This is a genomic window from Streptomyces sp. NPDC054849, assembly GCF_053610945.1.
This window is the reverse complement of the sequence record NZ_JBSGZI010000040.1, coordinates 1-56,394: the sequence shown is the minus strand read 5'-3', so window position 1 is coordinate 56,394 and position 56,394 is coordinate 1. Positions and strand designations below refer to the sequence as shown.

The window sequence follows — 56,394 nt, the reverse complement described above, 5'->3', positions numbered from 1 at the left end:
GAAAGGCGGTCCAGGGCCTGGTGGATCCGGTCCGAGCCGCCCGGCTCGGGGGCCGCGGTGGCCCGCCGGTACGCCTCCACCGCCACCCGCTCGTGCACGTCGGCCAGCAGCCGGGACACCGGGACGGGTCGCTCCCGCCACGGCGAGGGGTGCTGCCACTGACCGTCCAGCGCGTACAGGTCGGCCACCTCGGTCAAGGCCCGCAGCCGGGTCCGCCGCCGCCCGGTCAGCAGCGCGAGAGCGGTCTCCCGTACCCCGGCCGCGTACGGCACCCCGAGCGCCCCCGGCCCGTGCCGGCCCGCCTCGCCCCAGTCGCCGGACCGCGGGCCGCCCGCGAGCGGGGTCAGCGTGGTCAGCCCGACGGCCGCCGCCCGGGCGAACTCGGGCACCGCCCGGTGCAGCAGCGCCCACGCCCGGTTCAGCCTGCCCCGCCACTCCTCGGCCTCGCCGGCGCCGAGGCGGAGCCTGGGCGGGCGCGCGAAGCAGTTGCGGAACGGGTCGAGGTCCTCCAGCGCCACCGGGGCCGTGTCCGGCCCGGGCGACCAGGTGCGTACGGGCTGCCAGCGGGCGTCACCCGCCGCCGGTCCGAAGCGGTGCTCGGCGCGGCCGTCCCGTACGGCGTACCCCTCGTCCGTGACGTGCAGCGCGGCCCTGCCCTCCGTGCCGGGCTCCCCGAGCCGCAGCAGGCCCAGCGTCGGCAGGTACACCTCGCCGTCCCGGTAGACCACCTCGGCCGGCAGGTCCAGCCCGCCGCGCAGGACCGCCGCGACGGCCAGCGCGGTCAGCCTGCGCGCCGCCTCCGCGGCGTCCTGCGTGCCCTCGCGGGCTGCGTCCAGGGACGCCAGCACCCAGGTCCGCGTGAAGGGGTGGTCCAGTACGGCGTCCAGCGCGTCCGCGCCCGCCTCCCCGGCCTGCTCCACGGCGGCCAGCAGCTCCCAGGCGCGCGCCCAGCCGGGCTCGGCGGCGAGGTCCGCGTGCAGCCGGGCCAGCAGGATCCGGGTCAGCTCCTCCTGCGAACGGGCCAGTTCGGCCGGGTCGGACAGCTGCGGGGCGGTCTCCCGCAGCGCCGTGCGGCCCTCGACGCCGTCCACGAGCTCGCGCAGGTCGGTGCAGTACACGGAGGGGTTGTCGAAGCCGTTGCGGTCGCGGTAGCGGTGGGTGTAGAGCCCGCCTCCGCACGAACGTACGACGGGGCACCGGCGGCACGAGGCGCTGACACCCGCGAGGCCCAGCTGCCGGGCCCGGACCCCGGGATGGGCCGCCACCTGGTCAAACGCATGGTCGAAGACGTTGTAACCGGTGGCCGCGGCCCCCTCGAAGGCGCTCTTGAGCGAGTCCACCTGCTCCAGGGTCCCGTCGGTCTCGACGACGACGAGGTCCGTGGGCGCGAGCCCGAGGGACTCGGTGAGGCTGGGCCCGCCGCGCAGGGTGGAGAGCAGGGACTCGAAGAGCCGTACGGGCACCGGGCGCCCCAGCCGCTCCCAGTGGTCGAAGATCCGCAGCAGCCAGCGCGCGTACGCGTCGGGGGCGCCGTCGGGGCGGGCCGGGGGCGTCTCCCAGGTGGCGTGCGGGAGGAGGAAGTCGATGCGCGGGGGCTCCAGTTCGACGAGCGCGTCCAGCACGGCGACGGGATCGTTGGCCACGTCCACGGTACAGAGCAGGCCCTGGTACAGGTGGCGGTAGGGCGCCGAGCGGAGCCGGGCGACGGCGGCCAGGACCAGCGGGTGGCTCGTACGGCCGTCCGCGAAGCGGCGGTGGCGGTCGTTCGCGGCGCGGTCCCCGTCGAGGGAGACGCCGACCCGGACGCCGAACTCGTCGAAGAGGTCGAGGTAACGGGTGGTGAGCTGGAGCCCGTTGGTGTGGATCCGCAGATCGAGGGCGGCGATCCCGGTGAGCGCCCGGCTGAACTCCTCGCACACGAGGCGGAGCCGGGCGGTGCCCGCCAACAAGGGTTCCCCTCCGTGAAGAATCACCGTGACGGAGGGGAGTGCATGGTCACGGGCATGTTCGGCGAGCCGCGACGCGGTCTGCGAAATAGCCTCGGGGGAGATCACTTTCGGCCGGGCTCGCCAGCTCTGATCTGCGTGTTCGTAGACATAGCAATGATCACAAGCAAGATCGCATCTGCTGTGAACTTTCAGGACGATCTCGCGAAATGCGATCAGGCCGGTCATTCCACCAGTCTAGAGCGCTTACTTCGGTGTCAGAGCGCGGAGTTGAAGATCGGAGTCTGAACCGGGCGACCGGATTCGGCCGGGAGCACGCGACCGAGCGTCGTGGCCGCGGACGCGGTGTGGACGTCGATCTTGGCGAGCGGGACCCGGCGGGCCTTGACCGTGCTGGTCGCGGGGGTTGCGGAAGTGTTCACGACACCGTCCTTGGGGAAGCCATGTGGAATGGGCATGTGAATGACAACAGCGACGCGCTGCCGTCAAGCGTGGACTTTACTCGGCCACACCCCATTGGCAACCGAGACATGACGCCTGGTCAACCGTTCTATGGCAAGCACGGCGTATTTCCCGGCGTGGCTTATTCGGCCGTTCGCCGGACGGCAAGATCCATTTCTCCCGGCGCCGGACCCGGCCCGGCGCCCCCGGGCGGGACGTCCGGTGGCACCGGGATCTGCGACAGGCCCGTGGCCTGGGCGAACGCGGCCCGCCCGGCGGTCTGCCCGGTGATCCGCCCGGCGGTCCGCCGGACGAGGCCTGCCCGGCGGTCCGGTCGCGGCTCGGCGAAGTGCTCGCCGTACCGGCCGGGGCGGCCGCCCACCCCTTGGCCGACCGGGACGTGATGTCCGGTCAAACTTACATGCAGGCGGGGGAGTCAGGCCGTGTCCGTCAGGCGGGCTGCTGCTCGCTGAGGTCGGGCGCGGGCAGGTCGCGCAGCAGCCAGTTCAGTACGTCGGGCAGTGCGCGCAGGGCCGCGAAGTGCGCGGCGGCCGGCTCGATGGTGGTGGTGGCGCCCGGGATGCGGCGGGCCAGCCAGCGGGAGTGGCCCACGGGGGAGAACACGTCCAGTTCCCCGTGCCAGATCAGCACCGGGCAGCGGATGTCGGCCGGGTCGAAGCCCCAGGGGCGGCTGAAGGCCAGGACGTCGTCGATCCAGCCGTACGCCGAATGGCGCAGCCCCTCGCGGTAGTTCCGCAGCAGCATCGACCGCAGGCCGGCGTCCGAAACGATCATGCGGTCGTTGGCGGTCAGCTCCCGGCGCAGCTCGTCCAGCAGTCGGCCGGGGTCCTTGCGGATGCCGTCGGCGCGGGGGATCAGCCGGGCCGCCAGCTCCTCGGGATCGGCGGAGGCGGTGGTGTACTCCCTCACGTTCGACGCGGCCATCCCGGCGAACCAGTCCAGGTCCTCCGCGTCCCGGGGGGCCAGGCCGACCATCGCCGCGGTCCGGGTGACCCGGTCCGGGAGCAGGGCGGCGCAGGCCAGTGCTCCGGCGGCGCCGCCGGAGCGGCCGGCCACCGCGAAGGTGTCCAGGCCGAGGGCGTCGGCGACGGCGGCCACGTCCTGGGCCACGTCGGCGACGGTGCGGCCCGGATGGCGGTCGGAGCCGCCGTAGCCGGGTCTGTCGTAGGCGATGAGCTGCATCCGGCGCTGGTAGAGGACCATGCCCCGGGGGGCCGGGCCGAGGCGGCTGCCCGGCATGCCGTGGAGCAGGAAGACGGGCTTGCCGTCCGGATCGCCCCTGCGCTCCACGGTCAGAGCGCGGCCGTCCGCTGTGCGCACCTGATTGCGCACGCGCTCCCTCCCTCACGATCGGTGTGAGTCGTCACGGCGATTGTGCTCGCTGGGGGAGGAGCGCGGTAGGGCGCACTCTGGGCGAAATTCTTGTGAAAGTTTTCTCGAGTGGGAAGAGGCTTTTCCGGCGCCCGCATATGCCCAGGTCAAGGAGCTGTCCTAGGGGGCGTGAACGGGCGTGAACCAGGCGTGAATGGTCGTGAACAGCCTTCGCTCTCCCCGAATGGACTTTTTCGGCACCGCGGCTTCCGCTTTTTGCGTGGAATTGCGGGAACCGGGCAGGATCGTGGGAAATGCGGATCGCCGGTCCTCCGGAGGTCAGGCGCGGGGCACCAGTGCGGCCGCCGCCGAACGGGCCCGCTCCAGGGCCCCGGCGCGGTCCGCTCCGCGCCGGCCCAGCACCACCCGGGTGCTCAGTCCGTCCAGAAGGGCGAGCAGCTCCGAGGCCCGGGCGGGCACGTCGAAGGCGGCGAAGCGGCCCTGGCCCACACCCTTGGCCAATAGCGCCTCCAGGTCGCGCTGCCAGCCGTCGTCGATCTCCTCCTGCGCGGCCTTGAGCGGCTCGTTGGAGGCGGTGCGGGCCCACAGTTCGATCCACAGGGTCCAGCGCGGGTCGCGCGGCCCCAGCGGGAGGTAGAGCTCCAGGAACAGGTCGAGCTTGCGCGGGGCGGCGACCCGCCGGCGGCCCAGCGGCGCGCGGCGTTCTCCGGCGGATATGGACCCGATGGTCGGCATCTACACGGCGGTGACCCGCCGCCCGCTGTCCGGCGGAGGACCGGCCTGGCAGCCGGCCGAGACGGTGGACGTGGAGACGGCGGTGCACGGCTACACGATGGGCTCGGCCCGCGCCAACTTCCTGGAGCAGGAGCGCGGTTCGCTGACGGTGGGCAAGGCGGCGGACTTCGTGGTCCTGTCCCGGGACATCCTCGCCGTCCCGGTGGACGAGAACCCGGCACGGTCGCCGAAACGGCGGTGGTGGCGGGCGAGGTGGTCCACCGCGTCCAGCGCCCGGCCGTCGGCGTGTGGCCCCGTCGCCTCAGGGTTAGCCTGGACAGGGGCAATGCGTCGGCGGGGCGCGCCGTCACCACCGAACGGCGGGGGCGTCCCGGTTCGGCAGGGAGGTCCCGTGGCCGCCAGACTGCGCATGACGACGGTGGACGCCGGACCCTTCACCATGCCGAAGAGCGGCCTCCAGTACGGGGCCAGCGGCACGGTCACCGTGCCCTCGACGGTGGCCGTCATCGAGCACGCCGCCCACGGACTGATCCTCTTCGACACAGGCGTCAACCACCGCGTGGCGGACCCCGAGGCAGCCGAGGCCCACTGGGGTCCGGGCCTGCGGGCGGCGTACGGCGCCGAGGCGTTCACCCGGGCCCACGCCGTCGACGCGCAGCTGGAGCGCCTCGGCTACCGGCTCGCCGACGTCAGGTACGTCGTCTACTCCCACCTGCACCTCGACCACGCCGGAGGGATGACCTACTTCCCGCACGCCGTGCACGTGGCCCAGCACGAGGAACTGCGCCACGCCTGGTGGCCGGACCGGTGGACCGCCCGGGGCTACGCGTTCAACGACTACGCGGGCGGCCGCGGCTACGACTTCCTCGAACTCCGCGGTGACCTGGACCTGTTCCAGGACGGCACGCTCACCATCGTGCGCACCATCGGCCACACGCCCGGCCACCAGGGCGTCATCCTGGACCTCGGCCACCACGGACGGATCGGCCTCATGGGGGACGCCGCGCACCTTCAGGAGGGACTGGACCGGAACGTGCCCATGCCCAGCGACTGGAACATCGAGGAGAAACTGCTCACCCACGGGCGACTGCGCGCGCTGTCCCGGGCCGGCATCCCGGTGTTCCTGTCCCACGACCCGGGCCACTTCGCCGACCTGCCGCACGACGGCGACTTCTGGGACTAGGCCGTCTCTTCCGGGAGCCCACTGCCCACGGCGGCGCCCGGACGGCCCCTGCGGAACACCGCGCAGGCCACGGTGACCACCGAGCCGGCAACCGCCCAGGCGGCCAGCACCAGCATCGGCCCGCCCGCGCCGTTGCCGCTGAAATACGAGAGGGAGCGCGCGGCGTACGTACCGGCGCCCGGCGGCAGAGCCGGCCCGATGGTGCTCCAGAACGGCGGCAGCAGGGGGTACGGGTACGCGCCGCCGGCGCTCGGATTGCCGAGCACCACGACCAGCAGGATCGCGAGGCCGATGCCGATCACGCCCGCCAGCCCCTGGAGGGCGAGGGTGATCGCGCCGACCGCGAAGACCACCAGGGTGCCCAGCCCCCACAGGCCCGTGATGCTGCCGGGCAGCGCGTCCAGGACGGGGCCCGCGATGACCGCGCCGAGCAGCCCGGCGGCGAGCGCGTACACGAGCAGCGCGCCGAGCCGGATGACGGCGCGGTGTGCGTTGGCGGGCCGCGCGCCGGCGCTGATCGCGAGGATCGCGGCGCACAGGTAGCCGCCCACGCACCAGCCGATGACCAGGTAGAAGGCGCTCAGGCCGCGGCTGTCGCCCTGGGCGGCCGGAGCCACGTCGGTGACCTGCACGGTCCGCCCCTGGGCCCGCTCGGCGCGGCCCACGACCTCTTCCAGCGCCTGAGACAGCGAGGCTCCGGTGCCGGAGGCGACCAGCAGCCGGTCGGTCCGGCCGGCCGGGTCGATGATCAGCGCGCCGTCGACGTCCCGGTTCCTGACCTGGGCGAGCGCCGCGGCCCCGTCCTCGACCACCCGGGGGTCGAGCGGTTTGCCGGGCAGGGCGCCGAGCTGCCGCGCGGCCTGCTCGGCCGCCGGCGCGCGGGGGGCGGCCACGGCGATCGGGATCTCGCTGGGCTTCGGATGGTGGAAGGCCCCGATGTACGAGGTGATGAAGGCGAGCTGGAGGACCAGCACCCCCAGGACCAGCAGGGCTGCCCGGGTGGTCACGGCGTCCCTGATCTCGGCGAGGAAACCTTGGGGCGGGCCTGCGCCGGGGCTCTCGGTGGGCTGGGTCATGTTCCACACGCTCGGCGTACCGGCGGCGGGACGCAGCAGGGACGGGCCGAATGGATGACCTCCGGGAGTGCGGGGAGGAGTGTGCAGCGGGGTCCGCGGGAGGCACGCCGGAGTGATCTCAGGTGATCGAACAAGTGTTTCGCACGGATATTCGAATTGCTCTATGGTGGAGAGCGGGGGAGGTGTTCACACGAGTCGAAGCAGGAGGCCGCGGGTGCCTGGTTTTACGCATCTGCACACCGTTTCGGGGTTCTCCATGCGGTACGGAGGCTCGCACCCCGAACGGCTGGCGGAGCGTGCCGCCGATCGAGACATGGACGCCCTCGCCCTGACCGACCGCGACACCCTTGCGGGCGCGGTGCGGTTCGCGAAGGCGTGCGCGAAGGCGGGCATCCGGCCGCTGTTCGGCGTGGATCTGGCGGTCGCGGCCGCCGGGTCGCCCACGGCGGGCTCGGCCGGGTCGGGGGGCCCGGCCGGGCCCGCCGCGGGCGGTGTGCGTACGGGGGACCGTACGGGCGTGCGGGCGGGGAGCCCCGCGCACGCCCCGGGCGGCGGCGGATCCGGCGAGGCCTCCTACCGGCGGCGCACCCCGGTCAAGGGTGGGGCCTTCGTGGACGAGTCCGCCCCCCGGGCCGTCTTCCTGGCCCGGGACGGGGCCGCCGGCTGGGCCGAGCTGTGCCGGATGGTCACCGCCGCCCACGCGGGCGCCCCCGAGGTCCCGCTGGTGCCCTGGGACGCCCTGCGCGGGGAGGGCGTCTTCGCCCTGCTCGGGCCGGGCTCCGAGGTGGGGCGGGCGCTCGCCGCGGGCCGCCCCGACCGGGCCGCCCGGCTGCTCGCGCCCTGGCGGGAGGTCTACGGCGACTCCCTGCGCCTGGAGGCCGTCCACCACGGCCGCACCGGCACCGGGCCGGGCTCGCTCCGGCTGGCCGCCCGTACCGTCGGCTTCGCCGCCGAACAGGGCGTCCCGGCCGTGCTCACGAACGCCGTCCGCTACGCCGACCCCGGCCAGGGCCCGGTCGCCGACGTCCTCGACGCGGCCCGCCGCCTGGTCCCCGTCGACCCCCGAGGGCCCCTCGACACCGGCGAGCGCTGGCTCAAGGGACCCGCCGCCATGGCCGATGCCGCCGACCGGATCGCCCGGGCGGCCGGCCTGCGCCCCGCCGACGCCAGGCGTCTGCTCGCGGAGACCCGGCGTACCGCCGAGGCCTGCGCCGTGGATCCCGAGGACGACCTCGGCATCGGCTCCGTGCACTTCCCCGAAGCCCGGCTCGTCGGCGCCGCCCGCCGCAGCGCCCAGCGGGTCCTCGCCTCCCGCGCCTCGGCGGGCATGGTGCTGCGCGGCTACGCGGGCGACCGCGCGTACTGGGAGCGGATGCACCAGGAACTCGACATCATCGCCTACCACGGCTTCGCCTCGTACTTCCTGACGGTCGCCCAAGTCGTGGACGACGTACGGGAGATGGGCATCCGGGTGGCCGCCCGCGGCTCCGGCGCCGGCTCCCTCGTCAACCACCTGCTCGGCATCGCGCACGCCGACCCCCTCGCGCACGGCCTGCTGATGGAGCGCTTCCTGTCCAAGCGCCGGCGCGTCCTGCCCGACATCGACATCGACGTGGAGTCCGCCCGCCGGCTGGAGGTCTACCGGCGGATCATCGACCGGTTCGGTGCCGAACGCGTCGCCACCGTCTCCATGCCCGAGACCTACCGGGTCCGCCACGCCATCCGCGACGTCGGCGCCGCCCTGTCCATGGACCCGGCCGTCACCGACCGGCTCGCCAAGGCCTTCCCGCACATCCGGGCCCGCGACGCCCGCGCCGCACTGGAGGAACTGCCAGAACTGCGCGGCGTACGGGAGGAGGTGCGCGGGGAGGCGTACGGGCGGATGTGGGAGCTCGTCGAATCACTGGACGCGCTGCCGCGCGGGATCGCCATGCACCCGTGCGGGGTGCTGCTCTCCGACGACTCCCTGCTGGCCCGTACCCCGGTGGTGCCCACCAGTGGCGAGGGCTTCCCCATGTCCCAGTTCGACAAGGACGACGTGGAGGAGCTCGGGCTGCTCAAGCTGGACGTGCTGGGCGTACGGATGCAGTCCGCGATGGCGCACGCGGTCGCGGAGATCCGGCGCGGCACGGGGGAGGAGCTCGACCTGGACGACCCGGCGCAGGTGCCGCCGGGCGACCGGGCCACGTACGAGCTGATCCGTTCGGCCGAGACGCTGGGCTGCTTCCAGATCGAATCGCCGGGCCAGCGGGATCTGGTGGGACGGCTGCAGCCGTCGACCTTCCACGACCTGGTCGTCGACATCTCCCTCTTCCGGCCGGGGCCGGTGGCCGCCGACATGGTGCGGCCCTTCATCGAGGCCCGGCACGGGCGGGCGCCGGTCCGCTTCCCGCACCCGGACCTGGCCGCCGCGCTGCGCGAGACCTACGGGGTGGTGGTCTTCCACGAGCAGATCATCGAGATCGTGCACGTCATGACCGGCTGCGGGCGGGACGAGGCGGACCGGGTGCGGCGCGGGCTGTCCGACCCGCAGTCGCAGGCGCGCATCAAGGTCTGGTTCGCGGCGAAGGCGGCCGAGCGCGGCTATCCGGTGGAGGTGATCGGCCGGACCTGGGAGATCGTCGAGGCCTTCGGCTCGTACGGCTTCTGCAAGGCGCACGCGGTGGCCTTCGCGGTGCCCACGTACCAGTCGGCGTGGCTGAAGGCGCACCACCCGGCGGCCTTCTACGCCGGGCTGCTGACCCACGATCCGGGGATGTACCCGAAGCGGCTGCTGCTGGCGGACGCGCGGCGGCGGGGTGTGCCGGTGCTGCCGCTGGACGTGAACCGGTCGGCGGCCGCCCATCGTATCGAACTGGTGTCCGATGCCTCTGACGCCTCCGGCGCCCACGGTGGCTCCGCCGCCTCCGGTGCCTCCCTGACGGTGTGGGGCCTGCGCCTCGGCCTGTCCGACGTCCACGGCATCAGCGCGGCCGAGGCGGCCCGGATCGAGGCCGGACAGCCGTACGCCTCCCTGCGCGACTTCTGGGACCGGGCGCACCCGGGGCGCCCGGTCGCCGAACGGCTGGCGCAGGTCGGGGCGTTGGACTCCTTCGGCGCCAACCGGCGCGATCTCCTGCTGCACTTGACCGAGCTGCACGGCGCCCAGCGGGCGGCGGGCGTACGGGGCGGCGCCCAACTCCCCCTGGAGGGCGGCCGGTCCACGGCCTCCATCGGGCTGCCCGACCTCACCGAAGCGGAGCGGCTCAGCGCCGAGCTGGGCGTCCTCGGCATGGACGCCTCGCGGCACCTGATGGGGGACCACCACGCCTTCCTGACCGAGCTGGGAGTGATCCCGGCACGCCGGCTGCGGGACACCGAACACGGGCAGACCGTACTGGTCGCGGGGGCCAAGGCGGCCACCCAGACCCCGCCGATCCGGTCCGGGAAGCGGGTCATCTTCACCACCCTGGACGACGGGACGGGCCTGGTCGACCTGGCCTTCTTCGACGACAGCCATGAGCGGTGCGCGCACACCGTCTTCCACTCCTTCCTGCTGCTGGTACGCGGTGTCGTGCAGCGACGGGGCCCGCAGAGCCTGAGCGTGGTCGGGGCGGCGGCGTGGAACCTGGCGGAGCTGGTGGAACTGCGGGCGGCGGGCGGCCTGGACGCGGTCGCGGCCCGCCTGGCCGACTCCGGCGGTGGTGCAGGTGGTGCAGGTGGTGCTGGTGATGGCGGTGACGGTGGCGGCGGTGCAGGCGCGGCCGACGGCGACGGCGACGGCACGGCGGGCGAACGAAGGGCAAGCCGCAGGATCCACTTCTCCACGGGATACGAGATGAACCCCTGGGCCGACCTCCAGCCCCCCGGCACCGGCCCCGCGACCGGCCGCAAGCTGTGGCACTCCAGCCCCGGGAGCGCGGGATGACCTCCGGCCGGCTCACGGATGCGGGGGCGGGGGCCCGCACGGCCGCGGTGACCGCCGGCCCGGGCACCTCGCCAAAATCCCCGCCGGCGGCGGCGGGCCGGGCCGTGATGTGCCTGCGGCTGCACCCCGCGGACGGAGGGCCGCTCGGCGCGCGGGAGTACGCCGGGGTGCTCGCGCTGCTCGGCGGGATCACCCCGGCCGTGCAGGCCCTGCCGCCCGACGCCGCCCTCGCCGACGTCCGGGGCGCGCTGCGGTACTTCGGCTGCGACGCCGGCCGGCTGGCCGCCGTGATCCGGGTCCGGGCCCTCGCCCTGTACGGCGTGGACGCCGCCGTCGGCGTGGCCGGCAACCCCATGCTGGCGCGGGCGGCGGCCCGCGAGGCCAGGCCCGGGGCGACCCTGGTGATCCCCGAGGAGCCCGCCGCCGTACGGGACTTCCTGGCGGGCAAGCCCGTCACCGCCCTCGACGGGGTCGGCCCCAAGGCCGCCCGCACCCTGTGCTCCTACGGCCTCGACTCCGTCGGCCGGGTCGCCGCGGCCCCGCCCGCCGCCCTGCGGCGGATCCTCGGCGCCCGGCTCGGCCGCGAGGTGCACGAGCGTGCCCTCGGGATCGACCGGACCCCCGTCCGGCCGGGCGCCGCCGCCCGCACCATCGCCGCCGAGCGGCTCTTCGACCGGGACGAGCTGGATCCCGTACGGCACCGGCGGGCCCTGCTCTCGCTGACGGAGGAGCTCGGCGCGCGGCTTCGTACACAAGGGCAGGACCGGGGACAGGGGCAGGTCTGCCGGGCCCTGTCGCTCACCGTCCGCTGCGCCGACCGCACCACCCTCACCCGGACGCGCACCCTGGCCGAACCCACCGCCCACTCGGCCGCCCTGACCGCCACGGCCTACGCCCTGTACGAGGGCCTCGGTCTGCAGCGGGCCCGGGTCCGCGCGCTGTCCCTGCGCGCCGAGGACCTGACTGCGGCCGAACAGGCCGCACGGCAGCTCAGTTTCGACCCCGAGGACGAGAAGGCCCGCCGCCTGGAGGCGGTCACCGACCGGGTTCGCGCGCGCTTCGGTCCGCAGGCCATCGCCCGCGGCACGCTTGCCGCCTGACGGACCGTCGGGCACCACACGCGACACGCGAGTTTTTACCGACGCGTAACTTCCCTGTGTTGCTACTCACACGTAATTTGGCGACAGCAGCGCCCCTTTGTGATCCGGATCACGGGACGAACCCCCACCGCCCCATCCCCTTGAGTCGATCCGCAAGGAGATCACACGATGCTGCCCTGGAGACGCCTGCTCCGCCCGCTGGCCGTCCTCGCCCTCACCGCCGCCGCGCTTGTCGCCCCCACCGGCACCGCGCAGGCCGCATCCGCACCCAGCAGCGGCTGGAACAACTGGTCCTGCAAGCCGTCCGCCGCGCATCCGCGCCCCGTCGTCCTCGTGCACGGCACCTTCGGCAACTCCGTCGACAACTGGCTCGGCCTCGCGCCGTACCTCGTGCACCGCGGGTACTGCGTCTACTCGCTCGACTACGGGCAACTGCCCGGCGTGCCCTTCTTCCACGGGCTCGGCCCCATCGACAAGTCCGCCGAACAGCTCGACGTCTTCGTCGACAAGGTGCTCGCCGCCACCGGCTCCGCCAAGACCGACATCATCGGGCACTCGCAGGGCGGCATGATGCCCCGCTACTACCTGAAGTTCCTCGGCGGCGCCGAGAAGGTCAACGCACTGGTCGGCCTCGCCCCCGACAATCACGGCACCACCCTGCTCGGATTCACCAAGCTCCTCCCGTACTTCCCCGGGGCCGAGGACCTGATCAGCACGGCGACCCCCGGCCTCGCCGACCAGATCGCCGGATCCGCCTTCCTGCAGAAGCTGAACGCGGGCGGGGACACCGTGCCCGGGGTGAAGTACACGGTGATCGCCACCAAGTACGACGAGGTGGTGACGCCGTACCGGAGCGGCTTCCTGGACGGTGCGAACGTACGCAACGTCGTCCTCCAGGACCTGTGCCTCCTGGACATCTCGGAGCACGTCACCATCGGGCTCACCGACCGGATCGCCTGGCACGAGGCGCTCAACGCCCTCGACCCGGCCCACGCCGAACGGACCACCTGCGCCTCCGTCTTCGAGTGACGGGACGCAGATGGTCCGGCAGTTCAAGCGTCTGAGCCGTCTGAACGGTCCGGACTAGCGGCCGTGGCGGCCCGCCGTCGCACGGCGGCGGGCCAGGCCGAACAGCACGGCCGCGCCGACGGCCAGGGCGCCGGCCCCGGCGATCGCGATCGACGGGGTCGCGCTGCTCCCGCCTGTCTGCGCGAGGCTGTCGTTCGCCGACGACGGAGAGGGGACGGGCACGGCGGCGTCGGTCGCGCCGTTCGTCTTCGGGTCGTTGTCGCCGTGGCCGTTGTGCTCCACCGTGGACTTGTCCGCGCCGGCGGCGATCTGCTGGTCCGTCGGGGCCGAGGGCTTCTCGGACGGCTTGGAATCCGTTCCGGTGCCGGGCTTGGTGGCCGGCTCCGTGCCGGGCGCGGCGGTCGGTGTCGCACCGCTTCCTCCGGTACCGCTTCCTCCCGTGCCGCTTCCTCCGGTACCGGTGCCTCCGGTACCGGTGCCTCCCGTACCGCCCCCGTTGTCCTTGCCGAAGACCACGTCCGAGCAGGTGTAGAAGGCCTCCGGGCTGTCGGAGCGCTGCCAGATGCTGTAGATCAGGTGGCGGCCGGACTTGTTCGGAACCGTCCCGGAGAAGACGTAGTCACCGTTCTGCATGCCGGGGTCGGTGGCCTTCGCGAACGGCGCCGGCTCCAGGTCGGACCACTTGAGCGGCTTCGTCGGGTCGTAACCGTCCTTCGTCACGTACAACTCGAAGGAACCCTTGTGCGGTGCCGTGCCCTTGTAGCGGAAGGTGTGCGCGCCGGCGGACATCGGGCCGGCCGGCCAGTCGGCGCGGGCCAGGTCCAGGCCCTGGTACTTGTCGTTGCCCGCGGAGCAGAGCTGGCCGTTCGGGATCAAAGCCCGGTGGTTCCCGGCCGCGTTGGCGATGTTCACCGCGTTCCAGTCGTAGAACGCCTGCGTTCCGCTCGCTGCGACGGCCGCCCTGCACGCCGCCGACTTCGGCGCTTCCGGGCCCTCCGCGTAACACGCCGCCACCCGGCTGACGGGGTCCGTCATCGAGCCGTGCGCGGCCGCGGGAACGACGGCATATGAGGCCAGCGCGAGCGGGGCGATACCGGCGGCGGCGATACGGGTCAGCGTCACGGTGCGGCGGCGTGCGGGCATGGGTGGATCTCCTTCGGGCACAAGGCAGGGGAGCGCCGGCGGAATCGGAATCGGCCCCGTGGCGCCGCCCCCCGGCGGCGCCACATCCGGCCCTTCCTGTCCTGGCTCAGCCAAGCTAGCCGCCCGGACCATGGGTTTTGCCGCCTCCGGGCCCCCGGAGCGGATCCTTAGGGTCCTCTTAAGGTCGAGGTAAGAGGGCGCTCAGGAACCCGGATCGCGGAGCCCTTCCGCCCGAGGACCGCGGCTTCCCGCCGGCCGTTCCGGGGGGCGGCCACCGGCGCAGGCCGGGTAGGTCCGCATGGAGCAGCGCAGTCAGCCAATCGGTTGATCTGCCTGGCGGGTCGCGGGTCCGCCCGCCGGGCCGGCTGGGACGATCCCGCGCATGGCACCGAGGACAAGCACGGCCGAGAGTTCGGCAAAAGCACGGGTGGTCCTGCTGACGCTCTCGGCCGGCCAGTTCCTGATGGCGCTCGACAGCTCGGTCATGAACGTCTCGATCGCGACAGTGGCCGAGGATGTGGGCACGACCGTATCGGGCATCCAAGGCGCGATCACCGCCTACACCCTCGTGATGGCGATGTTCATGATCCCCGGTGGCAAGGTCGGGGCGCTGATCGGCCGCAAACGCGCGTTCCTGATCGGCTGCTGCATCTACGGGGCCGGCTCCCTCACCACGGCGCTCGCACCGAATCTGCCGGTACTTCTGCTCGGCTGGGCGCTCCTCGAAGGCATCGGGGCGGCGCTCATCCTGCCCGCGATCGTGGCCCTGGTGGCCGGGAACTTCGTCGCCGAACGCCGTCCCGCCGCCTATGGACTCGTCGCGGCGGCAGGTGCCGTGGCGATCGCGGTCGGGCCGCTCATCGGAGGTGTCGCGACGACGTACTTCTCCTGGCGGTGGGTGTTCGCCGGGGAGGTGCTGGTGGTGCTTGGCATCCTGGTGCTGGCCCGCCGTATCGCCGACGCCCCGACCGGCGAACGCCGGCGCATCGATCTCTTCGGCGTCGTGCTGTCCGCGCTCGGCCTCGGGCTCTTCGTCTACGGAGTGCTCCGCTCGGACGAATGGGGCTGGTTCCAGCCGAAGCCCGACGCGCCGTCGTGGCTCGGGATCTCGCTGGTCGTCTGGCTGATGCTGGCGGGTCTGCTGCTGATCTGGCTCTTCCTCCGCTGGGAGGCCCGCCTCGGGGAACAGCGCAGGGAGCCGCTCCTCGACCCGGTCATGCTGCAGAACAGACAGCTCACCGGCGGACTGACCATGTTCTTCTTCCAGTACCTCGTGCAGATGGGCGTGTTCTTCGTCGTACCGCTCTACCTGTCGGTCGCCCTCGGCCTGTCCGCACTGCAGACCGGTGCCCGTCTCCTGCCGCTGTCCGTGACCCTGCTGGCGGCCGCGGTCCTGATCCCCCGCTTCCTCCCGGCCGTCTCGCCGCGGCGGGTGGTACGACTCGGGGTCCTCGCCCTGCTCGCGGGCGCGGTGGTCCTGATGGCCGCGCTCGACGCGGACGCCGGTGCTGAAGTCGTCACCGTCCCCCTGCTGCTGATCGGCCTCGGCATGGGCGCGCTGGCGTCCCAGCTCGGGGCGGTCACCGTGTCCGCGGTACCGGAAGAACAAAGTGCAGAGGTCGGGGGCGTACAGAACGCCGTCACCAACCTCGGCGCCTCGATCGGTACGGCACTGGCCGGGTCGATCATGATCGCCGCGCTCGCCACGTCCTTCCTGACCAGCGTCGAGCAGAATCCGGCGATCCCGGACAGCGTCAAGAGCCAGGCGACCGTCAAGATCCAGAGCGGCGCACCCTTCCTCTCGGACGCGCAGCTCAAGACGGCCCTCGACGAAGCCGGCACCAGCAGCGAGGTGACCCAGGGCGCCCTGGACGCGAACGCCGCGGCACGACTCGACGGCCTCCAGGCCGCGCTCGCCATCCTCGCCCTCGCCGCCCTCCTCGCGATGTTCTTCACCCATCGCATCCCCACGACCCAGCCGCGCTCGCCAGAGCCTTAGGGCGTGTCCTCCGGATCTTGCCGGGCCGGCGCTGCCCCGCCGAGGCCGGGCGAGGCCGTCAACGCGGGCAGCACGGGGATCACCCGGGCGAGCCACCCCGTCGGCCCGGTCGTGAAATGCGGCGCGGCGGAAACCTCCCACCAGGAGCGGACGGCCGCCGTCCGCACGGTCTCGCCGGTGCGCTTGTCGGCGTACTCGACCTCCCGCTCACCGGTCAGCCGTGCGGCGACCTGGCCCCTCTTGCAGGCCGCCGGGTAGTCGTTCCAGTTCACACCCGCCTCCGACCACAGCATTTCCTGCACGGCCCCGCTGGACACCCGCTGCAGCCTTTTGTGGGAGAAGTGCGCCTGAGCGGCCATGGAGATGCTGTTGCGGACGGCGTCGCGCTGCCTCCACACGAAGTAGTTGGCGACCTCGACCGGGTCCGACATCGTGAAGACGCGGGCGTCGAAGAGCGCCCGCCGGCCCGGCCGGCGCTCATTGAGCACAGCCGTGGCCAAGGACGCGGAGACGGACAGCTGCTTGGCCGTGACGCCGCCGAACCAGGGTTCGGTCCCGGCCGAGGCGAAGTCGGTGAGGAGGAGACTGATCTCGTCGGACTGCGTGTACGCGAGTGCCGTTCCCGCCGCTTCGGCGCAGAGCGCCTCGGTGACCGCGGCCATGTCGGCGACGAAGCCCATGTCGAAGGGCTTGTCGGCGTCGGCCAGGTAGGTGCGGAAGGCGCGGCCGTCGAGGCGCAGGATCGTGTAGGTGCGGCGGGGCAGCACCGTTCGGTGTGCGGCCTCGTACCGCTTCATCCGGTCGCCGAGTGCCGTGGTGCCGCGCATGGTGCCCCCCAGGTGTGATGACCGGCCTCAGGCTATCGGCGGGTGCCCGGGCGACGGGCCGCGCACGGGGCGGGCGTGCGGAGAGCCGGAATCTCCTCTGTCATATGCCTACCCGCCCGCCGGGGCCCGTGCATAGGGTGTGGCTCCGGACCATCCCGGGCCCGGCGCCCTCCCGGCTCCCCACGGGAGGGTCGCCGCGCGTGCCGCCCCAGCAACCCCCTCGTCCCTGCCACCCGGCTGCCCCAGCCACCCCGGGCTGACCCCGCCTGCCCCGTCTAACCCCGCCTTCCCCCGCCGCCTCCGCTATGCGAGGAGCGCCGCCAGGCCCGCCGGTGTCCGGGCCTGGTCGTCCAGTGCGTCGAGGGCCCGTACCGCCTGGGCGGCCGCCTCCGGGTCGCTCGCGGCGAGCCCGCTCCCGGCGAACTCGTCCTCGTCCAGTCGCAGGACGGAGGACCCGTCCGCCGAGACCCACAGGTCGAGGTCCAGGTCCTCGACGAGGATCTCCCCGCTCTGCACCAAGGCCGGGCGCGTGACGTCGCAGTACCAGCCCTTCAGAACGCCGTCGCCGGTCCACACCTCCTTGACCGCGTACCAGCGCGTCCGCCAGAAGTGCTCGACGAACACGTCACCCGGCTCGAAGCGGACGAAGCCGAAGTCCCGTACGCCCTCGGCCGCCCAGGGGGCGCGCACGGAAATCCGGTCGCCGTCGTCCGCGACCTGCGCCGCCGGATAACGGATCTTGGTCCGTCCGGCCTTGGTCAGGACGATGGTCAGCTGCTCGGTCACACGGTCTCCAGTCTCTTCGTGTAGCGCGTCTCGGTCGCGCAGATCTCGTATCCGAACCACTCGTTGATGGCGAGCATCGGGCCGTTGGCCGCATCGTTGCCGGTGAAGGCCTCGGTGTACCCGGCCGCGCGGGCGCGGTGCAGCGACGCCGTCTTGGCGAGTTTGGCCAGGCCCCGGCCGCGGAAGGCGCGCAGGGTGCCGGTCATCGCCGAGGAGTAGCGGCCGGCGCCGTCGGTCTCGGTGGCGCAGAAGGCGGCCACCACCCCGTCGACCAGGACGACGGTGGTCAGCTCCTTGTCGAGAGACGGGTTGCTCCAGGTGTGCGCGAGCCAGTCCGCGTAGTCGTCGAAAACGGCCGCCACGTCGCCTGGTTCGTCCGCGGTCGCCTCGGCGTCGGCCTCGAAGAGCGGACGCGGATCGGCGGCGAAGGCGGAGGCCGGAAGCAGTCCGACCCCGGCCGGGAGGACCGGCGGCAGCGCGGGCAGCGCGGCCGCCGTCAGGTCCAGGCGCAGGAAGTGTGCGGAGCGGCTGGGCCGGTAGCCGCGCCGCTCGGCGAAGGCGCGATGGGCGGGCGCGTCGAGTACCCAGGTGTACGCGTCCACCGCCCCCTGCGCGGCGAGGTGCTCCTCGGCGGCCCGGAGCAGGAGACGGCCGGCGCCGAGACCGCGGCGGGCGGGGTCGACGTACGCGTTGACGAACGACTGACCGGGCTCCGGACTGTCGTAGGCGATGCCGGCCTGGGCGGTGCCGACCACCTCGCCCCCGGCGGTCTCGGCGACGAGGATGCGGTAGTGCTTCGCGGGAGGGGCGCAGGACAGCTCGAAGGCCACGCCCGCGGCGGTGGCGATCATGAAGGGCAGGGCTGCGCGCCGTACCCGCACGACGGACTCCGCGTCCGAGGGGTCACCCGGGCGGAGGTCGCGGATCGATACGGTCATGCGGCAGACGCTACGGGCGCTCTCCCGCCGGGCGCCTCCCAATTAACCGGCGATGGGGGACAATCACCCGCGTGACCTCGACAAACCTGAAGATCACCATCGACGGCTCGGCCGGGTCGGCCGCCCCGTACGAACAGCTGCGCGCGCAGATCGCCGACCGGGCCCGGTCGGGGAAGCTGCCGGCGGGTTTCAAACTGCCGACGGTTCGCGGACTGGCGGAGGAGCTGGGACTGGCCGCCAACACCGTCGCGAAGGCGTACCGGGCGCTGGAGGCGGACGGGGTGATCGAGACGCGGGGCCGCAACGGGACGTTCGTCGCGGCGGCGGAGGGCGCGTCCCGCGAGGCCGCGGCTGCCGCGCAGGCGTACGCCGAGCGGGCTCACCGGCTGGGCCTGACGCAGGCCGAGGCGGTCGCGGCCGCCACCGAAGCCCTCCGGGCGCGGTACGCCGCCCGCTAGGGCGGGTCTTTCGGATCTTGCCGGGCCCGCGTTGTCCGGTGCCGCACCTCGCGGCGTTGTCGGGGCTCCCCAGTACTTCCAGTACGAGGGGAGCTCCTCCGCCTTGCGATGCACGGCACCGGACGACGCGGGCTCGGCCGACAAGATCCGAAAGAGCCGCTCTAGGTCCCGGCTGCGCCCGTACGTCTGTCGGCCGACACCCGTACGCCCGACGGCCCGCGTGCCCGGCCGCCCGGCCGCCCGTGCGGTCTGCCCGGTGCGAACTGCGTCCCGAACCACCTGCGGCGCGACGCGCCCGCGCCTCGAAGCCACCGGGGCCGAACGATCCAGCCCCGCGCTTGAGGCACGGGCTTCGGGGCCGAGCCCCGGTCTGCGCGCCGCGCCCGCGATCGAGGCACGGGCCCCGCCGCCGTGTCCCGCCCGCCGCCGGAGGCTAGAGGTAGAGGCCCGCCTCGGAGCTGTGCGGCTGTGGCGGGAGGATCGCCGCCGGCCCCGTCCCGCGCCGCAGGGCGAACAGCTCCGCCAGGCTGGCGCCATCGCGGGAGACCCCCTCGTCGGTGCCCAGCCAGTCCACCGCCTCCCCGTGGGTCAGCCGGCCGACCTCGATGCGGGCCAGGCAGCGCCCCGGCCGGACCACCGCCGGGTGGAGGCGTTCCAGGTCCTCGTTGGTCGTCACGCCGACCAGGACGTTGCGGCCCTGCCCCAGCAGTCCGTCCGTCAGGTTCAGCAGTCGCGACAGCGCCTGCCCGGCGGTGTGGCGTGCCTCGCCGCGGATCAGCTCGTCGCAGTCCTCCAGCAGCAGCAGCCGCCAGCGGCCCTTCGCCGTGCCCTCGTCCTCGCCGATCGCGATGTCCATCAGGTAGCCCACGTCGTTGAACAGCCGCTCCGGGTCCAGGACGCAGTCCACCTGGCACCAGTCCCGCCAAGACCGGGCCAGCGTGCGAAGGGCGGAGGTCTTGCCCGTGCCGGGCGGGCCGTGCAGCAGGAGCAGCCGCCCCGCGATGTCGTCCGGGGTCAGCTTCATCAGCCGGTCCATCGCCCCGGCCACCGGCGCGGTGTAGTTGGGCCGCACCTCGGCCCAGGTCCCGGCCGCGATCTGGCGGGTCGTCCGGTACGGGCCGCGGCGCGGGGAGACGTACCAGAAGCCCATCGTGACGTTCTCCGGCTGCGGTTCCGGTTCGTCCTGCACCCCCTCCGTGGCCGTGCCGAGCACGCTGGCGGCGAGTTCGTCGCTGACCGCCGTCACGGTGACGTCCGCGCCCCGGCTCCAGCGCGAGACGAGCACGGTCCAGCCCTCGCCCTCGGCGAGGGTGGCGCTCCGGTCGCTGTCGCGCGCCGAGCGCAGCACGGTGGCCTCCGGCGGCAGCAACGTCGCCTCCGCCTTGACCCGCTCGATCGACACGCTGTGCGAGTACGGCTGCTCGCCGGATGCGAACCGGCCGAGAAACAGCGCGTCGACGACATCCGACGGGGAATCGCTGTCGTCGACGTTGAGCCGGATCGGCAGCGCGTCATGCGGGTTGGCTGGCATGGCGCCCATGATCCGGCACACGGTGCCCTCGTGCACCCGTGTTTCGCCGGATCGGGTGCCCAAGTTCCCTCTTCAAACGCATTCGGAGTGAAGATTCGGGCCGCAACTCTGCCCTGAACATTCTTGGCATGAACACTTCCAGTGAGCCTCGGCTGCTTGTACCACGGACTCAGGAGTAACCCCCACAAGGAGCCGCACACATGAGCTGGAAACCGTCGCGCTTCGCCGCCCTGACCTCCTCCCTGTTACTCGCCGCGGGCGCAGCCCTGTTCGGCGCGGGCCAGGCGGCCGCCGCCGCCCGGGCCGACTTCGGCTACGTCGCCCTCGGCGACTCGTACTCCTCCGGCCTCGGCGCCGGCAACTACGACTCCGCAAGCGGCAACTGCAAGCGCACCACCCGCGCCTATCCGGCCCTGTGGGCCGCCGCCCATTCCCCCCAGACCTTCTCCTTCACCGCCTGCTCGGGTGCTCGTACGAACGATGTCCTCGCCAACCAGCTCGCCCCGCTCAACTCCGGCACCGACCTGGTCAGCATCACCATCGGCGGCAACGACGCCGGGTTCTCCGACGTCATGACGACCTGTGTGCTCCAGTCGGAATCCACCTGCATCAGCCGCGTGAACCAGGCCAAGATCTACGTGGACTCCACCCTCCCCGGCCGCCTCGACCAGGTCTACGACGCCATCGACAGCCGGTCGCCCGGCGCGCAGGTCGTCGTCATCGGCTATCCCCGCTTCTACAAGCTGAACGGCACCTGCACCACCGGCCTGACCGAGGGGGAACGCGCCGCCATCAACGGCGCCGCCGACCACCTCAACGCCGCCATCGCCAAACGCGCCGCCGACCACGGCTTCAGCTTCGCCTCGGTCGCCGGCTCCTTCACGGGCCACGAGATCTGCTCCGGCAGTGCGTGGCTGCACAGCGTCAACTGGCTGAACATCGCCGAGTCGTACCACCCGACGGCCGCCGGGCAGTCCAGCGGCTACCTGCCGGTCTTCACCAACGCGGCCTGATCCACCTGATCCACCTGATCCACCTGACCCACCTGATCCGCCTGATCCACCTGATCCGCCTCCGCAGGGGTCGCCGGAACACTCGCCGTAGGCGTGGCCGGTGACGGACTCGGTCCAGGGGAGGAGGCCCCGCCCGTCGGGGTCTCCTTCCTGCACGTCACAGAGGTGTCCACCCACTGAGTGGCCACCTCGGCCGGCCCCCGGACCTCCAGGCGGACCGCGTCGTCGAAGGTTCCTTCCGGGACGTGGGTGAGCTCGGTGTGCTCCAGCCGCCGGCTCTTCGGCCCGGCCGCCTCGTAGGTGACCGGCTGCCAGCCCGCGCCCGAGGTCCGTCCGCTCCGTGTGGCCCAGCGGTACTCCAGCACGACCGGAGTGCGCTCCACCTCGACCGTGGCCGCGAAGGCGGGCGCGTGCCCTGCGGGAGGCGGGCAGCTGCCCGTGTACGCGGAGCGCACGGTGTCGACGTACACGGACACGTGCTGCGCCGCACCGGCCGACGCCGAGGCCGAGGCCGGAGCCGAGGCGGACGGAGCCGCCGAGGGAGGCGTGGTGGCGGGCTGGGCGCTGCCGGCCGTGCCGGTCGGAGCGCCGCCGTTCCCGCCGCCGCCGGCCGGCCGGCGATCCTTCAGCAACAGCCATCCCAGTACGGCCAGGGCCAGCAGCAGCACCCCGATCCCGACGGTCAGCACCAGCCCGGCGCGGCTCTCGCGCGCCGCCGGGTGGGGCGGGGGCGCGGGCAGTGGCGGCGTGGGCTGCCCGTACGGCGACCCCCGCATCCCCCGCACCCCCGGCGTCTCCTGAGCCCCCGGCACCCCCGGCACCCCCGGCACCCCTTGTACTCCACCGCCCCGCGGCTCCTGCCGGTGGCGGGTGGTGGCCGTCGGCGTGTCCGGCCCCGACACCGGCCCGCCCAACGCCCGTACGGCCCCGCCCGCGCCCACCACCCGCAGCATCCGGGCCGCCTCCGCCGCGGGCAGCCGCTCGGCCGGGTCCTTCCGCAGCAGCCCCTCCAGTACGGGCTCCAGCGGACCGGCCCGGCGCGGCCGCGGCACCTCCTCGTCCACCACGGCCCGCAAGGTGTCCAGCGGGGTGGCCTGCCGGAACGGCGAGACGCCCTCGACGGCGGCGTAGAGCATGACCCCGAGCGACCACAGGTCCGACTCGGATCCGGGTTCGCGCCCCAACGCCCTTTCGGGGGCCAGGAATTCGGGCGAGCCGACGACCTCGCCCGGCATGGTGATGGCGGAGGAGCCCTCCAGGCTCGCGATCCCGAAGTCGCCGAGCACCACCCGGCCGTCGTTGGCGATCAGCACGTTGGCCGGCTTCACGTCCCGGTGCAGTACACCCGAGTCGTGCGCGGACCGCAGCGCGGCCAGTACCTGTTCCCCGATGTGCGCGGCGCGCTGCGGGGTCATCGGCCCCTCGGCCTCCAGCACGTCGGCCAGCGAGAGCCCGCGGATCAGCTCCATCACGATCCAGGGGCGCCCGTCCTCGGACGCCACGTCGTAGACGGTGACGACCCCGCGGTGCGACACCCTGGCGGCGGCCCAGGCCTCCCGCTCCAGCCGCCGGTACATGCGCTGCAGTTCGGTGGCCTCCAGCCCGGCCGGCGCCCGGACCTCCTTGACGGCCACGTCGCGGGCCAGGACCTCGTCGCGGGCCCGCCACACGATGCCCATCCCTCCGCGGCCGATCGGTTCCAGCAGGCGGTACCGGCCGGAGATGACACGATCGGAGTTCGATTCCTCACTCACGCGGGCCCCCCGGTGTGTTCCTGTGCGCCCATGGGTCATCAGGTGATCACTCCAAGTTAGCGCAGTGTGGGCCAAGTGGCCCCTGTCGTGACGCGACTCGGGCAGGGGCCCTGCGCAGCGTGACGTCTGTGCGGAGAGTGACGGTCGACTCCGCTGAGTAATCGTCAACTCCCCGTCCCCATAGGGGTAATTCACACCACCGGGATACCCGAGCGCGACGCGAGGGCGTTAGGGTTAACCTGCCCGGGCCGGGTGCCCTCGTACGGGTGGGGAGAGATCATGGAACAAATAGCAATGCGCAGCAGGCCGCCTCGCGTGCCTGCCATCACCTGCGGCAGCGGTGCGACCAGTTCGCGCCTCGACCGCCACCTCGCCGTGCTGGGCGGTCCTGCCGTCCCGCACCGGGAGACCGCCGAGGCGACGCTGCTGATGCGCGAGCTCACCTCCCGCGACCACACGCACCGCCTGCGGAGCAGGAGCGCGCGCGTCTCGCTCTTCGCGCCGCTGCGCCGCCTGCGTCGCACGCTCTTCGGCAGCCGCCGCTCGTAACCGTCCCCGCAGCACGGCCGTTCGCCCCTTAGGCGTCCGGCTTCCCGGCCTTACGCGATCACACCGTCCCGGCGCAGTTCCGAGATCTGCGCGCCCGCCATCCCCAGGGCGCGCAGCAGGGCCTCGGTGTGTTCGCCCAGCGCGGGCACCGCACCCATGTGCGGTGCCGCGCCGTCCGGCAGCCCGATCGGCGGCAGCAGGGCCCGCAGCGGACCGGCCGGTGATCCCACCTCCCGCCAGCGGTCCCGGGCCGCCAGTTGGGGATGTCCGGCCAGTTGCGCCACCGAGTTCAGCCGTGCGCAGGCGATGCCCGCCGCCTCGAGCCGCGTGATCGCCTCGTCCGCGCCCAGCCGGCCCAACGCCTGCGCCACCACGGCGTCGGTCTTCTCCCGGTTCCCGGTGCGGGCCGTGTTCGTCGCGTACGCCGGATCGTCGGCCAACTCGGGCCGCTCCAGCACCCGCTCCACCAGCCGCCGCCACTCGCGGTCGTTCTGCACCGACAGCAGCACCCGGTCCCCGTCGGCCGTCGGATAGGCGTCGTAGGGCGCGATCACCGCGTGCGCGAGGCCGGTGCGCACGGGCTGCTCCCCGCCGTGCATCGTGTGGTGCAGTGGATGCCCCATCCATTCGGCGAGCGCGTCCAGCATGGACACCTCCACCCTGCCCCCGCGCCCGGTGACCCCGCGGCGCAGCAGCGCGGCCAGCACCCCCGAGAAGGCGTACATGGCCGCCGCGATGTCCGCCGCCGGGATGCCCGCCTTGACGGGCTGCTCCGGGGTGCCGGTCACCGACACCAGCCCCGCCTCGCACTGCACGAGCATGTCGTAGGCGCGCTTGTGGGCGTACGGGCCCTCGGCGCCGTAGCCGGAGACGTCCACGGCGACCAGCCGCGGGTAACGCGCGCACAACGCGGCCGAGTCCAGGCCGAGCCGGGCCGCGGCTCCCTGCGCGAGGTTCTGCACGAAGACGTCGGCTCCGGCCAGCAGTCCGTGCAGGACCTCCCGGCCGCGCGGGTCCTTCAGGTCGAGGGCGATCGACTCCTTGCCCCGGTTGGCCCAGACGAAGTGGGAGGCGAGGCCGTGCGCGGCGGTGTCGTAGGAGCGCGCGAAGTCGCCGCCGTCGGGACGCTCGACCTTGATCACCCTGGCGCCGAGGTCGGCGAGCTGGCGGGTGGCGAAGGGGGCCGAGACGGCCTGTTCGACGGCGACGACGGTGATGCCGTCCAGGGGGAGCGGTTCGGTAGCCATGGGCCCTGCCTACCGGGTCGGACCGGGAACTGTCACCTGGCGGAGTGGTGACATGCGTCATCCGCACGCCGACCGCGTCCGGCTCGGGCGTTCGGTGTCGGCGTCCGCCGTCGGACGTCCGGCCGCACCCCGCTGCCGCACCCCGATCCCGCACCCTGGGCCCCGCGCCCCCGTTCAGGTGCGGTCAGCCCGGGCCCTGATCCGGCGTCAGCCCTGCCCGCGTGCGAACCTGCGCGTGGCCAGCGGTACGAACACCGCCAAGAGCAGCCCCGACCACAGCAGCGCCCCGGCCACGGGATGCGCTGCGGGCCAGGCCGCGCCCGCCCCTGCCTCGGCCCCCGCGTTCCCGCACAGCTCGCGCACCGCGGTGGCGACGGCGCTGATCGGGTTCCACTCGGCGACCGTGCGCAGCCACCCGGGCAGTCCGGCGGTCGGCAGGTACGCGCTGGACAGCAGCGGCAGGACGAAGGTCGCGCTGCCCAGCTGGCCCGCCGCCTCCTCGCTCCTGCTCACCAGGCCGAGATAGGTGCCCGCCCACGCGGTGGCGAAGCGGAACAGCAGCAGCACGCCCAGGGCCCCCAGCGCGCCGGGCAGGCCGTTCTCGATGCGCCAGCCCATCGCCAGCCCCACCAGCATCAACGGCACCATCGACAGGCCCGTGGTGAGCAGGTCGGCCGCCGTCTGCCCGAGCGGCACGGCGGTGCGGCTCATCGGCAGGGTCCGGAAGCGGTCCATCACCCCGCGGTGGGCGTCCTGCGCCGCCGTGAACATGCCGGTCATCAGGCCGTTCGCGGCGGTGGCGGCCAGCAGCCCGGGAACCAGGAACTCCCGGTACTCCGCGCCCGGCATGGCGAGGGCGCTGCCGAAGACGTAGCCGAAGAAGAGCAGCATCGTGATCGGCATGGTCTGGGTGAGGATCAGGAGCGCCGGGGCGTGCCGGGCCTTCTGGAGCTGGCGGGTGAGGACGGCTCCGCCGTCGGACAGCAGGGTGCTCATGCGGCGTACTCCTCGGCGGTGGGGCGGGCCTGGGTGAGGCGCAGGAAGACCTCGTCGAGGGTGGGCGGGCGCAGGCTCGCGTCCGTGACCGGCACCCCGGCGGTGTCGAGTTCGCGGATGATCCGGGGCAGGGTGAGCCCGGAGTCGAGGACGGTGACGCCGACGGTCAGCCGCTCCTCGTCGAGCACGGGCCGGCCGCCGGTGAGCTGGTCGAGGACGACGGCGGCCCCCGCGAGCGCCTCGCGCGCGGTGACGGTCACCTCGGCGCGGGCGCCGATCCGGGCCTTGAGCCGGGACGGGGTGCCGGTGGCGACGGCCCGGCCGTGGTCGACGACCACGATCTCGTCGGCGAGCCGGTCGGCCTCCTCCAGGTACTGGGTGGTGAGCAGTACGGAGGTGCCCTCGGCGCCCTTGTCGACGAGTTCCCGTACGGCCGTCCAGATCTGCTCGCGGGCCGCCGGGTCCAGGCCGGTGGTGGGCTCGTCGAGGAACAGCACGCGGGGGCGGGTGATCAGGCCGGCGGCCAGGTCCAGGCGCCGCCTCATGCCGCCGGACCAGGTGGAGGTCACCCGGTCGGCGGCCTCGCCGAGCCCGAAGCGCTCCAGCAGCTCGTCGGCCCGGGCGCGGCTCGCGGAGCCGCGCAGTCCGGCGAGCCGGGCGAAGAGCCGGAGGTTCTCGCGGCCGGTCAGGTCGCCGTCGACGGAGGCGTACTGGCCGGTGACGCCGATCGCGCGGCGGACGGCGGCGGGATCCCGGGTGACGTCGTGGCCGGCGACGAGGGCGCGGCCGCCGGTGGGCGTGGTGAGGGTGGCGAGGATCCGGACGGCGGTGGTCTTGCCCGCCCCGTTGGGGCCGAGGAGACCGCAGACCGTGCCCTCGGGGACGGCGAGGTCGAGGCCGCGCAGGGCGTGGACCTCTCCGTAGTTCTTCTCCAGACCTTCACTAAGTACAGCGTACGTAGTCGTCATGTGGCACACCGTACCGCACTACGTACGGCGTACGTAACTAAGATGGTGGCGAGACGACGAGGTGATCTGAGCGATGACTGCCGGCGGGCGACCCGCTGAACCCGAAGTGATCTGGTCCCGCCCACCGCGGACCGGCCGGGGCCCCAGGCCCGCGCACAGCCGCGAGTCGATCGCGTCCGAGGCGGTGCGGATCGCCGACGCGGAGGGGATCGAAGCCGTGTCCATGCGGCGTGTGGCGGCCGGGATCGGTGCGGGGACGATGTCCCTCTACAACTACGTGCCGCGCAAGGAGGACTTGTACGAGCTGATGGTCGACGCGGTCAGCGCGGAGTACGAGTTCACCGCGCCCACCGGCGACTGGCGGGCCGACCTGCTGGCGCTGGCCCGCCAGACGCGGGCGCTGATGCACCGCCACCCGTGGCTGCCGCGCTTGCTGACCCCCGTTTACGGCTTCAGTCCCCACGCCCTGCGCTATCTGGAGCACAGCCTGGACTGCCTGGCGCCGCTGGACGTGCCGGACGGCGAGAAGCTGGAGCTCGTCGCCGCGGTCAACGGCACCGTCGCGACGTACGTGGCGGGCGAACTGGCGCTGGCCGAGCGGTCCAGGTCGCTGCCCTGGGGAGAGGCGGAGGAGCAGCGCGTACGGACGGCCTGGCTCGGCTCCTGCCTGGCCACCGGGCAGTACCCGCGACTGGCGGCGGCCCTCACGGGCGGCGGGCCGGTCCCCGGCGCGGGGCTGGACATGGCCGCTGTCTTCGACCGCTCGGTGTCACGGCTGCTGGGGGCCTGGGGCGCGTAGGGCCGCTCAAAGCCCTGTGGCAAGCCGGGAGCCGGAGAGCGGGAAGCCCTGAGCAGGGAGCGGGGCCCGCAATCGGGGCCGCAGTCGGAGTCGGGAGCCCGGAGCCGGAGCTGTGAGTCGGGAGCTGTGAGGGCGGGAGCCAGCGGCCCGCAAGCCCGCAAGCCCGCAAGCCGGCAAGCCCGCAAGCCCGCAAGCCCGGAGCCCGCATGCCCGCAGCCCGCTCAGAGAAGCACGAACTGTCCGCCCGGGCCCTCCTCGTGGTGGTCCAGCACCGAGGCCGGGCGCCGGGCCCAGGCCGGGGCGGGCAGTACCCCGGCCGCGCGCAGCGCCTCGGCCGGAAGACCCGGCCCGGGCTCGAACGCGGCCCGCTCCGGGGCCAGGTCGGCCAGCAGCGCCAGCGTGGTCACCAGGGCGAGCAGCTCCGAGGTCCAGCTCTGCGGCCACTGGGCGGGACCCAGCGCCTCCAGCCCGTCGGCGTCCGGGCCGCGGTGCGCGGTGCGCGCGGCGAACCAGGCCTCCAGTACCCGCGTGCCCCGCGCCTCGTACTCCCAGGCCCCGGCGGGCACGGGGGAGACGGTCCCGCTGCCGACGCTCAGCGTCTCGGTCTCGGGGTCGTACCCGAGCGCGTGCGGCCAGGAGCCGACCGCCGAGCGGACGTACGGGCGGCGCCCGCCGGGCAGCCGGGGCGGTTCGCCCCCGCGGCCCCCGCGCAGCTGGACGGTGAGCAGGCGGTGCCCCAGCTCCAGACCGGCCCGCCAGCGCGCGGGGTCGGCGGCGAGCGGGACCTCGTACCCCCGCGGACCCGGGCGGCCCGCCGCGAGGATCCAGCACAGGACGTCCTCGGGGGTGACCCAGCCGCCGTGCCGCTCGCTCAGCAGCGGCAGCAGGCCGGGGGCGAGATTCGGCTCGGCGCCGCCGGGGCGCCGGTGCAGGGGGCGGATCCGCCCGAGCCGGCCGGCCGGGAGGTGCGCCGTGACCAGCGGCTCCGGGGTTTCGACGAGGAACAGTTGGTGCTCGTCCCGGACCCGCCAGAGCTCCGGGCGGGCCGTGTCGATGAGCCGCTGGTCGGGCAGGAGCCACTGCTCGTCGAAGGGCTCGCGCAGTACCCGTACCGGGTCGGGGCAGGGGCCGGGAGCGTCGGCGAACCGCGCCGTGGCCGCCGAGCGCCGGCCGGGCAGCGCGGCCGCCCCGGCGGTCGGCGTGCGGCGGCGGCTCGGGCGGAACAGCCGCTCCCGCTCGGCCCCTTCGGAGCCGGTCAGGGCGGCCCAGCGGGCGCGCAGGGCCGCCGGATCGGGTGCGGCCACCCAGTCACGGCCCAGTCGCAGGCCGCCCACGGCCCAGGGCATCAGGTCGTCCAGCAGCGGTACGTCTTCGCTCACGCCGCCGATGGTAGCGACGGGATCCGATGGCCGGGCTGCGTCCAGGCCGAAGAGCTACGCTCCTTATGTACGCATACGTACGGTATCGACCGAGGAGACGGTCATGAGCCAGTACGACGAATACTCCACCCCGTCGCAGGCCGAGGGCGAGCGCCTCGACGAGGACATGGACGAGAAGCAGCGCAAGGAGCGGCACCCCCAGACGATGCGGACCACGCCCTCCCAGGCCGAGGGCGAGCGCACCGCGGAGAACGACGAGAAGAAGTGACGCCGCCGGTCAGTGCGCGTCGACGGTCACCGTGAAGGAGAACCGGTCGCCGCGGTAGCGGATCCGCGCCACGTCCACCACCCGGCCGTCCTCGTCGTACGTGACGCCCGTGTAGTGCAGGATCGGGCTGAGTAGCGGGACCTGGAGCAGCTCGGCCGTCTCGGGGTCGGCGAGCCGGGCCTCGACCGTGTCCGTGATCCGGCTGATGCGCACGCCCACGACGTCCCGCAGCACCTTCGTCATCGGCCAGCGTTCGAGATCGGCGAGGTCCACCGCCCCGGCGAACTCGGGGAGGACGGCGTTCTCCACCCAGTTGGTCGGCTCGCCGCTCTCGCGGTCGTGGCGCAGGCGGCGGTACGTGACCACCTCCGCCGTGCCCGGAAAGTGCTCCAGCAGCTCCCCGGACACGGCGGTCCGTCCGTGGCCCAGGATCGTCGTGCGGTCGCCCGACTGCTGGGCCACGATCGCGTCGACCGAGCCCAGCAGCCGGACCGGGGCGCTGCGCAGCGCGCCCGGCTCGATGAACGTGCCGCGCCGCCGGTGCCTGCTGATCAGGCCCTCGCCCTCCAGCTCCTTGAGCGCCTGCCGCATGGTCAGCACGCTCACCCCGTAGTGCTCGGCGAGCTGCTCCTCGGTGGGCAGGCGCAGCGAGGCGTCCGGGGTGCGCCCCAGTATCGAGGCGCGCAGGGACTGCGACACCTGATACCAGAGCGGCAGCTTCCGGTTCAGGACCAGCGAGTCGGGGGCGAAGGCGGTCACGGGTGGATCTCCGAATGGCTGGACAGAGGTGACGTGCGGCGCATGAAGGGTATGCAGTGCAGGTCAGGCACGGAAGTGGCGCTGCAGACCCTGCCATACGTCGTCGTAGCCGCGCTGGAGGTGATCCGCGCCGGCCGCCTGGGCGGTGGCGGTGATCGGCCAGCGGGTCTCGAACATGAAGGCCAGGCCGTCGTCGATCTTCTGCGGCTTCAGCTCGGCGGCGCTCGCCCGGTCGAAGGTCTCGTGGTCGGGGCCGTGTGCGGACATCATGTTGTGGAGCGAGCCGCCACCGGGGACGAAGCCCTCGGCCTTGGCGTCGTAGGCGCCCTCGATCAGGCCCATGTACTCGCTCATCACGTTGCGGTGGAAGTACGGCGGGCGGAAGGTGTCCTCGCCGACCAGCCAGCGCGGGGCGAAGACCACGAAGTCCACGCCCGCCAGCCCCGGGGTGTCGGAGGGCGAGGTCAGGACCGTGAAGATCGACGGGTCGGGGTGGTCGTAGCTGATCGTGCCCAGGACGTTGAAGCGGCGCAGGTCGTAGACGTACGGAACGTGGGTGCCGTGCCAGGCCACCACGTCGAGCGGGGAGTGGTCGTAGGTGGCCGACCAGAGGTTGCCGCAGAATTTGTTGACCACCTCCGTCGGGCGCTCGCTGTCCTCGTACGCGGCCACCGGGGCCTGGAAGTCCCGTGCGGCGGCGAGTCCGTTGGCGCCGATCGGGCCCAGATCCGGCAGCTCGAAGGGCAGGCCGTAGTTCTCGCAGACGTAACCGCGGGCGTCGGCGTCCAGCAGCTCCACGCGGAAGCGGACGCCGCGCGGGATCAGGGCCACGTCACCCGGGCGGGCGGCGAGCAGGCCCAGCTCGGTGCGCAGGAGCAGTCCGCCGCGCTCGGGGACGATCAGCAGCTCGCCGTCGGAGTCGCTGAACACCCGGTCCGTCATGGACGCGTTGGCGGCGTAGAGGTGGACCGCCATGCCGGCGCGCTGGGTGGCGTCGCCGTTGCCGCCGAGGGTCCACAGGCCGGACAGGAAGTCGGTGCCGGGGGCCGGGTCGGGCAGCGGGTTCCAGCGGAGCCGGTTCGGGTCCGCCGGGGCCTCGGTGAAGGGCGCGGTGCGCAGGGCGCCGTTGTCGATGCGGGTGAAGGGCGGGTGCGCGGCCGAGGGGCGGATCCGGTAGAGCCAGGAGCGGCGGTTTCCGCTGCGGGGCTCGGTGAAGGCGCTGCCGCTGAGCTGCTCGGCGTAGAGGCCGAGGGGAGCGCGCTGGGGCGAGTTCCGGCCGATCGGCAGCGCGCCGGGGACGGCCTCCGAGCTGTGCTCGTTGCCGAAGCCGGTGAGGTACTCCAGAGCCTCCGCCGTCTTCCTGGCCTGCTCGGGGCCGACCTGCTCGCTCATGTGCTGCTCCCGCTCCGTCGAAGGAATCCTATGGCTGACAGTAGGATTCCGCGGCCCGCACGTCAACGGCGACCCGGTCCGGCCTTCCGATCCGCCGTGCATCCCGGGCGGGAGACGGATTCCTCCCAGGGGGATCCCAAAAGATGAACAATGCTCTACTCTCACGCGCATGTCGTGGACCCGCAGGTTCCCTGCCGTGCCGGCGGCGCTCCTCGCCGCCCTCATCGCCCTCCTGTCCCTCTTCGCCGCCGCGCCCGCCGCCCGCGCGCACGAGGAGCGCCCGGTCACCTTCCCGGACGGTTCCGGATCCGTACCCGAGTACCGCAGGGGGGAGCCGGACCTGATCGTCTGCAAGACCGACCGGCCCGCCTTCGAACGCCGGATAGCCGGCTTCCCGGAGGAGCTCAGACAACGCAACCTCGCCCTCTACGCACGGTGCGAGCAGAGCGGCTACCGGCATCTGCAGGAGGCCGTCGACGCCGTCGACCGGCCCGGGATGAACATCGCGCTCCTCCCCGGCCTGTACGAGGAGGAGCCCTCGCTCCCGAAGCCGACGGGGGAGTGCGCCGCGCTGAAGGCCCCCCAGTCCTCGCTCGGCTATCAGATCCTCTCCTACGAGCAGCAGGTGCAGTGCCGGCACAACCAGAACCTCGTCGCGATCCTCGGCAAGACGAACCTGCAGATCGAGGGCACGGGCGCGTCACGGCTCGACGTGGTCGTCGACGCCAAGTACCAGAAGCTGAACGCCCTGCGCGCCGACCGGTCCAACGGCATCTACTTCCGCAACTTCACCGCCCAGCGCACCACCTTCAACTCGCTGTACGTGCTGGCGGGCGACGGCTTCGTCATCGACGACGTGCTGACCCGCTGGAACGACGAGTACGGCTTCCTGACCTTCGCCAGCGACCACGGGCTCTACAAGAACTGCGAGTCGTACGGGAACGGCGACTCGGGCATCTACCCCGGCAGCGCCTCCGACATCAACGACGGCCGCGGCTACGAGGTCCCCCGCTACTCCATCGAGATCACCGGCTGCCGCAGCCACCACAACATGGTCGGGTACTCCGGCACCGCGGGCGACTCGGTCTGGGTGCACGACAACGAGTTCGACCAGAACATGGGCGGCGCCTCGATGGACAGCGCCTTCCCCGGCCACCCCGGACTCCCGCAGAACCACGCCCGTTTCGAGCGGAACCTGATCCACGACAACAACCAGGACTACTACCGCCACGTCGCCGACGGCACCTGCGCCAAACCGCCGATCGAGCGCGGCTACGAACGCGGCGTCGTCTGCCCGCAGATCTCCATGCCGCCGGGCACCGGCATCATCACCGCCGGAGGCAACTGGAACCTCTACGAGGGCAACTGGGTGTACGGGCACCAGCGCGCGGGCTTCTTCCTCAGCGCGGTCCCCGCCTTCATCCGCGGCGAGGAGAAGTGGTCGAAGCAGACGGACACCTCCCACCACAACCGGTACGCCGGAAACGTCATGGGCAAGGACAAGTCCGGCGCCGCCCGCCCCAACGGCATGGACGTGTGGTGGGACGGCCAGGGCAGGGGCAACTGCTGGCAGGACGGCCCCGACGGCTCCACCCCCGGCACGGTCCCGCAGTGCGGTGAGCGGCGGGGCGCCGTCTCGGGGGCCTCGGCCCGGCTCGTCGGCGAACCGGTCAAGCTGGTCCAACTCCTCGTCTGCGCGGACTACAACGTCCAGGCGCGCAAACTCCCGGCCGGCTGCGACTGGTACGGCGCACGCGGCCTGCAGCGGGTGGAGACCCAGCTCGCCCTGGCCGTGGCGGCCGTCCAGCTCCTGGTCGGCGGGGTCCTTTGGTGGCGCCGCCTGCGCGGCTCCCGCCTGGGCACGGCCGCCTCGCTTCTGGGCCTCGCGGGCCTGGTCCTGGACGTGGCCGGCTCCACCACGGGACTGACCGCCACCTTCGTCCCGGCCCTCGCCCTCCTCCTGCTCGGGCTGTGGTGGACGGGCGTCGGCCTGGCGCTACGCCCGGCCCGCCCCTGGCTGGCCCGCCTGAGCCTGCTGCTGGCCGGGCTCACCCTCCTGGACGCCTTCGACAAGGCGGTCCTGATGATCCCCTGGACCCCCCTGAGCCCCGCCTGGGTCCGTGCCCTGGTCGCCGTGGTCTGGGTGCTGTGGGCCGTCGTGGCGTCGGCCCGCCCAGGAGCCCCGGCCCACCCCTCCGGCCCGGGCGACGACCCCGCGGGCGACCGCGCCCGGGTCCCCGCCGGCCCGGCCCCGGCCCTCCGCGCGGCGGCCCCCGAGCCCCCGGCGACCCCGGATCCCACGCCGTGACCCCCGCCCAGGGCCGCCCCGACCCCAGGAGGCCGGCCGTGACCGACCGGCCCGACGCCCGCATCCGGTGCGACGCCTGCGGCACGCCGCACCGATCGACGCGCAGGTCCCACCACACCACCCGCACCACCCGCCTTGACGGGTCCGCTGCCCGGACCGCCCGGACCGCCCGGACCGCCCGGACCGCCCGGACCGCCCGGACCGCCCGGACCGCCCGGGCCGCCCGGGCTGCCGCGGCCCTGCTCGCCCTCGCCCTGCTGCTGGCGGGCGGCGCGGCGACGGGCTGCGGCGGGCGGGCCACCACCCACCACAAGCCCGGCACCACCCACGAGCAGGCGTCCGGAAGCGTCGGCACCCTGCTCACCGCCACCGACGCCGCCGGCCACAAGCTCCGCGAGGTCCCGGCCCTAGGCGCCCCCGAGGTCCAGCTGGCCGTCCGACCGGACTCCGAGGACGGCTGGAACCTCCAGCTGACGGTGAAGAACTACCGCTTCACCCCCGACAGCACCGGCGGCGCCGCCCTCCCGGGCGCCGGCCACGCCCACCTGGAACTCGACGGCCGCAAGCTGGCCCGCCTCTACGGCCCGTGGTTCCACCTGCCCGCTGCACAGGTCCCCGAAGGCCCCCACACCCTGACCGTCCGCCTCTACGCGGACGACCACACCGCCTGGGCGGTCTCCGGCAAGCCGGTCGAGGGCACGGCCCAGCTCACCGCCGCCGCCCCGGGCGCGTCAGGCGGCCACAGCCACGGCGAGCCACCACCCCGGTCACCGGACCCGCAGGCGCCGAGCCGGGAACCGGCCGACCGGACGGTCGCCATCACCGTCCGCGACGGCAAGGTCAGCCCCGCCCCCGCCCGCACCGAGCTGCGGCGCGGAGAACGCGTCGCCCTGCGCGTCACCAGCGACCGTGCGGACACCCTGCACGTCCACGGCTACGACAAGGAACTCGCCCTGCCCGCAGGCCAGGAGGCCACCCTCACCCTGACGGCCGACCGCACAGGCCTCTTCGAGGTCGAGACCCACGAGTCCAGCCTCCTCCTCACCCAACTCCTCGTCCGATGACCCCACCCAAGCCCACCTCCGCGCACGCACCCCGGGGCACCTCCCGGCACGCGTCCCCGCACGCGCCTCGGTCCGCGTCCCCGATCCCCCGGCGCGCGTCCCCGACTGCCGTCCCGGCCCGGTGGCCCGGACTCGGGCCCGAGTCCGGGACGACAGGCCAAAGCATCGGTGGGGTCATGCCCTGGGCGGGGCGTTGCTGAGCGGCCTCGGGCCGGGTCCCGCGCCGGGTGACGGCAGTGGCGGACTCGGCCGAGGCGTGGTCCTTCACCCGGCCGAACCGTTCACCACGCTCGCGCACGGGATCGGCTCCCAGCACGATCTGCCCATCTCTCCCTTCTACGCCTTCGCCGGCGCCTTTGCCGCGCTGTTCGTCTCCTTCCTCGCGCTCGGGCTGCTCTGGTCCACTTCCCGCTTCCGGGGTGCGCACTCGGGCCTCGCCCTGCCCGCCGCCGTCCAGCGGGTGGCCGACGCGCCGGCCACCCGTACCGTCCTGCGCGGACTGGGACTCGCCGCCGCACTGGCCGTCCTGATCCACCTCCTCCTCGGTCCCGACGACCCCGCGCGCAACCCCGCTCCCGCGGCCGTCTATGTCCTCCTCTGGGTCGGACTCGTCCCTGCCTCCCTCCTCCTCGGCCCCGTCTGGCGTCTGCTCAACCCGCTCCGCACCCTGCACCGCCTGCTCTCCCGAGCCCTGCGCCTCCGCGGCCCCGACCGCCCCCTCCCCTCCCGGCTGGGCCAATGGCCCGCCGCGGTGGGGCTGTTCGGCTTCACCTGGCTCGAACTCGTCGCTCCGGATCCCGCATCCACCACCACCCTCCTCGTCGCTCTCACCGCCTACGCCACCGCTCAGCTGCTGCTCGCCGCCCGCTTCGGCGAGCGCTGGTTCGACGACGGAGACGCCTTCGAGGTGTACTCCGCCCTCCTGGCCCGGCTCTCCCCCCTCGGCCGTCGCAGCGACGGCCGTCTCGTTCTCCGTAATCCCTTCCATGGACTCGACGCGACACCCGAACGGCCCGGACTCGTCGCCACCGTCTGCGTCCTGCTCGGCTCCACCGCCTACGACGGCTTCTCCGACAACCCCTCGTGGATCAACGCGATCCAGACCTCCCCCCTTGGCCGCACCCCCGCGGCCACACTCGGACTGCTCGGTTCCATCGCCCTCGTCGCCACCCTGTACTGCCTCTGCGCCGCGGCCACCCGCCTCGTCAGCGGCCCGCACCGCCGTCCGCTGACCGCCTTCGCGCACTCACTCGTGCCGATCGCCCTCGGCTATCTCGTCGCCCACTACTTCTCCCTCCTGGTAGTCGAAGGACCACGCACAGTAAGCATGACACTGGGCACTGACAACGCCCCCGAACCCGTCCCGCCCGTGGGTCCCGGCGGCCTCGCCGCCCTCCAGGTCATCGCCGTCGTCGCCGGTCACGTACTCGGCGTCGTCGCAGCTCACGACCGCTCCGTACGCCTCTTTCCGCCCGCGAAGGCTGTGGCCGGCCAGCTGCCCCTGCTCGCGCTGATGATCACTTACACCATCGGGGGGCTCAGCCTCCTGCTGAACTGAGGTGAGGCCCCCGCCGAACCGAGAAGCGAGGAACGGCATGATGGACCCCGTGCCTCCCGTCCCCTCCCTGCGCCGGACGCCGGTCCAGCAGCGCAGTGCCGACCGGCTCGCCCGGATCCTCGACGCCTGCGCCGAGCTGCTGGACGAGACCGGGTACGAGAACCTCAGCACCCGCGCCGTCGCCCTGCGCGCCGGAGTGCCGATCGGCTCCGTCTACCGCTTCTTCGGCAACAAGCGGGCCATGGCCATCGCCCTCGCCCATCGCAACCTGGACCGCTATGCCGACGGCATCGCGGACCGCCTCAGCGACCTCCCGGCCACCGACTGGCGGCCCGTCGTGAACGCCGTACTGGACGAGTACCTGGCCATGAAGCGCAGCGTGCCCGGCTTCGCGCTCGTCGACTTCGGCGTACCGGCGCCGCCGGCCGACGGCCCGGAGGCCGACCCCAATCACCAGGTCGCCGCCCGCCTGACCGAGCTGCTCTCCACCCACCTCGGTCTGACCCCGGACGTCACCCTGGAGCGAGCGGTCCTCGTCGCGGTCGAGGCCACCGACGCGCTGATCCAACTGGCCTTCCGGACCGACCCGGCCGGCGACCCCGACATCGTTCGCGAGACCCGCGCGATGATGCAGGCCTACCTGGCCCGCGTACTGGACTGACTGACCCGGGCCCCGCGCTGCTGCGGCGCCTGCCATGCCCTGGCGGTCCACTGCTGCCGACGGCTGACGTGCCCGGCGGTCCACCCGCCCTGGCCGCGCTCCCACCGATGCCCTTAGCCCTGGCTTTCGCTCCGTCCCGCACGCTCACGACCCCGGGCCTCGGCACGCTCACGACCCCGGGCCTCGGCACCTCGCGGCCCCAGGCGGCGCACCCCCTTTCCCCGGGCCGCGTCCCGTATCCCCGGCCGCGCCCCCTTTCCCCGGCCGCGCTCCCTTCCCCGGCCATGCCCGACCGGCCCCCGGCCGTCCGCGCGTACTCGGTCACGCGCCCCCCTCCCCTCCGTGCGTACCGGTCGGTATGCTCGTGGGTACCCCTGCGTGCCTCCGCGTGTCCGTGTCGCAGCCTGCCGCCCCTGGAGGGCCCATGCCCCGCACCGCCCTGCGCATCTGCCCCCTCTGCGAAGCCACCTGCGGCCTCACCCTCACCATCGACGGCGACGCCGTCACCGGTGCCCGCGGTGACCGCGACGATGTCTTCAGCAGGGGGTTCATCTGCCCCAAGGGTGCCGCCTTCGGCCAGCTCGACGCCGACCCGGACCGGTTGCGCACCCCGCTCGTCCGGCGCGACGGGCACCTTCGGGAGGCCACCTGGGAAGAGGCCTACGAGGCCATCGCGGCCGCCGTCCCCGCGCTCGTCCGGGACTACGGTGCGCAGTCGGTCGGCGTGGTGCTCGGCAACCCGAACGTCCACACCATGGCCGGCGCCCTCTACCCGCCGCTGCTCCTCAAGGCTCTGGGCACCCGGAACCTGTTCACGGCCAGCACGCTCGACCAGATGCCCAAGCACGTGTCCAGCGGGCTGCTCTTCGGCGACCCCTTCGCCATCCCGGTCCCCGACCTCGACCGCACCGACTTCCTGCTGCTCCTCGGCGCCAACCCGGTCGAGTCCAACGGCTCCCTGTGCACCGCCCCCGATTTCCCCGGCCGGCTCAAGGCCCTGCGCGCCCGCGGCGGCACCCTGGTCGTCGTCGACCCGCGCCGTACGCGCACGGCCCGGCTCGCCGACCGCCACCTCGCGCCGCGCCCCGGCAGCGACGCACTGCTGCTCGCCGCCCTCGCACACACACTGCTCGCCGAGAAGCTCGCCACCCCCGGCGCCCTGGAGGAGTGGACCGAGGGCCTCGGGGAACTCGCCGCCGCGCTCGGGAGTTTCACTCCTGAGGCCGTCGCCCCCGCCTGCGACCTCCCGGCCGAAGAGATCCGCACCCTCGCCCGCGAGCTCGCGGCCGCGCCCACCGCCGCCGTCTACGGGCGGATCGGCAGCTGCACCGTCGAGTACGGCACGCTGGCCAGCTGGCTGGTCGACGTACTGAACATCCTCACCGGCAATCTCGACCGGCCGGGCGGAGCCCTCTTCCCGCTCCCGGCCGCCGGCCCGCGGCCCCGCCCCGCCGGGCCCGGCAAGGGCTTCGCGGTCGGCCGCTGGCACAGCCGGGTCAGCGGTCACCCCGAGGTCAAGAGCGAACTGCCCACCGCCGCCCTGGCCGAGGAGATCGAAACCCCGGGGGAGGGGCGGATCCGCGCCCTGATCGCCATCGCCGCGAATCCCGTCCTGTCCGCACCTGACGGAGACCGGCTCGACCGGGCGCTGGCCGGCCTCGACTTCATGATCTCGGTCGACCCCTACCTGAACGAGACCTCACGCCACGCCCACGTCGTGCTGCCCCCGCCGCCGCCCTCTCAGAGCGCACACCACGACTTCGCCTTCAACGGCTTCGCCATCCGCAACCAGGTGCGCTACACCCGCGCCGCCGTCCCCCTCGAAGCGGGCCGCCTCGACGAATGCGAAATCCACGCGCGCCTCGTCCTGGCCGTCTCCGGCATGCACGGCTCGGCGGGACCGGAGGCCGTCGACGAGTTGGCCGTCCAGGGTGCTCTGGCCAGGGAGACCGCCGACCCGCACTCCCCCCTGCACGGCGAGGACCCGGCGCGCCTCGCCGGCCTCCTCACCGGTGAGAGCGGCCCCGAGCGCCGGCTCGACCTGATGCTCCGACTCGGGCCGTACGGAGACCGCTTCGGCGCGGCGGCCGAGGGGGAGAGCAGCGGGAAGCTCAGCCTGGAGCATCTGCTCGCGCACCCGCACGGCATCGACCTGGGCCCGCTGCAGCCCCGGCTCCCGGGCGTGCTGAGGACCCGCAGCGGCAGGATCGAGATGCTTCCGGACCCGATCGCGGGCGAGCTACCGCGGCTGCGCGCCGCGCTCGCCGAACGCCCCGCCGCCCTGGTGCTCGTGGGCCGCCGCCACCTGCGGTCCAACAACAGCTGGTTGCACAACGTCCCGGCCCTCACCGGAGGTTCCAACCGCTGCACCCTCCACGTCCACCCGGAGGACGCCGCCCGGCTGGGGCTCACGGACGGGGGACGGGCCCGGATCACCGCCGACGGCGGAAGCCTGGAGGTGCCGGTCGAGGTCACCGACGCCGTACGCACCGGCGTGGTGAGCCTTCCGCACGGCTGGGGCCATGACCGCGCCGGGACCCGGCTCGAGGTGGCCTCAGCCGTGCCCGGCGCCAACGTCAACCAGCTGATCGACGGCAGCCGGCTGGACAGGCTGTCGGGCACCGCCGTGCTCAACGGCTTCCCCGTCGAACTCACACCACTGCCCTGAGCTGGGGTTTTGCTCGTATTGCTCACGCGTGGACGTCTTGTTGGCATAAGGAGGCGGCACCTACCTTCCCCCCATGCTGACCTTCCTCGGCTTCGCCATGATCGCGACCTTCCTGGTTCTGATCATGATGAAGAAAATGTCGCCCATCGCGGCGCTCGTCCTCATCCCCGCACTCTTCTGCGTGTTCGCAGGCGAGGGTGCGCACCTCGGCGACTACGTCATCGACGGCGTCGGCAAGCTCGCTCCGACCGCCGCCATGCTGATGTTCGCAATCGTCTACTTCGGCGTGATGATCGACGTCGGCCTCTTCGACCCGATCGTGCGCGGCATCCTGCGCTTCTGCAAGGCCGACCCGATGCGGGTGGTGGTCGGCACCGCCGTCCTCGCCGCGATCGTCTCCCTCGACGGCGACGGATCGACCACCTTCATGATCACCGTCTCGGCCATGTATCCGCTCTACAAGCGGCTCGGACTGAGCCTGGTGGTCATGACGGGCGTCGCGGCCACGGCCAACGGCGTCATGAACACCCTGCCCTGGGGCGGTCCCACGGCCCGCGCCGCGACCGCTCTCAAGCTCGACGCCGCCGACATCTTCGTCCCGATGATCCCGGCCCTGGCGGTGGGCCTGCTCTTCGTGTTCGTCCTGGCGTACGTCCTCGGTGTGAAGGAACGCCGCCGCGTCGGCACACTGGTCCTGCCCGGTCAGGCGGAGCCGGAGGCGACCGAGGAGGACCTCGTCCCGGCCGGCCTCGTCCCGGCCGGCCCCGTCCCGGCCGCCTCGGGCACTGGCGCCTCCACCATCGCCACCGTCCCGGCCACTGCCGCCTCCGCCGCCACCGACGGCGTCACCGCGTCCACCGGTTCCGCCGCTGGTTCCTCCGCCTCCGTCGACCTGCCCGCCGGGCCCGCGGCCGCCTCGGGCTCCGCCGCCGTGCCGCACGGCAGCGGCTCCGAGACCGCCCCCGAGGACGGCTTCCAGGGCCTCGACCCCCACCGCCCCACCCTGCGCCCGCGCCTCTACTGGTTCAACGCCGGCCTCACCGTCGCCCTGCTCACCGCGATGATCATGGAGTTGCTGCCCATCCCGGTGCTGTTCCTGCTCGGAGCCGCCCTCGCCCTCACCGTCAACTTCCCGCACATGCCCGACCAGAAGGCCCGGATCGCCGCCCACGCCGACAACGTCCTGAACGTCGCCGGCATGGTCTTCGCCGCCGCCGTCTTCACCGGAGTCCTCACCGGCACCGGCATGGTCAAGCACATGGCCGACTGGCTCGTCGGCGCCATCCCCGAGGGCATGGGCCCGCACATGGCCCTGGTCACCGGCCTGCTCAGCCTGCCGCTCACCTACTTCATGTCGAACGACGGCTTCTACTTCGGCGTCCTGCCGGTACTGGCCGAGGCCGGCGCAGCCCACGGGGTCTCGCCGCTCGAGATCGCCCGCGCCTCCCTCGTCGGCCAGGCGCTGCACATGTCGAGCCCACTGGTTCCGGCCGTCTACGTACTCGTCGGCATGGCCAAGGTCGAGTTCGGCGACCACACCCGGTTCACCGTGAAATGGGCGGCCCTGACCTCCCTCGTCGTCCTCGCGGCAGGGATGCTTTTCGGCATCATCTGATGCCGCCCACCCCTTGGCAGGTAAAAACTACCGGCGCTAGTTTGTAGGGTGTTCGCGAGGTCGGATCCACGCGCTCGCGCGTTGCTCGGGAGGAATGCCATGAAGGCCCACGACGGGATGTACATCGACGGCGCATGGCGGCCCTCCGCCGGACGCGACCGGATCGACGTCGTCAATCCGGCCGACGAACAGGTCATCGCGGGGGTCCCGGCGGGCACCGCCGAGGACGTGGACGCGGCCGTACGCGCGGCTCGCAAGGCCTTTCCGGGCTGGGCGGCCACGCCTCCGGCCGAGCGGGCCGCACTGATCGGCGCGCTCCGCGACGTCCTGCTGGCCCGCAAGGGTGAGCTGGCCGAGACCATCACCGCCGAGCTCGGCTCGCCGCTCGGCTTCTCGACGGCCGTCCACGTCGGCGCGCCGATCGCCGTGGCCTCCTCCTACGCCGAGCTGGCGTCCTCCTACGCCTTCGAGGAGCGGCTCGGGAACTCCACCGTCCTCCTGGAGCCGGTCGGTGTGGTCGGAGCCATCACGCCCTGGAACTACCCGCTGCACCAGATCGTTGCAAAGGTGGCACCCGCTCTCGCCGCCGGCTGCACCCTCGTCCTCAAGCCGGCCGAGGACACCCCGCTGACCGCACAGCTCTTCGCCGAAGCCGTGCACGAGGCGGGCGTCCCGGCCGGAGTCTTCAACCTGGTGACCGGTACCGGCCCGGTCGCCGGTCAGGCCCTGGCCGCTCACGAGGGAGTCGACCTCGTCTCCTTCACCGGCTCTACCGCCGTCGGCAAGCAGATCGGTGCCACGGCCGGCGCCGCCGTCAAGCGGGTCGCCCTCGAACTGGGCGGCAAGTCGGCCAATGTCATCCTGCCCGGGGCCGACCTGGGCAAGGCCGTCGCGGCGGGCGTGGGCCACGTCATGAACAACACCGGCCAGAGCTGCAACGCGCTCACCCGGATGCTCGTCCACCGGGACCAGTACGAGGAGGCCGTCTCGCTCGCGGCCGCCGCCGTCGCCGACTACCCCACCGGCGACCCCCGCGAGGCCGGTACCCGCGTCGGCCCCGTCATCAACGCCAAGCAGCGCGAGCGCGTCCGCGGCTACATCGCGCAGGGCGTCGCGGAAGGCGCCCGCCTCGTCGCCGGAGGGCCCGACGCACCGCATGCGCAGGGGTACTTCGTGGCCCCGACCGTGTTCGCCGATGTCACCCCCGACATGACCATCGCCCAGGAGGAGATCTTCGGCCCGGTGCTGTCGATCCTCCGGTACGAGGACGAGGAGGAGGCCCTGCGCATCGCCAACGGCACCGTCTACGGCCTGGGCGGCGCCGTCTGGGCCGCCGACGAGGCGACAGCCGTCGCCTTCGCGCGCCGTATGGACACCGGCCAGGTGGACATCAACGGCGGCCGCTTCAACGTGCTCGCGCCCTTCGGCGGCTACAAGCAGTCGGGTGTGGGCCGTGAGCTGGGCCCGCACGGGCTGGCGGAGTACCTCCAGACCAAGTCCCTGCAGTTCTGATCCCACAGCCGCCCCACCCCGCCCGGCCTCCCCGCCCCTTCCCGTAAGCCCCTTCAGCCGCCAGCCCTTCAGCCCCGGAAAGACGAGACGACGACCATGGTCCGCGCCGCCATCCTGCCCGCCGTCGGAGCCCCGCTGGAGATACGGGAGATCGTGCTGCCCGATCCCGGCCCCGGGCAGGTCCGGGTGCGGCTCACCGCAGCCGGGGTCTGTCACTCCGACCTCTCCCTCACCAACGGCACCATGCGGGTCCCCGTACCCGCCGTCCTCGGCCACGAGGGCGCGGGCACGGTCCTCGCCGTCGGGGAGGGCGTCACACACGTCGCCCCCGGGGACGGCGTGGTTCTCAACTGGGCGCCGTCCTGCGGGACATGCCATCACTGCACCATCGGCGAGGTCTGGCTCTGCGCCTCGGCGCTCACCGGGGTCGGGGCCGTCTACGCGCACGACGCGCACGGTACCGAGCTGCACCCCGGGCTGAACGTGGCCGCGTTCGCCGAGGAGACCGTCGTCGCGGCCAACTGCGTGCTGCCCGCGCCCGCCGGAATCCCGCTCACCGAGGCCGCCCTGCTCGGCTGCGCCGTCCTGACCGGCTACGGGGCCGTCCGCCACAGCGCCCAGGTCCGCCCGGGAGAGTCGGTGGCCGTCTTCGGTGTCGGCGGGGTCGGGCTGGCCGCGCTGCAGGCCGCACGGATCGCGCAGGCGGGCCCGGTCATCGCCGTCGACGTGTCCCCGGCCAAGGAGGAACTGGCCCGCGCAGCCGGGGCCACCGAGTTCGTGCTCGCCTCAGACACCACCGCCAAGCAGATCCGCGCGCTCACCGCAGGCCAGGGCGCGGACGTCGCCGTCGAGTGCGTCGGCCGGGCGGAGACCATCCGCGGAGCCTGGGAGTCCACCCGCCGCGGCGGCCGCACCACGGTCGTCGGCATCGGAGGCAAGGAACAGCAGGTCACCTTCCACGCCTTGGAGATCTTCCACTTCGCCCGCACCCTCACCGGCTGCGTCTACGGCAACAGCGACCCCGCCCGCGACCTGCCGGTGATCGCCGAACACGTCCGCGCGGGCCGCCTTGACCTCGGCGCCCTCGTCACGGACCGCATCACCCTCGACGGCATCCCGGCCGCCTTCGACGCGATGCTCGCGGGCAAGGGCGGCCGCTCCCTGGTCGTCTTCTAGCGGCGCCACATGGCGGGCCCCGCCGCCGCTCCGGGCCCGAAGAGCCGGTGCCCGCGCCGCTCCGGGCCCGCAGAGCCGGTGCCCGTGGCCGCTCCGCGTCGAGCGAGCGAGCGCCCGTACCGTCTTGCGTCCATGTCGATCGACGGGTCGGCCTGCAGCGGCCTCGGCGGCGGCATCAGGGGTTGCGTACCTCGGCGGGACGTTCCCCCCGTTCCGTCAGCGCACGGCAGCCCCGGCTGCGGACGGTGGCGTCGGTATCCCGGAGGCATGCGCGCAGCCCCGGACACGCCCGTTCCGCGCCCGCGCAGCGACTGGACGCACCGGCCGCGCCCGCCCGGCGCGTCGGTGAGCACGGAGTCTGGAGCGCGGAGTCGGGAGCACGATGGCCGCGCAGGCCGGGAGCCCCGGAGCCGTACGGCGGGACATCCGCGCCCCCGCGGGTCACGCAGTCTCGTCCAGCGCCTCGTACTGGAGGGCCAGCCCGTCCAGCAGCGCCGTCAGGCCCGTCTCGAAGGCGCCCTCGTCCACCTCTCGCCCGCGCTCGGCCAGGAGGTGGGCCTGGCCCAGGTGGGGGTAGTCCGTCGGATCGTATGCCGCGCGGTCGTCCACGAAACCCCGGGCGAACGAGGCCACCGCCGAGCCGAGGATGAAGTACCGCATCAGCGCGCCGATCCGGGTCGCCTGCGCCGGCGGCCAGCCGGCGGCCGTCATCGCGCCGAACACCGCGTCCGCCAGCCGCAGTCCCGCCGGGCGCCGGCCCGGCCCGCGCGCCAGCACCGGCACGATGTTCGGATGGTCCGCCAGGGCGTCCCGGTACGAGTGCGCCCACGCGCGCAGGGCGCCGCGCCAGTCCGTGCCGCCACCGTCGAACATCGACAAGTCGACCCGTGCACTCACCGCGTCGGCCACCGCGTCCAGGATCTCGTCCTTGGTGCGGAAGTGGTTGTAGAGCGACGGTCCGCTGACCCCGAGCGCGGCCGCCAGCCGCCGGGTCGACACCGCCTCCAGCCCCTCCGTGTCCACCAGCGCGCCGGCCGCCTCGACGATGCGGTCTCGGCTGAGGAGGGGCTTGCGCGGTCTGGCCATGCGCCACATAGTAGGGCCTGCCCGCCCTAAACTACCGGTGCTAGTTAAATGCTCCGGACGGACGCCCGGAGGTGCCTGGTGAATCTGGAGCTGAGCGAGGAGCAGAGCGCCGTACGGCGGCTCGCCCGCGAGTTCACCGAGCGCGAGGTCGTCCCGTACGCCGCCGCGTGGGACCGCGCCGAGAGCGTGGACCGGGCGATCGTGAAGAAGCTGGGCGCGCTGGGCTTCCTCGGCCTGACGGTCCCCGAGGAGTACGGCGGTTCCGGCGGGGACCACCTGGCCTACGTCCTGGTCACCGAGGAACTCGGACGCGGCGACTCCGCCGTGCGCGGGATCGTCTCCGTCTCCCTCGGTCTGGTCGCCAAAACCATCGCGGCCTGGGGCACCGAGGAGCAGAAGCGCAGCTGGCTGCCCCGCCTGTGCTCCGGCGACGCGCTCGGCTGCTTCGGGCTGACCGAGCCCGGCACCGGCTCCGACGCGGCCGGCCTCACCACCCGCGCCGAGCGGGAGGGGGAGGCATACGTCCTCGACGGCAGCAAGATGTTCATCACGAACGGCACCTGGGCCGACGTGGTGCTTCTCTTCGCCCGCACCGGCGACGAGCCCGGCCATCGAGGGGTCTCCGCCTTCCTCGTCCCCACCGGCACGCCGGGCCTGACCCGCCGCGAGATCCACGGCAAGCTCGGCCTGCGCGGCCAGGCCACCGCCGAACTCGTCCTCGACGGCGTCCGCGTGCCCGCCTCAGCCATGCTGGGCCCCGAGGGCAAGGGCTTCTCGGTCGCCATGTCCGCCCTCGCCAAGGGCCGGATGTCGGTCGCCGCCGGCTGCGTCGGCATCGCCCAGGCGGCCCTGGACGCGGCCGTCTCGTACGCCGCTCAGCGCGAGCAGTTCGGCAAGCCGATAGCCCATCACCAGCTGGTCCAGGAGCTCATCGCCGACATCTCGGTCGACGTGGACGCGGCACGGATGCTGACCTGGCGGGTCGCGGACCTCATCGACCGGGGGCAGCCCTTCGCCACCGAGTCCTCCACCGCCAAGCTCTTCGCCTCCGAGGCCGCCGTGCGCGCCGCGAGCAACGCCCTGCAGGTGCACGGCGGTTACGGTTACATCGACGAGTACCCGGTCGGCAAGCTGCTGCGCGACGCCCGCGTCATGACCCTGTACGAGGGCACCAGTCAGATCCAGAAGCTGCTCATCGGCCGCGCCCGAACCGGTGTTTCCGCCTTCTGAGCCGGCCAGACGCGCCCTCCGCGCCCGCCGTGCTCCCCGCGCCCTCCGCGCCGTGCTCCCCGCGCCCTCCGCGCCGTGCTCCCCGCGCCCTCCGCGCCGTGCTCCCCGAGCCCGACGTGCCCTCCGTGCTCCCCGAGCCCGACGTGCCCTCCGCGCGCGACGCCCCCTCCGTGTCCCGCGGGGCCGCCTGAGTACCCGTATCGCCGGAATGAGTACGCGTGCGGATGTCCCCCGGCCCCGTCCGGCCCGATGCTCGACCCATGAACGAGACACCGGTCAAGCAGCAGAGCACGGGGGCGTACTACGGCCAGGCCGTCGCCTCCTTCGGCATCGCCATCGGCGCCGTGGCCGTGGGGATCTACAACCTGGAGGTGGACGGATGGGTCCGCGCCTTCCTCGGCATCGCGGTCCTGTACCTCACCACCTCGGCCTTCACGCTCGCCAAGGTGATCCGCGACCGACAGGAGGTCACGCAGATCGTCAGCCGGGTGGATCAGGCCAGGATGGAGAAGATCATGGCCGAGTACGATCCCTTCTCGCCGAAGTAGCCGGCTCGCGAACGCTAAGCGCTTGCTCACCCTCCGGTAGGGTGTTCACTCCCACACGGTGAAGAGGTGAGTGAGCGATGGACAGCGCGGAGGACACGGTCGACGGCTACCGGCCGTGGTCCGAGGTCACCCCCGACGCCGCACGCCGGCTGCTCGTCGCCGCCGTCGAGGCCTTCGCCGAGCGCGGATACCACGCCACGACCACACGTGACATCGCAGGCCGTGCCGGGATGAGCCCGGCCGCGCTCTACATCCACTACAAGACCAAGGAAGAGCTGCTCCACCGGATCAGCCGGATCGGCCACGACAAGGCGCTGGAGATCCTCACCTCCGCGGCGAACGGCCCCGGCTGCGCCGCCGAGCGGCTCGACGCCGCCGTACGGTCCTTCGTGCGGTGGCACGCGGCGCATCACACCACCGCGCGCGTGGTCCAGTACGAGCTCGACGCTCTCGCCGCGGAGCACCGCTCCGAGATCGTCGCGCTGCGCCGGCAGAGCGACGCGGCCGTACGCCGCATCCTCGCCGACGGGGTCGCGGCAGGGGAGTTCGACGTCCCCGACGTGCCGGGCACCACGCTCGCCGTCCTGTCGCTGTGCATCGACGTGGCCCGCTGGTTCAGCGTGGCCGGGCAGCGCACGCCCGACGAGGTCGGCGCGCTCTACGCCGACCTCGTGCTCCGCATGGTGGCCGCGCGGCCGGGCCCCCGGAAGCAGAGCCCGACCTCCGAAGCGGAGTAGTCGACTCCAGGCGGCGGAGGGGGACCTCAGAAGTAGTAGCGGGACACCGACTCCGCCACGCACACCGGCTTGTCGCCGCCCTCGCGCTCGACCGTGACCGTGGCCGTGACCTGTACGCCGCCCCCCGCTTCCACGACCTCCGTGATCACGGCGGTGGAGCGCAGCCGCGAACCGACCGGCACCGGCGCCGGGAAACGCACCTTGTTCGTCCCGTAGTTGATGCCCATCCGCATGCCCTCGACGCGCATGATCTGGGGCACCAGGCTGGGGAGCAGGGACAGCGTCAGATAGCCGTGGGCGATGGTGGAGCCGAAGGGGCCGGTCGCCGCACGCTCCGGGTCCACATGGATCCACTGGTGATCGCCGGTCGCGTCCGCGAAGAGGTCGATCCGCTTCTGGTCCACCTCCAGCCACCCACTGGGACCGAGCGGCTCGCCGATCCCGGCGTGCAGCTCCTCGGCGGACGTGAAGACCCTCGGCTCGGCCATGCCCTGTTCCTGTCTCTCGCAACTGACGGACGACTGACGGACTGCTCAGCAGACGACTGACGGATGAATAAGCGCTTGCTCAGCATGCTGGGACCGCATGTGTATGTCAACGGACCTCCGGCTACCCTCGGCCGGGTGCCGCAGATTCCCGAGAAAATCCATGAACTCACCGTCGGCCAGTTGTCCGCCCGCAGCGGCGCGGCCGTCTCCGCGCTCCACTTCTACGAGGCCAAGGGCCTGATCAGCAGCCGCCGGACCTCCGGCAACCAGCGCCGCTACACCCGCGACGCACTGCGCCGCGTGGCCTTCGTACGCGCCGCCCAGCGCGTGGGCATCCCGTTGGCCAGTATCCGCGAGGCACTGGCCCAGCTCCCCGAGGAGCGCACCCCCAACCGCGAGGACTGGGCCCGGCTCTCCGAGGCCTGGCGCGCCGAGCTCGACGAGCGGATCAGCCGGCTCGGCCGCCTGCGCGACCACCTGACGGACTGCATCGGCTGCGGCTGCCTCTCGATGGAGACCTGCGCGCTGTCCAACCCGGACGACGTCTTCGGCGAGCGGCTCACCGGTTCGCGGCTGTAGTCCCCCTGGAACCGTTCTCCGGAACCAGTTCCCGGGCCGCGGCCACCAGTTCGGCGTTCGACCCTGCCGGCCGCCCGCCCGGCAGGTGGAGCACGTCCCCTGCGCCGGTCCGCGTACCCGTCCCGCACCGGGCGGCCAGCCGCAGCACCGGCCAGGCGGCCGCGTCCCGCCCGAACAGCAGCACCGCCACCGGCGGCAGCCCGCGCAGTCCGGCCACCAGCGCCGGATCGGCCGTCGCGAGCTCTGCCGCGAGCCGCACCCGCCCGGGATCGCGCACCGGCCAGGCCAGGAACCGTGCCATCGGCTCCGGCCCGGCCGGCCCACCCAGCGGCACCACCGCGTCCACCGCGACCCCCCGCGCCAGCAGGACCTCCGCCAGCTCCCCGGCGCCCGGCTCCGCGAAATGCACCACCGCCCGGTCCGGCAGCACCGTCCAGGAGCGCACCCGCTCCAGTCGCCCCGCCGGATCAGGCTCCGCCCCGATGCTCGCGGACACCGACAGCGGTACGCCCGCCCCGGCGCGCCGCAGCGCCTCCACCACCGGCCCCACCACCCGCGGCGAGAGGCTCTCCCGCCCGCACGGGGTCCGCGGATGCACCAGTACCTCGCCTGCCCCCGCCGCGACCGCCCGCACGGCCGACTCCGCCAGGTCCTGCGGCGACATCGGCACAGCCGGGCCGTCGGCGGCGCTCCGCGAGCCGTTCAGCGACACCTGCAGCAGCGGGCTCACGCGGCCCCGGCCTGTGGGCTGTCCGCCAGGGCCGGTCTCGGCACAACGATTCCGCAGCCCGCGCAGACCGGCCCGTCCCACGCCCACGCCCCCTCCCAGGGGCCGACCGGAGCCACCGCCGGCCAGCGCAGTTCGGTGTCCCCGCAGACCGGGCACGCCGTTCCCGGCTCCGACTCCAGCGCCCGCACCAGCCGCCGCAGCACCTCGCCCAGCGTCCCGTCCGGTCGCACCCCCGGATCCGCGCACCGCACCACCGCGTCCCCGCTCCCGCCCCACGCCCACTCCGGCCGGCGCAGCCCGTGGTGCTTCTCCCGCCGGCGCCGTTCCGCGAACTGGCGCTCGTACTCCAGCCAGACCGCCCGCGCGTCCTCCAGCTCCTCCAGCGCGGCGACCAGCCGCAGCGGATCGGCCCCCCGGTCCTCGGGGGCGATCCCGTGCCGGTCGCACAGGTGCCACCACGTGGCCCGGTGCCCGTACGGCGCGAACCGCTCCAGGCAGCGGCGCAGCGAATGGCGCCGCAGGGCCCGGTCGTTGCGCGCGTCGCGTACCTGATAGGCCAGACTCCGGAATCCCGCCATCACACCATCACCTCCGCCGATGTGCCCAACATGCCCTGCCCGAGGCGGGCGCATGCGGGGGCGGTCGAGGCGTGCGGGTGGCACATGGCCGGAAGTCAGCGCCCCATGCGCCCCGCAGCCACCACGACCCGGGCCAGTTCCTCGTGGCAGATGTCGCTGTGCGCCCCCGAGGGGGCGCCGCCGCGCCGCACCACCGAGCCCGCGTCCACACTGACGCAACCGGCCGGGGGGACGCCCTCGCGCAGGGCGGCGTCCAGGCTCAGCCGCGGCGCGCCGGGCACCGCCTGCACCCCGCTGTGTCCGATCGCGCCCCACCGCTCGTCGAAGCCCAGCAGACCGGCCGAATCCCCTGCCATCCGGGAGGCCAGCGGATAGAACACCTTGAGGGCCGAGTCGTGGGGGGAGTGGCAGGCCACCACAGGTCCGTCGACCCGCCGGTGGAGACCGCGCAGGGCGCCGCCGCGGCCCTTGTCGTGAGGAAGCCGTTCGGCGAACGCGTAGTGGGAGAAGGCGCCCTGGAGCAGCGTCACGGATTTCAGATACCGGGCCCCGTCCGGCACCGCGCGCAGCGAGAACGACACCACCCGCGCCCCGAAGCTGTGTCCGATGAGATGAAACCGCAGTGCGGGGCGGGCGGCCGCCAGCTCCGCCAGCACCGGGCCGAGGCCGCGCTCGCCGACCACGCCCGCCCGCTTCTTCATCTTGTGGTAGGTCGCCTGCCGCAGCAGCTCCTTGGCGCCGCCCCACAGCCCGCGCAGCCCGTCGCCCGCCGCGAGGCCCGGCCCGCCGCCCGCCGCGACGCCCGGCCCGTCGGCGGCCGCGGCCGGCGCGCCCGCCTCGACCAGTCCGCGCGCGAGGGCCCGGCACACCTCCAGCACGTCGTCCGCGAAGATCGCGGGAACGGCCGGGGCGTCCGCAGTCGGCACCGCGTCCAGCCCCGCCAACTCCCTTACGAGCGCGCCGAATTCGATGAACGCGGCCGCCGAGTCCGGCCGCTCCTCGAGCAGTTCCGCCACCCGGTCCAGCTCCGCCCGACGACCGGGCCAGAACCGCCCGAGCGACTGGCGGGTGAGGGGGTCCAGCGCCGCTCCGAAGCCGGGACCGGCGAGGGCGCCGGGCGGGTCGAAGTCCGGTATGGGTTCGTCCGAGAACCGCATCGAAGGCCATACGACACCCACGTAGCCCAGGCGCACCCCCGACCCCACCAGCCCCGCGAAGGGGGCGAAGAACCGGTCGTAGAGCCGAGTCGCGGTGGACCGGTCGCTGTTCCAGCCGTGTGCGAAGACCAGCAGGTCCGTGGCCTCCATCCGGGCCACCGTCCCCTGTGTGGCCCGGTCCACGTCCCCCTGGGAGTCGAAGGTGAGCTCCGCGTACGGCCCGGCCCCGATCCCTGCCCGGACTCCCGCACCCGCAACCGCACCGGTCCCGGTCCCGATGCCGATCCCGGTTCCGATCCCGCCCCTGCTCCCGTTCCCGGCCCTGTTCCCCTCGCCGATCCCGACCCCGCCACCGCTGTCCGCCATGACGTCCCCCTTCACGCCGTGCCTCCGGTGCAGTCAGCATCCTGCTGCCGGGCCCGCCCGGCCAGCCCCCTGACGCGGTCGGCTCACGGATAGATCAGGTACTTCCTGCGCACCGCCTCGAAGCGCGCCAGCCCCGCCGCCCAGTCGCCCGCGATCTCCTCGACGCCGGCCCCCGCGTCCACCATCGTCCGCACCCGGTCCGAGCCGGTCAGCCGGTCGATCCAGTGGTCCGTGCGCCAGCCGAATCCGCTCCACGCCCGCCGAGCGGTGACCAGCAGCCCGATCCCGGCCCGAACCGGGTCGAAGGCCTCCCGGTCGTGCACGAGCAGCCGGACCCCGCCGCACACCTTGCCCACGTGCTTGGAGAAGGTCGGCGTGAAGTACGCCTCCCGGAACCACACCCCGGGCAGCCCCAGCTCGTTCGCCGCCTCCGCCCACCGCCGGTCGATGCCCTCCGCGCCCACCACCTCGAAGGGCGTGGTCGTCCCGCGCCCCTCGGACAGGTTCGTGCCCTCGAACAGGCAGGTGCCGGCGTACGCGAGGGCCGTGTCGGGGGTCGGCATGTTCGGGCTCGGCGGCACCCACGGCAGCCCGGTCTCCCCGAAGAACGACTCCCGCCGCCACCCCGACATCGCCACCGTCCGCAGGGCGACCGGCCGGTCGGACAGGAACTCGCCGTTGAAGAGCCGGGCCAGTTCGGCCGCCGTCATTCCGTGGGCGAGCGCGATCGGCTCCCGGCCCACGAAGCTCGCGTACGGCCGCTCCAGCACCGGCCCCGTGGCCCGTCGGCCGCCCACCGGATTCGGCCGGTCCAGCACCACCACCGCCTTGCCGGCGAGCGCGGCCGCGCGCATGCAGTCGTAGAGGGTCCAGATGTAGGTGTAGAAGCGCGCCCCGACGTCCTGGACGTCGAAGACGACGGTGTCGATCCCGGCCGCCGTGAACACGTCCGCGAGCCGCTGCCCGCTCTTGTCGTACGTGTCGTACACCGGAAGCCCGGTCGCCGGATCCCGTGAGGCTCCCTCGGAGTTCCCCGCCTGCGCCGTTCCGCGGAAGCCGTGCTCGGGCCCGAACACCGCGACGAGGTCGACCCGTTCGTCCGCGTGGAGGACGTCGACCAGGTGCCGGGCGTCGGGGGTGATCCCGGTGGGGTTCGTGACCACCCCGACCTTCTGCCCGGCCAGCATGCCGTACCCGTCCGCGGCGAGCCGCTCGAAGCCGGTGCGCACCCGGGCCGCGGCCCGCGGGGCGGCTACCCCGGCGGCCGACCCGGGAGCCGGCCCGGAGGGTGCCGCGCCCGCCGCCCCGGCCGTCGTGGCGGCGGCTCCCACCGCGCCCACCACGCCCGCCGAACCGATGGCCCCCGCCAGCCCCAGCACCCCGCGTCGCGACAGCGTCATCCGGACACGTTACGAGCCGCGCCCCTTCCGTCCCGACATACCGACTGGTTAGTCTGCTCGCCGTCGGCAGATGAGCACGGCCGGCTTCCGGCCGCACGAGAGGTGATCCCCGTGAACGCGTACCAGGACCAGCGAGTCGTCGTCACCGGCGCGGGCGGCGGCATCGGCGCCGCCCTCGCGCACCGCTTCGCGGCCGAAGGCGCCACGGTGGTGGTCAACGACCTCGACCCGGCCAAGGCCGCCGCGGTGGCGAGCGCGATCGGCGCCCGGGCGACCCCGGTCCCGGGCGACGCCTCGGCGATCGTGGCCGAGGCCCGCGAGGCCCTCGGCGGGACGGTCGACGTCTACTGCGCCAACGCCGGACTCGCCTCGGGCGGCGACGCCTTCGCCGACGAGGCGGTCTGGGAAGCGGCCTGGGACACGAACGTCATGGCCCACGTGCGCGCCGCCAGACTGCTGCTGCCGGACTGGCTGGAGCGGGAGAGCGGCCGCTTCGTGTCCACCGTCTCGGCCGCCGGGCTGCTGACCATGATCGGAGCGGCCCCGTACAGTGTCACGAAGCACGGTGCGCTCGCCTTCGCCGAATGGCTGTCGCTGACCTACCGGCACCGCGGTGTCCAGGTCCACGCCATCTGCCCGCAAGGAGTGCGCACCGACATGCTGACCGCCGCGGGCTCGGCGGGCGAGCTCGTCCTCGCGCCGACCGCGATCGAGCCCGAGGCGGTCGCGGACGCGTTGTTCGACGGCATGGAGAAGGGCCGGTTCCTGATCCTCCCGCACGCCGAGGTCGCCGACTTCTACGCCGCCCGCGCCACCGAGCCGGACCGCTGGCTGAGCGGCATGAACCACCTGCAGCAGAAATGGGAGACACGGTGACCTCGTACGGATCCTCGTACGGCTCTTCGTACGCCGCCAGGCCCTGGCTCCGGCTGCTCGCCCCCGCCCAGCGGGCGCCCGTGACTCCGCCGCCCACCGTGCTGCACGCCTTTCGCGAGGCCGTCGCCCGGGCCCCCGAGCGCACCGCGCTGGCCTACTTCGACGGCCGGATCGGCTACGCCGGTGCCGACGCGCTCTCCGATTCCCTCGCCGGTCACCTCGCGGCACGCGGCATCCGCCGCGGGGACCGGGTCGCGGTCATGCTGCAGAACACCCCGCACTTCGTGCTCGCCGTCCTCGCCGCCTGGAAGGCCGGGGCCGTCGTCGTCCCGCTCAACCCCATGTACAAGTCCGGTGAGGTCGGGCACGTCCTGGGCGACTCCGGGGCCGCCGCGCTGGTCTGCGACGGCCGTGCGTGGGAGGCGTACCTGCGCGAGGCCGTGCGGGGCAGCGCCGTGCGGACCGTCCTGACCGCCTCGGACCGGGACTTCCAGACACGCGACGACCCCCGTCTCTTCGGTCCGCCGGCCGAGCCGAACCCGTCCGGTCTGGCCGCACGGGGCCTGCCCGCCCTCCTGCCCGGAGTGCACACCGCCGACCTCGTGACCGTGGCCCGTCAGGGCCACCCCGCGCCGGAGGACCCGCACCTCACCGCCGCCGACACCGCCCTCATCAGCTACACCTCCGGCACCAGCGGCGCCCCCAAGGGCGCGATGAACCCGCACGGCGCGCTCACGTACAACGCCGTACGGCAGGTCACCTCCCACCCCCTCCCCGAGGGCTCCACTTACTTCGCCCTCGCGCCCCTCTTCCACATCACCGGCATGGTCTGCGAACTCGCCGCCTGCTTCGCCAACGCCGGCACCCTCGTCCTCGCCCACCGCTTCGACGCCGGAGCCGTCCTCGACGCCTTCGTGGAGCACCGCCCCGCCTACACCGTCGGCCCGGCCACCGCCTTCATGGCCCTCGCCGCGCACCCCGACGTCACCCCGGACCACTTCGCCTCGTTCCAGGTGATCTCCTCGGGCGGTGCCCCGCTCCCGCCCGCGCTCGTCGAGCGCCTGCGCACCACCTTCGGCTTCTACCTCCGCAACGGCTACGGCCTCACCGAGTGCACCGCCCCCTGTGCCTCCGTGCCCGTGCACCTCGAAGCCCCGGTCGACCCCGCCTCCGGCACGCTCTCCGTGGGCCTGCCCGGCGCCGACACCGTCGTGCGCATCCTCGACGAGCAGGGCGCCGAGGTCCCCTTCGGCGAGACCGGCGAGATAGCCGTCCGCGGCCCCCAGGTCGTCCCCGGCTACTGGGGCCTGCCCGCGGACACCGCCAAGGCCTTCCCGGACGGCGAACTGCGCACCGGTGACGTCGGTTTCATGAACCCGGACGGCTGGCTCTACGTCGTCGACCGGAAGAAGGACATGATCAACGCCTCCGGCTTCAAGGTCTGGCCGCGCGAGGTCGAGGACGTGCTCTACACCCACCCCGCCGTTCGCGAGGCCGCCGTGGTCGGCGTCCCCGACCCGTACCGCGGGGAGAGCGTCAAGGCGTACGTGAGCCTGCGCCCCGGTAGCCCGGTCGGCCCGGAGGAGCTCTCCGCCTACTGCGCCGCGCGCATCGCCGCGTACAAATACCCGCGCCAGGTGGAGATCCTGCCTGTCCTTCCGAAGACGACCAGTGGCAAGATCCTGCGACGGGAACTGCGCGACCGCGGCTGAAAACAGTCGGACGGTCGTACAGCTGGTCGCAGTGACCAGGCAGGAATGAGGAAGGGAAGGTCATCGCCATGGCGGCCAGGACCACGGAGCCCGCAGTCACGCACGAAGCCCCGGTACCGCAGCGGCTGCTGGCCGTCGCCACCCGGCTGTTCGCCGAGCGCGGCTACGACCGCACCTCCGTCCAGGAGATCGTCGAAGCGGCCGGAGTCACCAAGGGTGCGCTCTACCACTACTTCGGCTCCAAGGACGATCTGCTGCACGAGGTGTACGCGCGGATGCTGCGTCTGCAGCAGCAGCGGCTCGACGCGGTGGCCGATTCCGACGCGCCCGTCGAGGAGCGGCTGCGGGCGGCGGCCGCCGACGTGGTCGTCACCACCATCGAGAACCTCGACGACGCGATGATCTTCTTCCGGTCGATGCACCAGCTCAGTCCCGAGAAGTTCAAGCAGGTACGGGCGGAGCGGCGGCGCTACCACGAGCGCTTCCGGGCACTGGTCGAGGAGGGGCAGCGCACGGGCGTGTTCTCCAGCGCCACCCCCGCCGACCTGGTGGTGGACTACCACTTCGGGTCCGTGCACCACCTGTCCACCTGGTACCGGGCGGACGGTCCCCTCACGCCCCAGCAGGTCGCTGATCACCTCGCCGACCTGCTGCTGCGCGCCCTGCGCCCCTGACCGGCCGCCTGCCCCAGCATGGGGTCGTCGGCCCGCCTGAGCCGCCCGAGCCGCCCGAGCCGCTTGAGCCGCCGGGCGGACGGGCGGACGGCCGC

General features: G+C 73.3%; 48 protein-coding genes (1 of these 48 only partly in view). 25 read left to right on the top strand and 23 right to left on the bottom strand.

Features of this window, described 5'->3' with window-relative positions; genetic code table 11:
* From fxsBH to ACWGIF_RS19300, 4 genes are all read right to left on the bottom strand, one after another.
* A protein-coding gene (gene fxsBH / locus ACWGIF_RS19315; protein WP_453498857.1) for a radical SAM/SPASM protein FxsBH, inactivated beta-hydroxylase extension form crosses the window boundary here: on the bottom strand, positions 1–2,174 show its 5' portion. It extends 79 nt beyond the left edge of the window; the window shows 2,174 of its 2,253 coding nt (coding positions 1–2,174); its start codon is at positions 2,172–2,174; the stop codon falls past the left edge of the window.
* Between the two features lie 29 nt (positions 2,175–2,203).
* The gene (gene fxsA / locus ACWGIF_RS19310; protein ID WP_453498855.1) at positions 2,204–2,368 is read right to left on the bottom strand and encodes an FxSxx-COOH cyclophane-containing RiPP peptide; all 165 of its coding nucleotides are present in this window, start codon (positions 2,366–2,368) and stop codon (positions 2,204–2,206) included.
* A gap of 469 nt (positions 2,369–2,837) precedes the next feature.
* Positions 2,838–3,740, bottom strand: a complete 903-nt coding sequence (locus ACWGIF_RS19305; protein WP_453498852.1) for an alpha/beta fold hydrolase — start codon at positions 3,738–3,740, stop codon at positions 2,838–2,840.
* A gap of 318 nt (positions 3,741–4,058) precedes the next feature.
* Positions 4,059–4,475 (bottom strand): TetR family transcriptional regulator C-terminal domain-containing protein, encoded by a 417-nt coding sequence (locus ACWGIF_RS19300; protein WP_453498849.1) that lies wholly within the window; start codon positions 4,473–4,475, stop codon positions 4,059–4,061.
* On the opposite strand from ACWGIF_RS19300, the gene ACWGIF_RS19295 reads away from it, so the two are divergent.
* Positions 4,465–5,658, top strand: a complete 1,194-nt coding sequence (locus ACWGIF_RS19295) for an amidohydrolase family protein (RefSeq protein ID WP_453498846.1) — start codon at positions 4,465–4,467, stop codon at positions 5,656–5,658. The two genes, ACWGIF_RS19300 and ACWGIF_RS19295, sit on opposite strands and share 11 nt — an antisense overlap.
* Here ACWGIF_RS19295 and ACWGIF_RS19290 read toward each other — a convergent pair.
* Complete coding sequence (locus ACWGIF_RS19290; protein WP_453498843.1) at positions 5,655–6,734, bottom strand: DUF3533 domain-containing protein; 1,080 nt, start codon at positions 6,732–6,734, stop codon at positions 5,655–5,657. The two genes, ACWGIF_RS19295 and ACWGIF_RS19290, sit on opposite strands and share 4 nt — an antisense overlap.
* A gap of 163 nt (positions 6,735–6,897) precedes the next feature.
* Between ACWGIF_RS19290 and ACWGIF_RS19285 the strand changes: the two genes are divergently transcribed.
* The 3 genes from ACWGIF_RS19285 (at position 6,898) to ACWGIF_RS19275 (ending at position 12,770) form a co-directional block, all read left to right on the top strand.
* Positions 6,898–10,641, top strand: a complete 3,744-nt coding sequence (locus tag ACWGIF_RS19285) for a DNA polymerase III subunit alpha (protein WP_453498840.1) — start codon at positions 6,898–6,900, stop codon at positions 10,639–10,641.
* Positions 10,642–10,748: 107 nt separating this feature from the next.
* Positions 10,749–11,741, top strand: coding sequence for a DNA polymerase Y family protein (locus ACWGIF_RS19280; RefSeq protein ID WP_453498869.1), 993 nt, complete (start codon positions 10,749–10,751; stop codon positions 11,739–11,741).
* A 168-nt stretch (positions 11,742–11,909) separates the two neighbouring features.
* The gene (locus ACWGIF_RS19275; protein WP_453498837.1) at positions 11,910–12,770 is read left to right on the top strand and encodes an esterase/lipase family protein; all 861 of its coding nucleotides are present in this window, start codon (positions 11,910–11,912) and stop codon (positions 12,768–12,770) included.
* A gap of 54 nt (positions 12,771–12,824) precedes the next feature.
* Here ACWGIF_RS19275 and ACWGIF_RS19270 read toward each other — a convergent pair whose 3' ends face one another.
* A complete protein-coding gene (locus ACWGIF_RS19270; protein WP_453498834.1) occupies positions 12,825–13,913 on the bottom strand; it encodes a lytic polysaccharide monooxygenase auxiliary activity family 9 protein in 1,089 nt (362 codons plus the stop codon).
* A gap of 382 nt (positions 13,914–14,295) precedes the next feature.
* Between ACWGIF_RS19270 and ACWGIF_RS19265 the strand changes: the two genes are divergently transcribed.
* A complete protein-coding gene (locus ACWGIF_RS19265) occupies positions 14,296–15,912 on the top strand; it encodes an MFS transporter (protein WP_453498831.1) in 1,617 nt (538 codons plus the stop codon).
* On the opposite strand, the gene ACWGIF_RS19260 is transcribed toward ACWGIF_RS19265, so the two are convergent.
* The 3 genes from ACWGIF_RS19260 to ACWGIF_RS19250 all read right to left on the bottom strand — a co-directional run bounded on the left by ACWGIF_RS19260 (position 15,909) and on the right by ACWGIF_RS19250 (position 18,463).
* On the bottom strand, positions 15,909–16,739 hold the full coding sequence (locus tag ACWGIF_RS19260; protein WP_453498828.1) for a tRNA(His) guanylyltransferase Thg1 family protein: 831 nt from the start codon (positions 16,737–16,739) through the stop codon (positions 15,909–15,911). The genes ACWGIF_RS19265 and ACWGIF_RS19260 overlap by 4 nt on opposite strands.
* Before the next feature lie 303 nt (positions 16,740–17,042).
* A complete protein-coding gene (locus ACWGIF_RS19255; protein WP_453498825.1) occupies positions 17,043–17,525 on the bottom strand; it encodes a DUF402 domain-containing protein in 483 nt (160 codons plus the stop codon).
* The gene (locus ACWGIF_RS19250) at positions 17,522–18,463 is read right to left on the bottom strand and encodes a GNAT family N-acetyltransferase (RefSeq protein ID WP_453498822.1); all 942 of its coding nucleotides are present in this window, start codon (positions 18,461–18,463) and stop codon (positions 17,522–17,524) included. The genes ACWGIF_RS19255 and ACWGIF_RS19250 overlap by 4 nt, the downstream gene beginning before the upstream one ends.
* 71 nt (positions 18,464–18,534) lie before the next feature.
* On the opposite strand from ACWGIF_RS19250, the gene ACWGIF_RS19245 reads away from it, so the two are divergent.
* A complete protein-coding gene (locus ACWGIF_RS19245; RefSeq protein ID WP_453498819.1) occupies positions 18,535–18,921 on the top strand; it encodes a GntR family transcriptional regulator in 387 nt (128 codons plus the stop codon).
* A 433-nt stretch (positions 18,922–19,354) separates the two neighbouring features.
* On the opposite strand, the gene ACWGIF_RS19240 is transcribed toward ACWGIF_RS19245, so the two are convergent.
* Positions 19,355–20,452: a DUF5925 domain-containing protein gene (locus tag ACWGIF_RS19240; protein WP_453498814.1), complete on the bottom strand. Its 1,098-nt coding sequence runs from the start codon at positions 20,450–20,452 to the stop codon at positions 19,355–19,357.
* A gap of 200 nt (positions 20,453–20,652) precedes the next feature.
* Here ACWGIF_RS19240 and ACWGIF_RS19235 point away from each other — a divergent pair, with 200 nt between their 5' ends.
* Positions 20,653–21,465, top strand: a complete 813-nt coding sequence (locus ACWGIF_RS19235; RefSeq protein WP_453498811.1) for an SGNH/GDSL hydrolase family protein — start codon at positions 20,653–20,655, stop codon at positions 21,463–21,465.
* On the opposite strand, the gene ACWGIF_RS19230 is transcribed toward ACWGIF_RS19235, so the two are convergent.
* A complete protein-coding gene (locus tag ACWGIF_RS19230) occupies positions 21,435–23,219 on the bottom strand; it encodes a serine/threonine-protein kinase (protein WP_453498808.1) in 1,785 nt (594 codons plus the stop codon). The two genes, ACWGIF_RS19235 and ACWGIF_RS19230, sit on opposite strands and share 31 nt — an antisense overlap.
* 279 nt (positions 23,220–23,498) lie before the next feature.
* On the opposite strand from ACWGIF_RS19230, the gene ACWGIF_RS19225 reads away from it, so the two are divergent.
* The gene (locus tag ACWGIF_RS19225) at positions 23,499–23,768 is read left to right on the top strand and encodes a hypothetical protein (RefSeq protein WP_030720225.1); all 270 of its coding nucleotides are present in this window, start codon (positions 23,499–23,501) and stop codon (positions 23,766–23,768) included.
* 50 nt (positions 23,769–23,818) lie between these two features.
* Here the strand turns inward: ACWGIF_RS19225 and ACWGIF_RS19220 are convergent, their stop codons facing one another.
* From ACWGIF_RS19220 to ACWGIF_RS19210, 3 genes are all read right to left on the bottom strand, one after another.
* Positions 23,819–25,015, bottom strand: a complete 1,197-nt coding sequence (locus ACWGIF_RS19220) for a CaiB/BaiF CoA transferase family protein (RefSeq protein WP_453498804.1) — start codon at positions 25,013–25,015, stop codon at positions 23,819–23,821.
* A gap of 207 nt (positions 25,016–25,222) precedes the next feature.
* Complete coding sequence (locus ACWGIF_RS19215; RefSeq protein ID WP_453498801.1) at positions 25,223–26,011, bottom strand: ABC transporter permease; 789 nt, start codon at positions 26,009–26,011, stop codon at positions 25,223–25,225.
* Positions 26,008–26,979 carry an ATP-binding cassette domain-containing protein gene (locus ACWGIF_RS19210; RefSeq protein WP_453498798.1) on the bottom strand — a complete coding sequence of 324 codons (972 nt, stop codon included), beginning with the start codon at positions 26,977–26,979 and terminating at the stop codon, positions 26,008–26,010. Before ACWGIF_RS19210 ends, ACWGIF_RS19215 begins: the two co-directional genes overlap by 4 nt.
* 73 nt (positions 26,980–27,052) lie before the next feature.
* Here ACWGIF_RS19210 and ACWGIF_RS19205 point away from each other — a divergent pair, with 73 nt between their 5' ends.
* Positions 27,053–27,778, top strand: coding sequence for a TetR/AcrR family transcriptional regulator (locus tag ACWGIF_RS19205; protein ID WP_453498795.1), 726 nt, complete (start codon positions 27,053–27,055; stop codon positions 27,776–27,778).
* Between the two features lie 221 nt (positions 27,779–27,999).
* Here the strand turns inward: ACWGIF_RS19205 and ACWGIF_RS19200 are convergent, their stop codons facing one another.
* Entirely contained in the window at positions 28,000–29,124 is a 1,125-nt protein-coding gene (locus ACWGIF_RS19200) for a type ISP restriction/modification enzyme (RefSeq protein WP_453498867.1), read from the bottom strand.
* A 136-nt stretch (positions 29,125–29,260) separates the two neighbouring features.
* On the opposite strand from ACWGIF_RS19200, the gene ACWGIF_RS19195 reads away from it, so the two are divergent.
* Positions 29,261–29,425, top strand: a complete 165-nt coding sequence (locus tag ACWGIF_RS19195) for a hypothetical protein (protein ID WP_453498792.1) — start codon at positions 29,261–29,263, stop codon at positions 29,423–29,425.
* 9 nt (positions 29,426–29,434) lie between these two features.
* On the opposite strand, the gene ACWGIF_RS19190 is transcribed toward ACWGIF_RS19195, so the two are convergent.
* Together ACWGIF_RS19190 and hmgA are read right to left on the bottom strand one after the other, a co-directional pair.
* Complete coding sequence (locus ACWGIF_RS19190; protein WP_453498789.1) at positions 29,435–30,184, bottom strand: GntR family transcriptional regulator; 750 nt, start codon at positions 30,182–30,184, stop codon at positions 29,435–29,437.
* Between the two features lie 63 nt (positions 30,185–30,247).
* On the bottom strand, positions 30,248–31,576 hold the full coding sequence (hmgA, locus tag ACWGIF_RS19185) for a homogentisate 1,2-dioxygenase (RefSeq protein ID WP_453498787.1): 1,329 nt from the start codon (positions 31,574–31,576) through the stop codon (positions 30,248–30,250).
* A 169-nt stretch (positions 31,577–31,745) separates the two neighbouring features.
* Here hmgA and ACWGIF_RS19180 point away from each other — a divergent pair, with 169 nt between their 5' ends.
* The 8 genes from ACWGIF_RS19180 to ACWGIF_RS19145 all read left to right on the top strand — a co-directional run bounded on the left by ACWGIF_RS19180 (position 31,746) and on the right by ACWGIF_RS19145 (position 44,138).
* Positions 31,746–33,884 (top strand): right-handed parallel beta-helix repeat-containing protein, encoded by a 2,139-nt coding sequence (locus tag ACWGIF_RS19180; RefSeq protein WP_453498784.1) that lies wholly within the window; start codon positions 31,746–31,748, stop codon positions 33,882–33,884.
* Between the two features lie 239 nt (positions 33,885–34,123).
* On the top strand, positions 34,124–34,948 hold the full coding sequence (locus ACWGIF_RS19175; RefSeq protein WP_453498865.1) for a hypothetical protein: 825 nt from the start codon (positions 34,124–34,126) through the stop codon (positions 34,946–34,948).
* A gap of 256 nt (positions 34,949–35,204) precedes the next feature.
* Positions 35,205–36,506: a hypothetical protein gene (locus ACWGIF_RS19170; protein ID WP_453498781.1), complete on the top strand. Its 1,302-nt coding sequence runs from the start codon at positions 35,205–35,207 to the stop codon at positions 36,504–36,506.
* Positions 36,507–36,546: 40 nt separating this feature from the next.
* Entirely contained in the window at positions 36,547–37,167 is a 621-nt protein-coding gene (locus tag ACWGIF_RS19165; protein WP_453498863.1) for a TetR/AcrR family transcriptional regulator, read from the top strand.
* Positions 37,168–37,591: 424 nt separating this feature from the next.
* Entirely contained in the window at positions 37,592–39,835 is a 2,244-nt protein-coding gene (locus ACWGIF_RS19160) for a molybdopterin-dependent oxidoreductase (RefSeq protein ID WP_453498779.1), read from the top strand.
* Positions 39,836–39,908: 73 nt separating this feature from the next.
* The gene (locus tag ACWGIF_RS19155; protein ID WP_453498776.1) at positions 39,909–41,450 is read left to right on the top strand and encodes a CitMHS family transporter; all 1,542 of its coding nucleotides are present in this window, start codon (positions 39,909–39,911) and stop codon (positions 41,448–41,450) included.
* 99 nt (positions 41,451–41,549) lie between these two features.
* The gene (locus ACWGIF_RS19150; RefSeq protein ID WP_453498773.1) at positions 41,550–42,962 is read left to right on the top strand and encodes an aldehyde dehydrogenase family protein; all 1,413 of its coding nucleotides are present in this window, start codon (positions 41,550–41,552) and stop codon (positions 42,960–42,962) included.
* A 96-nt stretch (positions 42,963–43,058) separates the two neighbouring features.
* A complete protein-coding gene (locus ACWGIF_RS19145; RefSeq protein ID WP_453498770.1) occupies positions 43,059–44,138 on the top strand; it encodes a Zn-dependent alcohol dehydrogenase in 1,080 nt (359 codons plus the stop codon).
* Positions 44,139–44,579: 441 nt separating this feature from the next.
* On the opposite strand, the gene ACWGIF_RS19140 is transcribed toward ACWGIF_RS19145, so the two are convergent.
* Complete coding sequence (locus tag ACWGIF_RS19140; protein ID WP_453498767.1) at positions 44,580–45,224, bottom strand: TetR/AcrR family transcriptional regulator; 645 nt, start codon at positions 45,222–45,224, stop codon at positions 44,580–44,582.
* Between the two features lie 78 nt (positions 45,225–45,302).
* On the opposite strand from ACWGIF_RS19140, the gene ACWGIF_RS19135 reads away from it, so the two are divergent.
* The 3 genes from ACWGIF_RS19135 to ACWGIF_RS19125 all read left to right on the top strand — a co-directional run bounded on the left by ACWGIF_RS19135 (position 45,303) and on the right by ACWGIF_RS19125 (position 47,739).
* Complete coding sequence (locus tag ACWGIF_RS19135) at positions 45,303–46,454, top strand: acyl-CoA dehydrogenase family protein (RefSeq protein ID WP_453498764.1); 1,152 nt, start codon at positions 45,303–45,305, stop codon at positions 46,452–46,454.
* A 260-nt stretch (positions 46,455–46,714) separates the two neighbouring features.
* On the top strand, positions 46,715–47,002 hold the full coding sequence (locus ACWGIF_RS19130; protein ID WP_453498761.1) for a YiaA/YiaB family inner membrane protein: 288 nt from the start codon (positions 46,715–46,717) through the stop codon (positions 47,000–47,002).
* Positions 47,003–47,079: 77 nt separating this feature from the next.
* Positions 47,080–47,739 (top strand): TetR/AcrR family transcriptional regulator, encoded by a 660-nt coding sequence (locus ACWGIF_RS19125; RefSeq protein WP_453498758.1) that lies wholly within the window; start codon positions 47,080–47,082, stop codon positions 47,737–47,739.
* 26 nt (positions 47,740–47,765) lie between these two features.
* Here the strand turns inward: ACWGIF_RS19125 and ACWGIF_RS19120 are convergent, their stop codons facing one another.
* Complete coding sequence (locus ACWGIF_RS19120) at positions 47,766–48,227, bottom strand: MaoC family dehydratase (protein ID WP_326591893.1); 462 nt, start codon at positions 48,225–48,227, stop codon at positions 47,766–47,768.
* A gap of 135 nt (positions 48,228–48,362) precedes the next feature.
* Between ACWGIF_RS19120 and soxR the strand changes: the two genes are divergently transcribed.
* Positions 48,363–48,806, top strand: coding sequence for a redox-sensitive transcriptional activator SoxR (gene soxR / locus ACWGIF_RS19115; protein ID WP_453498753.1), 444 nt, complete (start codon positions 48,363–48,365; stop codon positions 48,804–48,806).
* Here the strand turns inward: soxR and ACWGIF_RS19110 are convergent.
* From ACWGIF_RS19110 to ACWGIF_RS19095, 4 genes are all read right to left on the bottom strand, one after another.
* Entirely contained in the window at positions 48,787–49,536 is a 750-nt protein-coding gene (locus tag ACWGIF_RS19110) for a 3-keto-5-aminohexanoate cleavage protein (RefSeq protein ID WP_453498750.1), read from the bottom strand. The two genes, soxR and ACWGIF_RS19110, sit on opposite strands and share 20 nt — an antisense overlap.
* The gene (locus tag ACWGIF_RS19105; RefSeq protein WP_453498747.1) at positions 49,533–50,114 is read right to left on the bottom strand and encodes a hypothetical protein; all 582 of its coding nucleotides are present in this window, start codon (positions 50,112–50,114) and stop codon (positions 49,533–49,535) included. Before ACWGIF_RS19105 ends, ACWGIF_RS19110 begins: the two co-directional genes overlap by 4 nt.
* A gap of 95 nt (positions 50,115–50,209) precedes the next feature.
* Positions 50,210–51,637, bottom strand: coding sequence for a serine-threonine protein kinase (locus ACWGIF_RS19100; protein ID WP_453498745.1), 1,428 nt, complete (start codon positions 51,635–51,637; stop codon positions 50,210–50,212).
* An 83-nt stretch (positions 51,638–51,720) separates the two neighbouring features.
* Positions 51,721–53,037, bottom strand: a complete 1,317-nt coding sequence (locus ACWGIF_RS19095; protein WP_453498742.1) for an exo-beta-N-acetylmuramidase NamZ family protein — start codon at positions 53,035–53,037, stop codon at positions 51,721–51,723.
* Between the two features lie 102 nt (positions 53,038–53,139).
* Here ACWGIF_RS19095 and ACWGIF_RS19090 point away from each other — a divergent pair, with 102 nt between their 5' ends.
* The 3 genes from ACWGIF_RS19090 to ACWGIF_RS19080 all read left to right on the top strand — a co-directional run bounded on the left by ACWGIF_RS19090 (position 53,140) and on the right by ACWGIF_RS19080 (position 56,299).
* Positions 53,140–53,913 carry an SDR family oxidoreductase gene (locus ACWGIF_RS19090; RefSeq protein WP_453498739.1) on the top strand — a complete coding sequence of 258 codons (774 nt, stop codon included), beginning with the start codon at positions 53,140–53,142 and terminating at the stop codon, positions 53,911–53,913.
* On the top strand, positions 53,898–55,625 hold the full coding sequence (locus ACWGIF_RS19085) for a class I adenylate-forming enzyme family protein (protein ID WP_453498737.1): 1,728 nt from the start codon (positions 53,898–53,900) through the stop codon (positions 55,623–55,625). Before ACWGIF_RS19090 ends, ACWGIF_RS19085 begins: the two co-directional genes overlap by 16 nt.
* 68 nt (positions 55,626–55,693) lie before the next feature.
* Complete coding sequence (locus ACWGIF_RS19080; protein ID WP_453498734.1) at positions 55,694–56,299, top strand: TetR/AcrR family transcriptional regulator; 606 nt, start codon at positions 55,694–55,696, stop codon at positions 56,297–56,299.
* Positions 56,300–56,394: the final 95 nt, after the last annotated feature.

Bases quoted from the DNA above. Each gene is read 5' to 3' on its own strand.
- ACWGIF_RS19165 (WP_453498863.1), top strand. From the start codon at position 36,547: ATGGACCCCGTGCCTCCCGTCCCCTCCCTGCGCCGGACGCCGGTCCAG.
- ACWGIF_RS19280 (WP_453498869.1), top strand. From the start codon at position 10,749: ATGTGCCTGCGGCTGCACCCCGCGGACGGAGGGCCGCTCGGCGCGCGG.
- ACWGIF_RS19130 (WP_453498761.1), top strand. From the start codon at position 46,715: ATGAACGAGACACCGGTCAAGCAGCAGAGCACGGGGGCGTACTACGGC.
- ACWGIF_RS19295 (WP_453498846.1), top strand. From the start codon at position 4,465: ATGGTCGGCATCTACACGGCGGTGACCCGCCGCCCGCTGTCCGGCGGA.
- ACWGIF_RS19225 (WP_030720225.1), top strand. From the start codon at position 23,499: ATGGAACAAATAGCAATGCGCAGCAGGCCGCCTCGCGTGCCTGCCATC.
- ACWGIF_RS19205 (WP_453498795.1), top strand. From the start codon at position 27,053: ATGACTGCCGGCGGGCGACCCGCTGAACCCGAAGTGATCTGGTCCCGC.
- ACWGIF_RS19180 (WP_453498784.1), top strand. From the start codon at position 31,746: ATGTCGTGGACCCGCAGGTTCCCTGCCGTGCCGGCGGCGCTCCTCGCC.
- ACWGIF_RS19120 (WP_326591893.1), bottom strand. From the start codon at position 48,227: ATGGCCGAGCCGAGGGTCTTCACGTCCGCCGAGGAGCTGCACGCCGGG.
- ACWGIF_RS19265 (WP_453498831.1), top strand. From the start codon at position 14,296: ATGGCACCGAGGACAAGCACGGCCGAGAGTTCGGCAAAAGCACGGGTG.
- ACWGIF_RS19160 (WP_453498779.1), top strand. From the start codon at position 37,592: ATGCCCCGCACCGCCCTGCGCATCTGCCCCCTCTGCGAAGCCACCTGC.
- ACWGIF_RS19125 (WP_453498758.1), top strand. From the start codon at position 47,080: ATGGACAGCGCGGAGGACACGGTCGACGGCTACCGGCCGTGGTCCGAG.
- ACWGIF_RS19300 (WP_453498849.1), bottom strand. From the start codon at position 4,475: ATGCCGACCATCGGGTCCATATCCGCCGGAGAACGCCGCGCGCCGCTG.
- ACWGIF_RS19145 (WP_453498770.1), top strand. From the start codon at position 43,059: ATGGTCCGCGCCGCCATCCTGCCCGCCGTCGGAGCCCCGCTGGAGATA.
- ACWGIF_RS19270 (WP_453498834.1), bottom strand. From the start codon at position 13,913: ATGCCCGCACGCCGCCGCACCGTGACGCTGACCCGTATCGCCGCCGCC.
- ACWGIF_RS19275 (WP_453498837.1), top strand. From the start codon at position 11,910: ATGCTGCCCTGGAGACGCCTGCTCCGCCCGCTGGCCGTCCTCGCCCTC.
- ACWGIF_RS19215 (WP_453498801.1), bottom strand. From the start codon at position 26,011: ATGAGCACCCTGCTGTCCGACGGCGGAGCCGTCCTCACCCGCCAGCTC.
- ACWGIF_RS19240 (WP_453498814.1), bottom strand. From the start codon at position 20,452: ATGCCAGCCAACCCGCATGACGCGCTGCCGATCCGGCTCAACGTCGAC.
- ACWGIF_RS19140 (WP_453498767.1), bottom strand. From the start codon at position 45,224: ATGGCCAGACCGCGCAAGCCCCTCCTCAGCCGAGACCGCATCGTCGAG.
- ACWGIF_RS19100 (WP_453498745.1), bottom strand. From the start codon at position 51,637: ATGGCGGACAGCGGTGGCGGGGTCGGGATCGGCGAGGGGAACAGGGCC.
- ACWGIF_RS19210 (WP_453498798.1), bottom strand. From the start codon at position 26,979: ATGACGACTACGTACGCTGTACTTAGTGAAGGTCTGGAGAAGAACTAC.
- ACWGIF_RS19080 (WP_453498734.1), top strand. From the start codon at position 55,694: ATGGCGGCCAGGACCACGGAGCCCGCAGTCACGCACGAAGCCCCGGTA.
- ACWGIF_RS19235 (WP_453498811.1), top strand. From the start codon at position 20,653: ATGAGCTGGAAACCGTCGCGCTTCGCCGCCCTGACCTCCTCCCTGTTA.
- ACWGIF_RS19200 (WP_453498867.1), bottom strand. From the start codon at position 29,124: ATGCCCTGGGCCGTGGGCGGCCTGCGACTGGGCCGTGACTGGGTGGCC.
- ACWGIF_RS19260 (WP_453498828.1), bottom strand. From the start codon at position 16,739: ATGCGCGGCACCACGGCACTCGGCGACCGGATGAAGCGGTACGAGGCC.
- ACWGIF_RS19220 (WP_453498804.1), bottom strand. From the start codon at position 25,015: ATGGCTACCGAACCGCTCCCCCTGGACGGCATCACCGTCGTCGCCGTC.
- ACWGIF_RS19085 (WP_453498737.1), top strand. From the start codon at position 53,898: ATGGGAGACACGGTGACCTCGTACGGATCCTCGTACGGCTCTTCGTAC.
- ACWGIF_RS19155 (WP_453498776.1), top strand. From the start codon at position 39,909: ATGCTGACCTTCCTCGGCTTCGCCATGATCGCGACCTTCCTGGTTCTG.
- ACWGIF_RS19195 (WP_453498792.1), top strand. From the start codon at position 29,261: ATGAGCCAGTACGACGAATACTCCACCCCGTCGCAGGCCGAGGGCGAG.
- ACWGIF_RS19105 (WP_453498747.1), bottom strand. From the start codon at position 50,114: ATGGCGGGATTCCGGAGTCTGGCCTATCAGGTACGCGACGCGCGCAAC.
- ACWGIF_RS19095 (WP_453498742.1), bottom strand. From the start codon at position 53,037: ATGACGCTGTCGCGACGCGGGGTGCTGGGGCTGGCGGGGGCCATCGGT.
- ACWGIF_RS19285 (WP_453498840.1), top strand. From the start codon at position 6,898: ATGGTGGAGAGCGGGGGAGGTGTTCACACGAGTCGAAGCAGGAGGCCG.
- ACWGIF_RS19250 (WP_453498822.1), bottom strand. From the start codon at position 18,463: ATGACCGTATCGATCCGCGACCTCCGCCCGGGTGACCCCTCGGACGCG.
- ACWGIF_RS19290 (WP_453498843.1), bottom strand. From the start codon at position 6,734: ATGACCCAGCCCACCGAGAGCCCCGGCGCAGGCCCGCCCCAAGGTTTC.
- ACWGIF_RS19150 (WP_453498773.1), top strand. From the start codon at position 41,550: ATGAAGGCCCACGACGGGATGTACATCGACGGCGCATGGCGGCCCTCC.
- hmgA (WP_453498787.1), bottom strand. From the start codon at position 31,576: ATGAGCGAGCAGGTCGGCCCCGAGCAGGCCAGGAAGACGGCGGAGGCT.